The sequence below is a fragment of the Chitinophaga sp. SYP-B3965 genome (assembly GCF_009647655.1).
Taxonomy (GTDB): Bacteria; Bacteroidota; Bacteroidia; order Chitinophagales; family Chitinophagaceae; genus Chitinophaga.
Genome location: NZ_WJFD01000008.1, coordinates 1 through 57,671 on the forward strand (window position 1 = coordinate 1; position 57,671 = coordinate 57,671).

Annotated in this window: 46 protein-coding genes (1 of these 46 running past the window's edge); 22 read left to right on the forward strand and 24 right to left on the reverse strand. The window is 45.3% G+C overall.

The window, feature by feature from the left end:
* Positions 1–171: 171 nt before the first annotated feature.
* The gene (locus GFS24_RS27575; protein WP_153665500.1) at positions 172–804 is read right to left on the reverse strand and encodes a response regulator transcription factor; all 633 of its coding nucleotides are present in this window, start codon (positions 802–804) and stop codon (positions 172–174) included.
* Positions 791–2,746, reverse strand: a complete 1,956-nt coding sequence (locus GFS24_RS27580; RefSeq protein ID WP_153665502.1) for a sensor histidine kinase — start codon at positions 2,744–2,746, stop codon at positions 791–793. The genes GFS24_RS27575 and GFS24_RS27580 overlap by 14 nt, the downstream gene beginning before the upstream one ends.
* 171 nt (positions 2,747–2,917) lie before the next feature.
* Between GFS24_RS27580 and GFS24_RS27585 the strand changes: the two genes are divergently transcribed.
* The 9 genes from GFS24_RS27585 to GFS24_RS27625 all read left to right on the forward strand — a co-directional run bounded on the left by GFS24_RS27585 (position 2,918) and on the right by GFS24_RS27625 (position 15,131).
* Positions 2,918–3,310, forward strand: coding sequence for a hypothetical protein (locus GFS24_RS27585; RefSeq protein ID WP_153665504.1), 393 nt, complete (start codon positions 2,918–2,920; stop codon positions 3,308–3,310).
* Between the two features lie 427 nt (positions 3,311–3,737).
* The gene (locus GFS24_RS27590) at positions 3,738–8,438 is read left to right on the forward strand and encodes a gliding motility-associated C-terminal domain-containing protein (protein WP_153665506.1); all 4,701 of its coding nucleotides are present in this window, start codon (positions 3,738–3,740) and stop codon (positions 8,436–8,438) included.
* A 26-nt stretch (positions 8,439–8,464) separates the two neighbouring features.
* Positions 8,465–9,445 (forward strand): type IX secretion system membrane protein PorP/SprF, encoded by a 981-nt coding sequence (locus GFS24_RS27595; protein WP_153665508.1) that lies wholly within the window; start codon positions 8,465–8,467, stop codon positions 9,443–9,445.
* Between the two features lie 21 nt (positions 9,446–9,466).
* Positions 9,467–11,161, forward strand: coding sequence for an OmpA family protein (locus GFS24_RS27600; RefSeq protein ID WP_153665510.1), 1,695 nt, complete (start codon positions 9,467–9,469; stop codon positions 11,159–11,161).
* Positions 11,162–11,207: 46 nt separating this feature from the next.
* On the forward strand, positions 11,208–11,639 hold the full coding sequence (locus GFS24_RS27605) for a MarR family winged helix-turn-helix transcriptional regulator (protein WP_153665512.1): 432 nt from the start codon (positions 11,208–11,210) through the stop codon (positions 11,637–11,639).
* Positions 11,640–11,681: 42 nt separating this feature from the next.
* Positions 11,682–12,512, forward strand: coding sequence for an NmrA family NAD(P)-binding protein (locus GFS24_RS27610; protein ID WP_153665514.1), 831 nt, complete (start codon positions 11,682–11,684; stop codon positions 12,510–12,512).
* Positions 12,513–12,777: 265 nt separating this feature from the next.
* On the forward strand, positions 12,778–13,332 hold the full coding sequence (locus GFS24_RS27615) for a hypothetical protein (RefSeq protein ID WP_153665516.1): 555 nt from the start codon (positions 12,778–12,780) through the stop codon (positions 13,330–13,332).
* An 88-nt stretch (positions 13,333–13,420) separates the two neighbouring features.
* Complete coding sequence (locus tag GFS24_RS27620; protein ID WP_153665518.1) at positions 13,421–14,305, forward strand: oxidoreductase; 885 nt, start codon at positions 13,421–13,423, stop codon at positions 14,303–14,305.
* Between the two features lie 22 nt (positions 14,306–14,327).
* A complete protein-coding gene (locus GFS24_RS27625; RefSeq protein WP_153665520.1) occupies positions 14,328–15,131 on the forward strand; it encodes an AraC family transcriptional regulator in 804 nt (267 codons plus the stop codon).
* A gap of 44 nt (positions 15,132–15,175) precedes the next feature.
* On the opposite strand, the gene GFS24_RS27630 is transcribed toward GFS24_RS27625, so the two are convergent.
* On the reverse strand, positions 15,176–16,336 hold the full coding sequence (locus GFS24_RS27630; protein ID WP_153665522.1) for a serine hydrolase: 1,161 nt from the start codon (positions 16,334–16,336) through the stop codon (positions 15,176–15,178).
* A gap of 248 nt (positions 16,337–16,584) precedes the next feature.
* On the opposite strand from GFS24_RS27630, the gene GFS24_RS27635 reads away from it, so the two are divergent.
* From GFS24_RS27635 to GFS24_RS27650, 4 genes are all read left to right on the forward strand, one after another.
* Entirely contained in the window at positions 16,585–18,357 is a 1,773-nt protein-coding gene (locus GFS24_RS27635) for a histidine kinase (protein ID WP_153665524.1), read from the forward strand.
* A 110-nt stretch (positions 18,358–18,467) separates the two neighbouring features.
* Positions 18,468–21,071 (forward strand): family 16 glycosylhydrolase, encoded by a 2,604-nt coding sequence (locus GFS24_RS27640; protein ID WP_153665526.1) that lies wholly within the window; start codon positions 18,468–18,470, stop codon positions 21,069–21,071.
* Between the two features lie 2 nt (positions 21,072–21,073).
* Positions 21,074–22,978 carry a glycoside hydrolase family 2 protein gene (locus tag GFS24_RS27645; protein ID WP_173003218.1) on the forward strand — a complete coding sequence of 635 codons (1,905 nt, stop codon included), beginning with the start codon at positions 21,074–21,076 and terminating at the stop codon, positions 22,976–22,978.
* A gap of 8 nt (positions 22,979–22,986) precedes the next feature.
* Positions 22,987–24,087 (forward strand): DNA alkylation repair protein, encoded by a 1,101-nt coding sequence (locus tag GFS24_RS27650; protein ID WP_153665530.1) that lies wholly within the window; start codon positions 22,987–22,989, stop codon positions 24,085–24,087.
* Positions 24,088–24,089: 2 nt separating this feature from the next.
* Here GFS24_RS27650 and GFS24_RS27655 read toward each other — a convergent pair whose 3' ends face one another.
* The 7 genes from GFS24_RS27655 to GFS24_RS27685 all read right to left on the reverse strand — a co-directional run bounded on the left by GFS24_RS27655 (position 24,090) and on the right by GFS24_RS27685 (position 33,247).
* Positions 24,090–24,458 (reverse strand): RidA family protein, encoded by a 369-nt coding sequence (locus GFS24_RS27655; protein ID WP_153665532.1) that lies wholly within the window; start codon positions 24,456–24,458, stop codon positions 24,090–24,092.
* Between the two features lie 28 nt (positions 24,459–24,486).
* Complete coding sequence (locus GFS24_RS27660) at positions 24,487–25,578, reverse strand: acyltransferase family protein (RefSeq protein ID WP_153665534.1); 1,092 nt, start codon at positions 25,576–25,578, stop codon at positions 24,487–24,489.
* Positions 25,579–25,635: 57 nt separating this feature from the next.
* Positions 25,636–26,478: a PKD domain-containing protein gene (locus GFS24_RS27665; protein WP_153665536.1), complete on the reverse strand. Its 843-nt coding sequence runs from the start codon at positions 26,476–26,478 to the stop codon at positions 25,636–25,638.
* Positions 26,479–26,504: 26 nt separating this feature from the next.
* Positions 26,505–28,016 carry a RagB/SusD family nutrient uptake outer membrane protein gene (locus tag GFS24_RS27670; RefSeq protein ID WP_153665538.1) on the reverse strand — a complete coding sequence of 504 codons (1,512 nt, stop codon included), beginning with the start codon at positions 28,014–28,016 and terminating at the stop codon, positions 26,505–26,507.
* Positions 28,017–28,033: 17 nt separating this feature from the next.
* A complete protein-coding gene (locus tag GFS24_RS27675) occupies positions 28,034–31,300 on the reverse strand; it encodes a SusC/RagA family TonB-linked outer membrane protein (RefSeq protein WP_153665540.1) in 3,267 nt (1,088 codons plus the stop codon).
* A gap of 188 nt (positions 31,301–31,488) precedes the next feature.
* On the reverse strand, positions 31,489–32,613 hold the full coding sequence (locus tag GFS24_RS27680; protein WP_153665543.1) for a FecR family protein: 1,125 nt from the start codon (positions 32,611–32,613) through the stop codon (positions 31,489–31,491).
* Between the two features lie 55 nt (positions 32,614–32,668).
* Complete coding sequence (locus GFS24_RS27685; protein WP_153665544.1) at positions 32,669–33,247, reverse strand: RNA polymerase sigma factor; 579 nt, start codon at positions 33,245–33,247, stop codon at positions 32,669–32,671.
* A 155-nt stretch (positions 33,248–33,402) separates the two neighbouring features.
* On the opposite strand from GFS24_RS27685, the gene GFS24_RS27690 reads away from it, so the two are divergent.
* The gene (locus GFS24_RS27690; protein WP_153665546.1) at positions 33,403–33,924 is read left to right on the forward strand and encodes a DinB family protein; all 522 of its coding nucleotides are present in this window, start codon (positions 33,403–33,405) and stop codon (positions 33,922–33,924) included.
* A gap of 65 nt (positions 33,925–33,989) precedes the next feature.
* Here GFS24_RS27690 and GFS24_RS27695 read toward each other — a convergent pair whose 3' ends face one another.
* From GFS24_RS27695 to GFS24_RS27705, 3 genes are all read right to left on the reverse strand, one after another.
* On the reverse strand, positions 33,990–34,364 hold the full coding sequence (locus GFS24_RS27695; protein ID WP_153665548.1) for a hypothetical protein: 375 nt from the start codon (positions 34,362–34,364) through the stop codon (positions 33,990–33,992).
* 99 nt (positions 34,365–34,463) lie between these two features.
* Positions 34,464–34,946 carry an RNA polymerase sigma factor gene (locus GFS24_RS27700; RefSeq protein WP_153665550.1) on the reverse strand — a complete coding sequence of 161 codons (483 nt, stop codon included), beginning with the start codon at positions 34,944–34,946 and terminating at the stop codon, positions 34,464–34,466.
* 89 nt (positions 34,947–35,035) lie between these two features.
* Entirely contained in the window at positions 35,036–35,539 is a 504-nt protein-coding gene (locus GFS24_RS27705; RefSeq protein WP_153665552.1) for a DinB family protein, read from the reverse strand.
* 219 nt (positions 35,540–35,758) lie between these two features.
* Between GFS24_RS27705 and GFS24_RS27710 the strand changes: the two genes are divergently transcribed.
* Positions 35,759–38,128: an ABC transporter permease gene (locus GFS24_RS27710; protein ID WP_153665554.1), complete on the forward strand. Its 2,370-nt coding sequence runs from the start codon at positions 35,759–35,761 to the stop codon at positions 38,126–38,128.
* A 2-nt stretch (positions 38,129–38,130) separates the two neighbouring features.
* Here GFS24_RS27710 and GFS24_RS27715 read toward each other — a convergent pair whose 3' ends face one another.
* Positions 38,131–39,414, reverse strand: coding sequence for an MFS transporter (locus tag GFS24_RS27715; protein ID WP_153665556.1), 1,284 nt, complete (start codon positions 39,412–39,414; stop codon positions 38,131–38,133).
* Between the two features lie 96 nt (positions 39,415–39,510).
* Positions 39,511–40,308, reverse strand: a complete 798-nt coding sequence (locus tag GFS24_RS27720; protein ID WP_153665558.1) for an SDR family NAD(P)-dependent oxidoreductase — start codon at positions 40,306–40,308, stop codon at positions 39,511–39,513.
* Positions 40,309–40,573: 265 nt separating this feature from the next.
* Here GFS24_RS27720 and GFS24_RS27725 point away from each other — a divergent pair, with 265 nt between their 5' ends.
* The 4 genes from GFS24_RS27725 (at position 40,574) to GFS24_RS27740 (ending at position 43,381) form a co-directional block, all read left to right on the forward strand.
* Positions 40,574–41,053: a DUF2589 domain-containing protein gene (locus tag GFS24_RS27725; RefSeq protein WP_173003219.1), complete on the forward strand. Its 480-nt coding sequence runs from the start codon at positions 40,574–40,576 to the stop codon at positions 41,051–41,053.
* A 37-nt stretch (positions 41,054–41,090) separates the two neighbouring features.
* Positions 41,091–41,807, forward strand: a complete 717-nt coding sequence (locus GFS24_RS27730; RefSeq protein WP_216647573.1) for a DUF2589 domain-containing protein — start codon at positions 41,091–41,093, stop codon at positions 41,805–41,807.
* Between the two features lie 75 nt (positions 41,808–41,882).
* Positions 41,883–42,752, forward strand: a complete 870-nt coding sequence (locus tag GFS24_RS27735; RefSeq protein WP_153665562.1) for a hypothetical protein — start codon at positions 41,883–41,885, stop codon at positions 42,750–42,752.
* A gap of 8 nt (positions 42,753–42,760) precedes the next feature.
* The gene (locus tag GFS24_RS27740; RefSeq protein WP_153665564.1) at positions 42,761–43,381 is read left to right on the forward strand and encodes a hypothetical protein; all 621 of its coding nucleotides are present in this window, start codon (positions 42,761–42,763) and stop codon (positions 43,379–43,381) included.
* Positions 43,382–43,425: 44 nt separating this feature from the next.
* Here the strand turns inward: GFS24_RS27740 and GFS24_RS27745 are convergent, their stop codons facing one another.
* The 4 genes from GFS24_RS27745 to GFS24_RS27760 all read right to left on the reverse strand — a co-directional run bounded on the left by GFS24_RS27745 (position 43,426) and on the right by GFS24_RS27760 (position 49,182).
* Positions 43,426–45,018, reverse strand: a complete 1,593-nt coding sequence (locus GFS24_RS27745; protein WP_173003220.1) for a T9SS type A sorting domain-containing protein — start codon at positions 45,016–45,018, stop codon at positions 43,426–43,428.
* Positions 45,005–46,651 carry a hypothetical protein gene (locus GFS24_RS27750; protein ID WP_153665568.1) on the reverse strand — a complete coding sequence of 549 codons (1,647 nt, stop codon included), beginning with the start codon at positions 46,649–46,651 and terminating at the stop codon, positions 45,005–45,007. Before GFS24_RS27750 ends, GFS24_RS27745 begins: the two co-directional genes overlap by 14 nt.
* A 9-nt stretch (positions 46,652–46,660) precedes the next feature.
* Positions 46,661–47,902 carry a hypothetical protein gene (locus GFS24_RS27755; RefSeq protein WP_153665570.1) on the reverse strand — a complete coding sequence of 414 codons (1,242 nt, stop codon included), beginning with the start codon at positions 47,900–47,902 and terminating at the stop codon, positions 46,661–46,663.
* A 290-nt stretch (positions 47,903–48,192) separates the two neighbouring features.
* Positions 48,193–49,182, reverse strand: a complete 990-nt coding sequence (locus tag GFS24_RS27760) for an alpha/beta hydrolase (protein WP_153665572.1) — start codon at positions 49,180–49,182, stop codon at positions 48,193–48,195.
* A gap of 115 nt (positions 49,183–49,297) precedes the next feature.
* Here GFS24_RS27760 and GFS24_RS27765 point away from each other — a divergent pair, with 115 nt between their 5' ends.
* A complete protein-coding gene (locus GFS24_RS27765) occupies positions 49,298–49,660 on the forward strand; it encodes a helix-turn-helix domain-containing protein (RefSeq protein ID WP_153665574.1) in 363 nt (120 codons plus the stop codon).
* Here GFS24_RS27765 and GFS24_RS27770 read toward each other — a convergent pair.
* Positions 49,657–49,857: a KTSC domain-containing protein gene (locus GFS24_RS27770; RefSeq protein WP_253906614.1), complete on the reverse strand. Its 201-nt coding sequence runs from the start codon at positions 49,855–49,857 to the stop codon at positions 49,657–49,659. The two genes, GFS24_RS27765 and GFS24_RS27770, sit on opposite strands and share 4 nt — an antisense overlap.
* 342 nt (positions 49,858–50,199) lie before the next feature.
* Between GFS24_RS27770 and GFS24_RS27775 the strand changes: the two genes are divergently transcribed.
* A complete protein-coding gene (locus tag GFS24_RS27775; RefSeq protein ID WP_153665576.1) occupies positions 50,200–53,292 on the forward strand; it encodes a TonB-dependent receptor in 3,093 nt (1,030 codons plus the stop codon).
* A 17-nt stretch (positions 53,293–53,309) separates the two neighbouring features.
* Positions 53,310–55,007 carry a RagB/SusD family nutrient uptake outer membrane protein gene (locus GFS24_RS27780; RefSeq protein ID WP_153665578.1) on the forward strand — a complete coding sequence of 566 codons (1,698 nt, stop codon included), beginning with the start codon at positions 53,310–53,312 and terminating at the stop codon, positions 55,005–55,007.
* 60 nt (positions 55,008–55,067) lie between these two features.
* Here the strand turns inward: GFS24_RS27780 and GFS24_RS27785 are convergent, their stop codons facing one another.
* The 4 genes in view from GFS24_RS27785 to GFS24_RS27800 are tightly spaced (at most 54 nt apart) and all read right to left on the reverse strand, a layout consistent with a single transcriptional unit that may run on beyond the window.
* Positions 55,068–55,781: a hypothetical protein gene (locus GFS24_RS27785; protein ID WP_153665580.1), complete on the reverse strand. Its 714-nt coding sequence runs from the start codon at positions 55,779–55,781 to the stop codon at positions 55,068–55,070.
* Positions 55,782–55,835: 54 nt separating this feature from the next.
* Positions 55,836–56,843 carry a hypothetical protein gene (locus GFS24_RS27790; protein ID WP_153665582.1) on the reverse strand — a complete coding sequence of 336 codons (1,008 nt, stop codon included), beginning with the start codon at positions 56,841–56,843 and terminating at the stop codon, positions 55,836–55,838.
* A 3-nt stretch (positions 56,844–56,846) separates the two neighbouring features.
* A complete protein-coding gene (locus GFS24_RS27795) occupies positions 56,847–57,578 on the reverse strand; it encodes a hypothetical protein (protein ID WP_153665584.1) in 732 nt (243 codons plus the stop codon).
* 1 nt (position 57,579) lies between these two features.
* Positions 57,580–57,671: the 3' portion of an HmuY family protein gene (locus GFS24_RS27800; RefSeq protein WP_153665586.1), read on the reverse strand. Its footprint extends 658 nt past the window's final position; 92 of the gene's 750 nt are visible here — the last part of the coding sequence; its start codon lies beyond the right edge, outside the window — the gene reads right to left on this strand; the stop codon is at positions 57,580–57,582.

Sequence of the window (57,671 nt, forward strand, 5' to 3'; positions counted from 1 at the left end):
TTGGGGAGTGTTTTTTAGTAGGGACCATACCGCGCAGGAAAGGGCCTTTTTTTTTTGGGGGGGGGGGTAAAAAGGGGGCACTTCCTCTTAAATAAAAAACACCCTCTCTGCCGCCAGGGCTCATAAGGGAACTGAGAATTTGTCGCGCAGGAAAGGGCCTTTTCAAATCATTTACAGCAACTTTTGCTCTGCAGCCATTTTGATCAGGGCGGCGGTGTTGCTTGCATCAAATTTCTGCATCAGGTTGCGGCGGTGGGTTTCTACGGTGAACTGGCTTACGCAGAGTTCATCTGCAATGCTGGCGGATGTTCTGCCGGCGGCGATCATGTTTAATACCTGGATCTCTCTTTTGGTTAGGTGAGGGATGTCTTTTAATTCATTCTGTAAGGGGCGGGTCATGATGGCAGTTACTTCTGCGCTGAGGGCAATCCTGCCGGCGAGTACATCATGTACACATCTTACCAGTTCTTCCGAAGATGCATTTTTAAGCAGGTAACCGCTGGCGCCATGCTGCAGCATTTGCATGATGATGCTGCGTTCGCTGTGGTTACTGATGATCAGCACTTTTGTATCTGGGGAGAGCTTTTTTATTTCTTTACATACTTCTACTCCGTTGATGTCTGGCAGTGTGATGTCCAGCAGTACGATGTCTATTCGTTCTGCTTCTTTCAGGAATGAGAGGAAAGCATTTCCTGTTGTGAAGGTACCTGCAATGTGCAGGTCTTCTTCTGCCTGTATTAAAGTAGACAGGCCTTGTACCACAATAGGATGATCATCTACAATAACTAATTTATTCACTGACATTTAATTCAATATTAATAGTGGTGCCTTCTCCTGGTACGGAGTCTACTTCAATTTTCCCTTTCAGGAATTCTATGCGGTTGCGGATGTTATCCCAGCCGAGACCTTTTCCGCCAGCGGCTTTTGGATCGAAACCTTTGCCGTTATCTTCAATGGCTAAGTAGAAGATGTTTTCATTCTGGCTGCATTGCAGCATTATTTCATTGGCGCCGGAATGTTTGATGGCATTGGCTAACAGCTCCTGAGCAATACGATAAATGATGATCTGCGTTTTCTCCGGCAGGTCCGGTTGTACGCCTAATGATTGAAAGCGGATGGCTAATCCTGGTGCAAAGTTTAATTCGCACATATCTTTCAACGCTGTTTCCAGGCCGAAGTTGAGCAGGGATTCCGGCATCATGTTTCTGGCTATCCTTCTTAGTTCGCTTACGGAATTATCCAGTTGGTGAATGATCTGGAATAACTTTTCATCCTGTGTGGTATTAGCTGTTCCAGAGAGGTTCATTTTTACGCCGGCCAGCATGCCCCCTAAGCCATCATGGAGGTCGCGTGCCAGTCTTCTGCGTTCACTTTCTTCACCATCCAGCATGGCTTTGGCTACGTCCAGTTGCTTTTGTTGTTCGATCTCCTGTAGCTTCCTTGCGGCTAGTTTTTTCTGGCTCCTGTAATATAAGAGGGCGAATATGATCACTACCAGTAAGAAGATGCAGGCTGTTGCGAGTAAAGTGGTGAGGAGCCAGGCGTTTTTGGAAGATAATGCCGCCTGTTCATTTTTAGCTTTTAATGCCATGATCTCCTTTTGGCTTTCTGCATTCTTATATCTTACTTCTAATGCATTGATGTCTTTTTTCAGTCGTGTTTGATGCAGGCTGTCGTTTAGCTCGCTGTGCTTTTTCAACCAGATATGTGCCTGCTGGAAATTATTGAGGCCTGCGTTGGATGCGGCAAGGCCTCCGTATATTTTTAAGCGGTTGAGGTTAGTTTCCATCAGGCTTTCATCCTTAGATAGCCGTGATAATAACTCTTTTGCTTTTGCAAAACTCTTCTGTTCTATGAGGGTTTCTGTCTTCAGGAGTTCCAGTTCATCTATCCTGTATTTTCCGTTCACTCCGGCTGCGGATGTTATGCCTTTATCATAACTGATCAATGCGGAATCGTATTGTTTCATTTTATGATGATAAAGTCCTTCTACGAGGTAATATCCTGCATAGAGCTCTGTTTCCGGATAAGGAGCCAGAAGTACAGCCATAGTATCCAGGATGATCTTTGCTTCTTCGTATTTTCCCAGGTTGATCTTGTTCTCTCCTGCTCTGTAATAGGCTATTAATAACCGGCTGTGTTCTTTAGATGCTGATTTTAGTATGGCGATGGCATCATTAAAATATTCTTCTGCTTTATCATACTGCTCTGTGTTGGTAAATGCCAGGGCCACATTGGTATACTCAGAACCGAGGAGCACACTGTCTCCGGACAACTTAGCGAGGGGGATGGCTTTGTTCAGTACGATGTCTACAAATGTGGCATCATCATCTTTTACCTGTTGCAGCACGGCATAATTCTGCCAGGCGTTGGAGCGGACAAGATACCCATTCTTAGACGTGTCTTTTTGCAGGATGGAATCTACTTTCAGGTAAGCTACCTCACTTCTGCTTATGTCCTTATTGAAATAGAGATATCCTTCATGGGCATAAGATTGGGCCAGCATGAGGGGATATTTCTGTCCATAGCGGCGGCCTTCCATGAGGTGATGATCGGCTTTTGCACTGTCGTCCAAATTGCAATAGAGCAGGATGAAATTGAGCTTGGCCTTTATGCTGTCATTTGTTTCCTTTTGCAGTACCTGTGTTACGCTGTCTGCATACCCCTTTTTGAGTAAAGGCAACTGCGCATGGCATAACGGGGCCAGGCATATGAAAACACAAAATATCAGTAGGAAGCGGGTCATAAAAACAAGGTACTTAACAATTGATAATTAAGCGAATAAAGTAAAAATATACCGAAAAACCAGTAGAAATAAATACCCGTTATCAGGATTGACTGGCAGGCACAAGTGGCGGTAACTTTACACCGCAGAGAAATAAAAAACTGAATCACCATTTAACTTAAATCATCGATCATGAAATTTTCATTGAAACTATTGTTATTCCCCGCCTTGTTATGCATGTTAGTTTTTGCAGGATGTTCAGGAAAAGGGGATAACCCAACTCCTACCGGTCACAGGATCAAATACAAAGCAGAAGTTTCTTCCGGCTCCGTTATTAACCTGGTGATGTATATAGCTGCCAGTGGTGAAAACACAACGATCTCCAACCTCTCTGTTGGTACATGGGAAAGTGCAGAGTTTGATCTGCCGGCCAGTACGAGAGCTGTTTCCTTTGGAGCAACAGGAACAGCAGGCAGCGCCAACGCCACTATCAAAGTACAGATCTTTGTAGATGGAGTAATGAAAAAAGAGAGCACTGCCACAGGTGCTGCTTCGTTTGGTGCAAACACCACTTTCTTCTTCTAAAGTTTTCCTACAACCCCATCGGCTCCTTTTGCGTTCTGTGAAAGGAGTCGATTTTTTTTGATGTTATATTGCCTTTTGTTGAAGCGATGCCTGGACGAACAAATATCAAACACGTATCGAACCCGTATCGAACAAAGCCTTTTGGTAAAATAATATTACAGTATATGGTGCCACATGTTTTTCTGTTCTGTAGCATTCGGATACACAAATGGCTACAAATTATATATATCCTTATATCTTCTGCATTCAAATATTTTATTCTAAATTAGCATAGGCAAATTTTAGCCTCATTCTCTCTAAGCAATCGAATTCATATCCTATCCAATTTTGCAGTAAAAGCGTGCTTATGCGCTTACCCTGTTTATTCCTTTGTGCAAAACGGTAAACCTGTTGTCTGGCCCCCCAGTCTACACAAGCAGTACATATCATGCATGTATCCCTGCGCGTATTTGTCTACTCCGCACTAATGTTTTGCTGTGCCCTAAAAGTTCATGCAGAGGGCAGCAAGGAATTAACCGCTAACGGAGGCTCGCGTGCTTTCTGGCGAAGCAGTACTGTTGTTACTGATCAGTTTCCCTTCCCCTATCTTGGTATTATAAAAGTGTATGCCAATGTGGGTGAAAGTATCTACATGGGTTCCAGTGCGCAGGGCATTGGGGTTGGAACTATTACCTGGCGTGCACCTGATGGAACTACCGGTACTTCCGGCAACAGCACTACCATCGGTAGAATTCAGGACAGAAACGAAGAAACCCTCGGGCCCCGTTTAACTACCAATGGTGTGGACCCTGGCTACAATCCTTACATTGTTACGGTGGGAGCAGGCCAGGCAGGGGTTTGGGTGTTGACCTTTAATCCTACTAATCCTGCAGTGGCAGGCGGTACAGCGCCTATTGTTCCCGCAAATAATCCATGGACACAGAATCCCAACAGCTGGTATATTGCTGCATTTGATGTGAGTGTGCGGAACGCTGCCAACACTGCGTTCCTGAGCGGCAGGGCTTTTATGAATATGTTTGCCGCGATCACTTCCAGTGTAGGCGCTACGTTTGGTTCTTTCAACGGCATCTTTAATATCCTCACGCGGGATGGTTATCAATATACGGTGAATGCAAATGGCATGCAGGGTGTTGCTTTTGATTTCTTTGTGAATAACAAAGGATTCAGAAATGCAAGCGGCGATGCTTCTTATCTGAGTATTGCCGGTATTGGTACTACGGCAGGAACTATTCCTGTACACAATCCTACGCTGGCGGATGATGCTACCAACGTAACGTATAAATTATTCTTATCTGCTCCGAATACAGATCTTCCTGTTTCCGCGGCTACAGCTGACGGGCCCACCTGGTTGCTCACTACTCCTATTGTTCCAACGTTGAGCAATTTTGTTTTTACGGGAACAGAAGGTACTCCCAATCAATCGGGGGCGGCTCCATTAGGGGGTAGTTTTTCTTTTACTTCTACGGCGGCGGGTTCTTACAGGATCAGCTTAGATGTGAATCAGAATGGGATCTTCACAGATGTGAGTGATCGTTTACTGACAGGCTTTGCAGTGATCGGCAATAATATAGTGGCATGGGATGCATTGGATGGCGAAGGGAATCCTGTACCTGGTGGTACCACTTTCCTGCCGGGTAGTATTCGTATTGAACTCTTTAGCGGAGAGGTGCATTTTCCTTTATTGGATGTAGAGCGAAATCCTACAGGGATCATCGTTACACGGATCAATGGTTTGAATGCGCCGGATAATGTTTTATTCTGGGATGATCATAATATACCTGACATCGGGACGCCCTCTGTCCCCAAACGTAATCTGGATGGGCAAAGCAGCGCTACCAACGGACATAACTGGAGTTTGAATTTCGGGAATGATAACGGGATGGACAGCTGGAGTTATATCAGCAGTGCGCCTTTGTTGAATACGGTGAATCTTGTGGTGGGGCAGGCGGACCTTCAAGTGGTTCGTATTACACCATCTGCTGCAACTTTCTGTGATGGCGCTACGGCAAGTTATGAAGTGGAAGTGCGGAATAATGGGCCGAGTGCTGTTACGAATGCGCCATTTAACTTCCGTTGGCCTTTTAATCTTACAGGTGTGAATGTAACTTTTTCTGTTACTACCGGTACGGTTACACTGAGTGGTGTGAATAATACACCGGGGGTATATCATGCTGATCTGACGATGAGTAATGGTGGTACTATTGTGTTTACGATAACGGGGACTGTTTCCTCCGGGAGTATTGCCACCTCAGCAGATATTATGCGAACAGCGGATGTAACAGACCCTGATGCTACGAATCCTGATATCCCTATACCTGTTGATGCTTTGGCGGAATGTAATGCGGGGCCTTCTGGTGTTGGCTGTAATAATATTGTTTCCAACACTGTTGTAGTTGGAAGCGCTGTTACTAATAATACCGTCAGTGCGGCGCAGCAAATTTGTCCTGGTGCTGTGCCGGCTGCATTGACGGGAAGTGTTCCTGCTGGGGGAACAGGGACGTTTACGTATCTCTGGGAATCCAGTACAACCAATAACATTGTAGGATTTGCTGCGGCGGCGGGTGTTAATAACGGACAGGGTTATGCACCTGCTGCTTTAAGCAGTACTACATGGTTTAGGCGGGTGGTGAATTCTGGATGTTCTTCAACGAGTGTTGCTGTTGAGATAACGGTTACGCCTCCTCCTGCTGCGCCTGTTGTTACTCCTACTCAACCAACTTGTGCTGTGGCGACTGGGACTATTACTGTGACGCCTGTGGCTGGGTTGACTTATTCTATTAATGGGGTGGATTATAGTGCCGGGCCTTTTGTGGTTACTCCCGGCACATATCAGGTGACAGCGAGGAATGTGGCTGGTTGTACTTCTCCGGCTACGCAGGTGATCATCAATGCACAACCTGTAACTCCTGCTGTACCAGTGGCTACTCCTACGCAACCAACTTGTGCTGTGGCAACTGGAACTATTACGGTGACTCCTGTGGTTGGGTTGACGTATTCTATTAATGGAGCCGATTATTCTGCTTCTGGTACGTTTACGAATGTTGCTGCCGGGACATATCAGGTGACGGCGAGGAATGTTGATGGTTGTACGTCTACAGCTACACAAGTTGTAATTAATGCACAACCAGTAACTCCTGCGGCACCGGTTGCTACTCCTACTCAACCAACTTGTGCTGTGGCGACTGGGACTATTACGGTGACTCCTATGGCTGGGTTAACGTATTCTATTAATGGAACGGATTATGGGGCTTCTGGTACGTTTACGAATGTTGCTGCCGGGACATATCAGGTGACGGCGAGGAATGTTGATGGTTGTACGTCTACAGCTACACAAGTTGTAATTAATGCACAACCAGTAACTCCTGCTGCGCCAGTTGCTACTCCTACGCAACCAACTTGTGCGGTGGCGACGGGGACAATTACTGTGACTCCTGTGGCTGGGTTAACGTATTCTATTAATGGAACGGATTATTCTGCGGGGCCATTTATTGTAACACCTGGGACTTATCAGGTAACAGCGAGGAATGCTGATGGTTGTACTTCTACTGCTACGCAAGTTGTAATTAACGCACAACCTTTAACTCCTGCTGCACCGGTTGCTACTCCTACGCAACCAACTTGTGCTGTTTCTACGGGAACAATTACTGTGACCCCTGTGGCTGGGTTGACATATTCAATCAATGGAACCGATTATTCTGCGGGGCCGTTTACTGTAACTCCTGGGACATATCAGGTGACAGCGAGAAATGTTGATGGTTGTACTTCTACAGCTACGCAAGTAATTATCAATGCACAACCTGTAACTCCTGTTGTGCCAGTTGCGACTCCAACGCAACCAACTTGTGCTGTGGCTACCGGGACTATTACTGTGACTTCAGTTGCAGGGATAACCTATTCTATCAATGGAACGGATTATAGTGCTTCTGGTACGTTTACGAATGTTGCTCCTGGTACTTATCAGGTAACAGCGAGGAACACAGCCGGTTGTACTTCTCCATCCACACAAGTAATAATAAACGCACAACCCGCAATACCAGCAGCTCCGGGCGTTGCAAACATTACTTACTGCCAGGGAGATGTTGCTGCTGCACTAACTGCTACAGGCACAAACATCAAATGGTATAATGCGGGAACGGGTGGTCCGGCGCTTCCATCTCCTGTTACACCACTTACTACAACAGCTGGTGTTACTACCTACTGGGCTTCACAAACAAATGCCGGCGGTTGTGAAAGTCCGCGTGTTTCTTTAACTGTTACGGTATTTGCGAAACCAACATTGCAGGTGACCAGCAGTACGGTGGATATGCTCGCCGCTGATCCAAGACGTGAACTCACCGGCAATGTTACCGGTGGTACTTTCACCGGAACTGGTGTAGTAGCTGAAGCCGGCCGATTCTACTTTAATCCTGCTACTGCAGGCGCTGGTACACATACTATCACTTACGCTTATACTAGTGGTGGTAATTGTACAGTGAATACCACATTCACGATCACTGTCACTGCTCCGGTAGCAGATGTTGTAGTAACAGTAATTGCAGATAACAAACCGGCAGGCATTGGCGATCCATTTGATTATACGATCACAGCAGGTAATAACGGACCGGGCACCGCTACAAATGTTGTAGTGACAGATGTACTGCCAGCTACAGTGGAAGTAGTGAGTACAAATGCAACTGCAGGTACTGTAACCGGTACAAGTACTGTAACCTGGAACATTCCGACGCTGCCCCCTAATACTACCAACACCCTCACGATCACCGTGAAGCCTACGCAATTAGGCGTAGTGCAGAATACCGTTACCATTGCCTCCGGCCAAACAGACAATACACCTGCTAATAATACTTCCGTAGTGTCCAAGGAAATTGTGGGATTGAAAATACCCAATGTGATCACGCCAAACGGAGATGGATACAATGACCGCTTTGTGATCAAAGGACTGGAACTCTATCCGCAGAACCAATTAACGATCATCAACCGCTGGGGTAATCATGTTTATGAAAAACGGAACTACGCTAACGACTGGACGGGCAACGGCCTCGCGGAAGGCACTTATTTCTACATCATCAAGTTAACGGACAGGGAAGGAAAACAACATGATCTCAAAGGGTATCTCATGATCAACAGATGATCCCATAACTTATAAAGCAACGCAACATGAAAGCATATTTTATCACGTTTGCAAGTATCGTACTGATCAACCTCTCCGCCCGGGCGCAGCAGGATGCACAGTTCAGTCAGTATATGTTCAACGGCATCTACATCAATCCGGCTTATGCAGGATACCGGGAACAACTCAATCTCTCTGCATTCTACCGTAACCAGTGGACAGGACTGGACGGCGCACCACAAACATTCTCTTTTGCAGCAGATGCCACGGCCAATAATGAAAGAGTAGGCCTGGCACTCCAGCTGATGAGCGACAAGATAGGTGCAGAATCCAACACCATGGCTTATTTAAACTATTCCTACCGCATCCCGATTGGTGATCCTGATAAAGGAGGGCGCCTGGCATTAGGCATCGGCGCAGGTATTGTGAACTATCAACTGAATGGCAGCAAGCTGGACCCGAACGATGCAGCAGACCCTGTATTACTCAACCAGCGCAGATCTATCCTGCTGCCGGATGCAAGGGCAGGGATCTATTATAGCACAGACCGCATCTATGCAGGGCTTTCTGTAGATAACATCCTCGTACATTATATGCATGAAAATAAAGACCCCGAACATTACTTCCCGGAGAAAAAGATGCACATGTATCTCACCGCAGGCGGACTGGTGCCGCTTTCAGAAAGCTTCCTGCTGAAACCTTCTTTCATGTGGAAAGAAGATTTTGCAGGGCCCGGGAGTCTTGATCTGAATGCATTCCTCCTGATCGTGGAAAAGATCTGGATAGGTGCTTCTTACAGAACGGCCTTTAATGTGATCAAGAAAAAAGACCTGGACCCTGCGTTGAAAAAACCGGCTGCGTTTGTGATGCTGGCGGAGATCTATGTTGCGCAGAAATTAAGGATCGGTTATGGCTATGATATCCCGCTAAATCAACTGGGAGATTATAATTATGGTTCGCATGAAATATCGCTTGGTTATTTCTTTACCCCCCGGAAAGCAAGGATGCTTACACCCCGGTACTTCTGATTCATCTAAACGGACAAACTCATGAAGTTATCTATAATTGTATGTTGCTTTCTGCTTGCGTATATTTCTTCAGTTGGCCAGTATATTACCCGCAGGGCAGCTTCCCAACAGGAAGTATATCATTATGCTGCCGCTGCTGCCTTATATGAAAAAGCTTACAACAAACGTGCTACTGCTGCCAATGCGCGTGCAGCAGCCAACGCTTACCGGCAACTGCGGGATTATCGGGCCGCTGAAACATGGTATGGCAAACTGGCCGTTTTGCCGGAAGCAACAGCAACTGATGTTTATTACTATGGATTAGCGTTACAACAAAATGGTAAATACGCATCTGCGAAGGAACAATTCTCCCGTTGTCTTACAATGTCTGGAAACCCCATACCAGCAGCCGAACTCACCAGGCTGCTGGTTTCCTGTGATTCTGCCACGTTGTGGTTGCAATCTCCGCAGGCATCTATCGTAACAAATGCATCTAACCTCAATAGTGCTTATACAGACTGGGGTGCCTTGAAAGAAGGAGATCAGTTATTCTGGGTTTCAGACAGGCCAACTGGTTCACGCAAAAAACATTTCCTCAAATTCTCTAATGGTAATCCCGTACGCACAGATCAGTATGGCTGGACGGACAATAATTACCTGCAGTTGTATCAAGGAAAAGACAGTGCTGCTACACCTATATATTTTGGTAAAGCTTATCACACCGGTATGCCCTCCCTCCGAAAAGACGGATTGGAAATGTTCTTTTCCCAAACCCACTTTGCAAAGAAGCCACGCAAATTCCTTTCCAGGGATAGCGCCTACAGCATCTATATAGAAACATATTCTGTGAGCAGGGCAACAGACACCAGTGTTTGGAGCGCACCTGTTCCCTTCCGTTATAACAATTCATTATTGTATTCTGTAGGTGATCCGTTTATTACGCCGGATGGAAAACGCCTGTATTTTGTTTCAGACATGCCGGGCACTACAGGTGGTACGGATATTTATTACAGTGAAAGATTGGGAGATAATAATTGGGGAGATGCTGTTAAAATGGGTAATGGGGTGAATACGGCGGGGCAGGAAAGGAGTCCGTATATAGATGAGGATGGTACATTTTATTTTTCTTCAGATGGACATATTGGTATGGGTGGCTTAGATATTTACCGGGTTGAAAATGGGCAACCGGTGAATGTTGGAGCTCCACTGAATAGTTCAGCAGATGATCTTTATTTTTCTGAAGGGTATTTTACTTCTAACCGGATGGGTGGAAAAGGGAATGATGATATTTACCGGTATGAGGAAGTGAAAAAGGAAGAACAGCCACCGGTTGCAGTTGTTAAAGAGGACTCGCCTACAAAATTACCGGACCCGTTGCCTGTGGAGCAACCCATTCGCCTGATCATTTATTATGATTTCGACAAAGCTACTATTAAGCGAGATGCTGCCAGGGACCTGGATCAGTTGGCTGCTTTGCTCAATGAAAAACCAGAGATCCATATTCAATTGAATGCGCATACGGATGCCAGGGGCAAAAAGGCTTATAACCTGGCGCTGTCACAGAAAAGAGCGCAGGCAGCAGTGAATTACCTGGTGGCAAAAGGGATTGCTAAAAGCAGGATGACGGCGAGAGGATATGGAGAAGAGAAACCGGTGAATGGTTGTGTTGATGGGGTTTCCTGTACGGAGGCACAGCATCAGGAGAATCGCAGGACGGAGTTTGAGGTGGATAAATAAGAAATATAGTTAGGCGGCTAAGTATATTTCCCTATATTTGTATTCCATGATAAAACAGAGCGCCCAAAATAACTCTATCGGCAATTTGCTGATCCAGATCTGCAAGCTGCGGAGGAATAAAAGCAATGCTTTGTTGTCTGAAGCGGAGATCCATTCCGGGCAGGATGCCTTGCTTTATCACCTGAGCATTGAAGATGGCCAGACGGTTTCTTCGCTGGTGGAGAAACTGTGCATCCAGCATGGCACTATCGCCAGTATGATAGACCGCATGGAAACATCCGGGGTTATTAAAAAGGAGAAAGATGCCAATGACAAACGGACATCCAGGATATACCTCACGCCTAAGGGGAAGGAAGCATTGACCAAGATATCCAAAGTCTGGAAAACGATGGAAACACTCACCACAAAAGGTTTAACAGAAAAACAGGAAAGTACGCTGCGCGAACTGCTGCAACAGGTACTCACGAATTTGAAATAGCTTTTTTTTATCCATATACTTAGGCGACTAAATAATATTACTATGTTCACCATCTTAAGCGCAACAGGCAAAGCAGGTAGCGAGATCATACGATTCTTTTCTGCAGCCGGCATTCCCTGCAATGCAGTCACCAGCGATCTTTCGAGGTCAGTTGCATTGCCATATGTAAACTGGGTAGAAAATAATATACCGGCAGGAACTAAAAAACTGTTCCTCAACACGGCTGTAACAGGAGATATGTTTGAAGCGCAGTGTAAGATCATTGATACCGCCAAAAAACTGGATGTGGAATACATTGTAAAACTGTCCACCCCCAGTGCGTCTCCCACATCAAAAGACAGAACAGGTCAGGTGCATTGGCAGATAGAAGAATATCTCCGCAATTCCGGCATCAGCTGGAACAGCTTGCAGCCACAGACTTTCATGCAGAACTGGCTGGGCGCCCTCGCCAGCAGTGTCAGAAAAGAAAGGAGGATCTATGCCGTAGCGGGTAATGGGAAGAAAGCGTTTACAGATACGAGAGATATTGGAGAAGTAGCTTTTACATTACTGACTGATCCCAAAACGCATGTCAATAAGATCATTCCCCTTTCCGGGCCTGCGCCTGTAAGCTATTATGATGTGGCAACTGCTATCAGCGAAGCCATTGGCGAAACCGTCAGGTACATCCCTCAAACCCCGGAAGAAGGAAAGGAACGAATGGAAAAAGCAGGGTTTCCGGAATGGGCCGTTCAGATGAACCTGCTCGTTGAAATGGGCCAGGGATCTGGTGCTGCGGAAAAACTGTTCTCTACTCATGTGGCGGAGATCTTAGGAAAGCCGGGAAGAAACATTTATGATTTTGCAAAAGATCATTCTACCTCTTTTATATGAAAACAATCCTGAAGGCCTGGCTCATTACAGCCAGCATCGCAGCTACCATCAACCTGATATGGTTTTATAGTTGTGGTCACGGTGCTGAGTGTAATGGGGCATCCAACATTAAGTGATGGATCGGCAGTTCCGCCGGAATTCAGGATAATGGATATACCTATGCATTTTGTGACGGGATTACTATGTGCGTTTTTGGTTCCGGTTATTGCCAGAAAACGTGCCGGGTAGCTAACAAAAGGGAATTTTATCTTACATTTATCCCCTCATGAAACAGTTCCTTCTACTATTCACTTTTTGTGTTGTTTGTCAACATGCTAATGCCCAGCTTGCATACAGACGTGTATTATCCAATGCGGCTGAAATTAAAATGCCGGCTGAGTTCTACATACTCGAAGAAAGGATCAAAAATTTCAAATACCCCAAGAACCCGCCGACAGAAGTATATTCTGATTCAGCGGCAAGGGTGAACCTGGTTTTCAAAATAACCAATCAGCCACTGGCAGAAAAAGATGTATTTAAAAACGCCAGTCTTACTGTAGAGCAGGTGGCTAAAACTATGGGATATGAAACGCTCTCTACTGCAAGGAGTACCATCAATGGTAAGAATGTATATGTAGTCAGGTTTATTTCTCAGGCTGCAGATACGAAGATCTATAACCTGATGTTTATGTTTTCATTGAATGGAAAGTTTACGATCGGAAGTTTTAATTGTGTCATCAGATTAAGGGACGAATGGGAAAGTGTTGCTGAAGAAATGGTGCAGTCGTTAAAGTTTATGCTTCCTAAACCTTCTAATAGCCCGGTTCACTCTTCAAAATGATGAGCCTCCCAACAAATAAATTTGAGCCATCTAACAAAGTTTGCTACCCCAAACCTCCCGTACTTTGCATTATAAAAATGTAAAGAAAATGGCAAAAATTTGGTTTATCACAGGTAGTTCAAGAGGACTGGGACGCAGTCTCACAGAAGCAGTACTGGCAAAAGGAGATCTGGTGGCAGCTACTGCCAGGAAACCGGAACAGTTAAATGACCTCGTAGCAAAATACCCTCAACAGATCCTGGCTATTCAGCTGGATGTTACGCAACAAAAACAAATACACCAGGCGGTGGCAGATACTATCGCGCATTTCGGGAAGATAGATGTGCTGGTGAATAATGCTGGTTTTGGTATCACGGGTGCTACGGAAGCTTATACAGATGAGCAGGTACGCAGTCAGCTGGAAACAAACCTCTACGCCCCTATTGAAGTGACCCGCGCAGTTTTACCTTACATGCGTAAACAACGTTCCGGGCGTATTTTACAGATCAGTTCTATTGGCGGCCGTGTAGGTAACGCAGGGATTTCTATTTACCAGGCAGCCAAATTTGGCTTGGGTGGTTTTAGCGAAGGGCTGGCAAAAGAAGTAGCGCCCCTGGGTATCCACGTAACTTCTGTGGAACCGGGTGGATTCAGAACAGACTGGGGTGGAGATTCCATGACCTACGCAGAACATGTGGAAGGTTATGAAACCACGGTAGACTGGATAAAAGACTTCCTCAGAAAAGGCGATTATGTTCCTATGGGTGATCCGGCAAAAGCAGCGAAAGCTATGATCGAACTGGTGGAAAATCCCGCGCCGCCTGTACATTTGGTTTTGGGCAGTGAAGCGATCGGGCTTCTTAAAATGGGCTTTGTAGAAAGAGAAGCAGAAATGGAAAAATGGCTGGCCGTGAGTACTTCTACAGATCACGATGGAGCGGTGAATCTCATGGATACAGAACTCGGCAAAACGCTCTTTGCGAAGAAGCACTAAAATCATTTAACTTTGGAAGCATATGCCAGTGCAGGAAAAAGATAAAAGGCCACCGATACTGTACTCCTGTTACACACACAGGAACAGGGAAGGCGAACAATTTGTACCCGAGCATGTGTTCGGGTACCAGTTGTCCGGCACGCTGGACATTACGATGAGTGGCAAGACGTATAGCCTCACGGAAGGGACCTTCAGTTTTTTCAGGAAAAATCAATTGGCGCGATTTATTAAACAACCTCCTCCCGGCGGGGAGTTCAGGTCTGTTTCCATCTTCCTGGACCAGGATACCTTACATGAGATCAGTGCGGAACAAAACTTAAAAACAACCCCGCCCTATTCCGGCGACGGGGCATTCATCCTGAAACCGAACGGGCTATTTAAGAATTACATCGATTCTTTAAAGCCCTACATTGATGGCCAAAGTGAGTTCAATCCTATCCTCACGAAGATAAAGGTGAAGGAAGCCATCATGGTACTCCTGGAAACGAACCCGGCATTAAAGGATGTGCTGTTTGATTTCAGCGCGCCGGGGAAAATTGACCTGGAGGCATACATGAACGAGCACTATAAGTTCAATGTGGATACCAGTCGTTTTGCGTACTTAACCGGCAGAAGCCTGGCTACTTTCAAAAGGGATTTTGAAAAGATCTTTCATACTTCTCCTAACAAATGGCTGCAACAGAAAAGATTGAATGATGCTTATTACCTGATCAAGGAAAAAGGCTGGCGTTCATCTGATGTGTATACGGAAGTGGGGTTTAAGGACCTATCGCATTTTTCATTTGCGTTTAAAAAAGCTTATGGCGTTGCGCCATCTCATATTTAATGAAGAGAAGCCCTGCATAGTAGCAGGGCTTCTCTTTTTAAAATTTAGAACCAGGCGTTATCATATGCTTTGGCCATTACTTTTTGTATATCGCTGCCAATTTTTGTCTGGCGGGAATTGGTGTGAAATACCACCTGTACATTATTGGGGAAACACATGATCACAGTATAGATACCACGATAAGTAGGGTTCCCGTCATCCCAGTCACCATTCTTCCATACGTAGGCTCCACGTGCACCTGCCACCTGGCCATCAAAACCCAGTTTCTTTTCTTTCATGTCTTTCATCATTTGTTTAGACACGATCTTATACTGCTCTCCTGCGTTTATTATTTGGGCAACTTCTGTTGGGTTCATGTAGAATCCGCCGGGGCCTGCTTCCAGAAGCGTGGTGTATTTGGTAACTCCATTCAGCGAGGGTTGGGAAAAATTATAATAGCGGGTCATATTCCTTGGCAGATCATCGATACCGGTGGAATTTTCTGCCCATGGGCCTATCGTGATCTTATCCCATCTTACTAAACCGCAGGGCTTAAAGATCTCATTACGTACATAATCGAGGTACATAGCGCAAGTGAGCCAGTTAGGATCAAAGGAGCTTTCAATGTATTTCCGGTCGTGTACTATATAAGCCAGCAACAAACGGCACAGGGTATAATTTACATTATCATAATAATAATTGCCTGTTCCTTTGTTAGGGGTTTCAACTGTTTTTTTCAGTGCTGCCCAGTCACCGCCAAAGTTCCAAAGGCCTGCTTTATGGGACATAATGTCTTCAAACCTCAGGTTCTTATTGGCAGCAGGTAATACCCAGCCTGTAGGCAGGAATTGTTCAATTTTTGCCGTTTCATCCAACCCTTTTGCCTCTAATGCTTTAAAGATGGCAAAAGCGGTGATGGTTTTTGAACAGCTTCCAATGCCCTGGCGGGTCTTCTCATCATATTTTGTTTCAGGGGCGTCAATGGCAAGGCGGGCATAACCTCCTCCATGAGATCCAAAGAGTGATCCATCCTGTGCTATGCTAAATCCATAACCGACGGTTTTTCCTTCCATGGCTTTGATCATGTTATCATAGAATATCTTTGCACTGAATACTTTCTCTTTTCCGGGGTTTCCGATACCCCCGATACCGCCAATAGGTGATTTTTCGCAACCCGTTACAAACATGGCCACGGTGATGCAGATTGTCTTAAATACTGTTTTCATAAAAGTTTTTATCTGAGGTGAGGCACAAAGATGGGGACAGGAAAAGCAGCTTTTTTGCCGGATAGAGGGATAGGTGAAACGGATTCACAAACGCGCCCTTTTGATTAACAGTCCGCACTGGCGGGGAATTTCAGCTATTTTTGGCTTGCCCGGTCCCGTTAACCGGGAAGGCCTTTTTATTAATCCGGAATAGGGAAAGATTAACCGGGGAGGCATAAATCCCCCCTATTCAGTACTTTTACGCTCATATGATAAGGCTCCTGCGTATAACCATTATTATTCTCTTTACCGGCTTCCCGACTTTTGCGGGAGGCGTTAATGGAGGTGATAGTTGGGCACAGGTGCAAAAAGCAGGAAAGGGTACCATTACTGCTTTTTGGTATGATATCGATCCTTTCATTTATACCAGTCCCAAGGGGCAATTGCAGGGTGTGGAGTTTGAGCTGATGGAGTCCTTTGTAAAGTATGTGAAACAGAAATACAGTTATGATCTTACCATCCGGTGGGAGAATGCAGGAAGTTTTGAAAGCATTTATAGTAAAGTCAAAAACCATAAGGAGCCGGGTATCTTCGGCTGGTCTTTTTTCTCCATTACACCAGAGCGCAGGCAGGAAGTGAATTTCACGCCGCCTTACATGCCTGATCTAAATATCCTCGTTACCAGTAATGAATTACCGCTTTACTCCACTCCTCAGCCATTCATGGATAACCTCCGGATGCTGCAGGGTTACACGATGGCGCATACTACGATGGAGGATGATCTCAGGAAATTACAATCCCGCGAGAACTTTACCATTTACAGCGAGTATGATGATTATGAAGTACTGCGCAAAATAGCCGGCCGGCAGAATGGTTTCGGTTACATTCCGCTCACCATTTATGTGGTGGCTTTGCAGAAAGGGATCAAAGTGAAACGGCAGCATATCCTGGTAACGGAACGTCCGGGTTTTGCGGGGATCTTTTCTAAAAGCAGTGACTGGGGGCCCGTAGTAAATGAATACTTCCAGAGTTTTGCCGCCAAGCGAAAAACGGATTCCCTCCTGGCCAAATACCTGGGCAGCGAAATAGGCCGGATCATTATGGATGGACCAGGCACCAACGATACAGCCCAGCAGAGTGCAGACATAGAACTTTTAACGAAAGAAAGGGAATTGGTATCACAACGATTAATTGAAACGGCTTTGCAGGTGGAACATCAGAAAATGATGCGGAACATTTCCATCGCCGGTGCATTGATGATCGTGATCATGACGGGGTTGTTGTACAACCGTTACAGAACAAAGAAAAGATTAAATGATCAGCTGATGCAACGCAACAGCATCATCACCCGACAACATGGGGAAATAGAACTGATGAACCGGAAGCTGCAAATGAAAGTATTGCAGGCGCAGATGAACCCGCATTTCATTTTCAATTCCCTCAATCATATGCAGTACTACATTAACCAGGGAGACAAATCCATTGCGTTAAAATATGTAGGCCGCTTTTCCCGCTTCATGCGGCTCATCATACAACAGGCCAATGTAAGTACGGTGAGTATTGCAGAAGAAATCCTCATGCTGGAACAATACCTGGGCATGGAGCAGATACGGTTTACCGGGAAGTTCAGTTATGATCTCCAGGTAGCAGCAGATGTACCGGTGAATGATATCAGGATCCCGCCGTTATTGTTATATCATTATGTAGAGAACTCACTCTACCATGGTATCATGAACAGCGACCGGCATGGAGAGATCAGCATTAAATTCTACTGCACAGCCCATGAGCTGGTTTTCAGCATACAGGATAATGGTATCGGCAGAGCAGCTGCCAAATTGATCGCGTTGCAGAAAGCAGGTGTGAGCCCCACCCCTAACAGTGATCTTACAACGGAGAGAATTCATATCATGAATGAAGATATTCCCGGCAGTGTTTCGATCACAAAAGAAGATGTAACCGGAGGTGGTACTTTGGTGGTGATCGGTTTTGCGCTGGAATTTGCTACAGCCAAAGCCCCGGAAGAAACGTTACAAACAGTCTAAATGGGAGCATTCCCACACAATGGGAACATTCCCAGAACCATTTCCCCGCTCATATGTGGTGTTTACAACAATTAAATGTTCAAATTTAATTAACCACATTATGAACTTCCATGAGAAAAACTGTACTCCCAATTGCGCTGATGCTATTATTTGCATTACAGAGCCACGCGCAGGCTCCTTCAGGTTATACACTTACCTGGTCAGATGAATTTAATACAGGCACGCTTGATACCACCATGTGGAAATACCGCATTGGGGTGAGTAGCGCCAGCTACCAGCGATCTGAAAATGTATCGCAGGATAGTGGAAAGATCAGGATCGCACTGAAGAAGGAAACGTATATGGGCAAGGATTTTACCGGCGGCGGTATTATCACTAAAACACCCCGGCGTTATGGATATTATGAAGTACGTGTGAAAATAGACGGAGGATTCGGATGGCATGAGGCTTTCTGGACTTCCTGGCTTTGTGGTTTTGATGATCCTAACGCGGGTGCCAGTCAGACGATGCCCAGAATTGAAATAGATTGCTTTGAGCATTATCCTGATTATGCCGGCAACTATTATACCTATGGCACCATTCAATGGTATCCCATTCAAGGCAACGCCAACAGGGATTACAGAACTGTTTCGGAGAACCTTACCACCTCTTACAATACCTTCGGTTTTGAATACACACCGGACTATCTCAATTACTTTTACAACGGCAACCTTGTAAAAACGATCGACACCAGAAAACTGCCCACACATGATATCTATCTGTGGTTATCCGGCATTGCCACTAAACCCAATGCCACAGACTCCGGTACCACATTCTTTGATTACCTGCGCTGTTATGAAATATCTCCTGCCAATTACAACACCCGGAAAACTGCTTTCATCGCTTATTTAGATTCATTAAAATTACCCATTCAATCCAGCGGAAAAGACCTGTGGATAGAAGCAGAAGATTTTAAAGACCCTAAGAACTGGACGAAGGAACTGGATGAAAATGCTACGGTGCTGAAGGGTTTTACTTCCAAAGTAGTGGGAAGGGACAGCAGTGAACTAACAGCCACGACCACTATCAGGATAGATTCTGCGGGCACTTATAAATTATGGGTGCGGGCCAGGGACTTTACTACCGGGCCTGGAACAAGGAAGTTTAAAGTGTTTGTGAATGGACAACTGGTAGCGGGGGAATTTGGCACACATGGCATCAATGGTTATGCCTGGCAGAATGGTGGGCTTTTCTATTTACCTGCCGGTAATGTGACGATCAAGATCTTTGACAGTTCGCAGAATTTTGCACGCTGTGATAAATTATTGCTGACTACGGATACAACTTTTATTCCTGTTGGCAGTGGTGGAAATTCCAATGTATTACATGTAGAACCTTTGCTGGATTATCCTCCCTTCACTGCAGGAAATATTGTGGTGACAAGGATTGGAAATGGTGCAGCCGCATTGGTGGCTGGTAATGCACAGCCGGTTTTCCTGGACGAATATACTACTGCGGGTGTATTGGTGAGAAGTATCCCTATGCCGGTAGCGGCCATCGGTCTGAATAAAAAATTTACTCTATCGATGTCCACTACAGATCATACGGAAGGATATCTTTCCCGTTCTCCTGATGGGCGTTTCCTTGCGCTGGCAGGTTATGATGCAACACCAGGATTGGCCAGTGTGAATACTTCTGCCAGTGCTACGGTGAACAGGGTGGTAGGTATTATCAATGCTGCGGGAACCATCAATACGACAACAGGCTTAAATACTTTCAGCGGTGTAGTGGTAAGGTCTGCTGTTACCAGCAATGGTACAGACATCTGGACGACGGGTGGAAATAATGGCATCAGATATGCCACCATCGGATCGCTCAGTTCTGTGGCACTGGCTACGCAAACTGCGCGGTGCCTGCAAATTTTCGATAATCAATTGTATGGTTCTACTACGGCTACTAATTTCAGGATAGCAAAAATAGGAACAGGGCTTCCTCAAACAGCCGGGCAAACGTTGACGAACCTTCCGGGTATTGCGACTGCGTCTGGTAGTCCGTATGGGATTTATATGGCAGACCTTAGTTCAGCGGTGGCTGGTGTGGATGTAATGTATGTGGCGGAAGAAGGTACTAATGCATTATCCAAGTATTCATTGGTAGCAGGTACATGGGTATTGAACGGAAAAATCGGTAGCATTACAGATACTTACAGGGGACTTACCGGCGAACAATCCGGCTCACATGTTGTATTATATGCAACGCGTAAGAACAGTGGTGCTACAGCAGGTGGCGGGGAAATAGTTTCCGTGTTAGATACTACAGGTTATAATGCCAGTTTTGCCAGTATGCCGGTTGTACTGTTAGCTACAGCAGCTACAAATACACTTATAAGGGGTATTGCGCTGGCACCGGATACGAGTTATATTGGGGCGGGGTCTCTTATGAGCAATGAGGTTGCTGTTCTGGCTCCGGAGGAAAAAGCTTCCCGTTCTTTAGAAGTGCTGCCGTTGAATGATCCACAAACCTTACAGGTAGTGATCAATGCAAAAGAAAAGATGCAGGGCTTCCTGCAGATCGTTAACATCGGGAGCGGGAAGATCGTGTATTTGCAGGCGCTTGTGGCAGAAAAAGGAAGATCAAATTTTACTGTTAAAATAAAAGATCGTACGGCAGGTGTGTATATTGCCTCTTATCAAACCGGAACGGATAAATTAGATTGCAAGTTTTTTAAACGATAATGATGAAGAGATGTTTTCTTTTGGTGATGTTGATGGTAATGGCTGGTTCTTCTTATGCACAGTCGCTGAACGGCGGCTGGCTCTTTGCGCTGGACCCTTTAAAGATCGGGGAACAACATGGATGGACGGCTCCCGGTTTTCCTGATAACAAACTGGATAAAGTAACGGTGCCACATTCTTATTCTGTTGATAAAAGGTTTTTCTTTTATACCGGTGCGGCATGGTATTTCAGGAAGTTCGATGCACCGGTGATCAAATCTACTGATAAGGCTTTCATCAATTTTGATGCGGTTTTTTATAAATGCGATATATGGTTCAATGGCACCAGGGTTGGGAGTCATGAAGGTGGATACACTCCTTTTACAGTAGATGTTACCAAGTACCTTCAGCAAAAGAACACCTTATCTGTAAGGGTAGATAACTCCTGGGATACCACTACCATTCCCGGTGCCAAAACATGGGATACCACTTACAGCGACAATGCATCACAACTCTATCCATGGATCAATTATGGCGGGATCACCAAACCGGTGGCTTTGCAGATCAGGCCTGCGGATTATTTAAGTAATATCAAGATTGAAGCGGAACCCGATCTGCAAAAAGGTACTGCACGTATATTCATCAGAACAAATGGTGCGCGCGTTAACCTGTACAGCGGGGATAAAAAACTGGCAGTTAGCTTTAAACCGGTAAGCGGTGGTTTGCTGGCCAACCTAACCGCAAAGGATGTACAATTATGGGACCACGATCATCCTTATCTCTATACAGCAGAAGTAATAGGCAGCGCAGATACAATAAGAAGTAATTTCGGTATCAGGAAGATCGAAGTGAAAAATGCACAGTTGCTGCTGAATGGACATCCCATCAAAATGGGTGGCTGCAACCGGCCGGCAGATTATCCTGGCACCGGGTCTCTTGATCCCGATAGTGTGTTGCAACGGGACTTAACACTCATCAAAAGTTCTGGCATGGAACTTTCCCGGATTGCGCATCATGCGGTTTCAAAGAACCTGCTGGATTGGGCAGACAAACATGGTATGCTGATCATTACAGAAGCGGGCAACTGGCAACTCACCCCCAAACAAATGGCAGACCCCATGATCCGGGAGAAATTCAAATCGCAAATGAAAGAGATGGTGGAAAGGGATTGGAACCATCCTTCCGTGATCGCCTATTCATTAGGGAATGAATTTTACGCTTACAAACCAGAAGGGCTGGCATGGGTGAGAGACATGAAGCAATTTGCGAAGACACTCGATCCTACCCGCCTGATCACTTTTGCCAGTTATACTGTTTTCAGGGATTACATTAAAAAACCAGAAGACGAAGCATCTCAGTATGTTGATTTTGTAAGTGCGAATGTATATGCCAAACATGCAGAATGGGTAGCACACATTCATGAACTATACCCCGACAAACCCGTCTTCATCAGTGAATTTGGCATCATGGCCACCAGCAATAAAACGGAAGCAGACAGGATAAAATACCTGAAAGATGCCATTGCCGCTTTCAGGAAAGCGGATTACGTGATCGGCGCTTCCATCTGGACGTTTAATGATTATCTCAGTCGCTACCCGCAAACCAATCCAGATGGTTACAGGTCATGGGGTGTTGTAGGTCCTGACAGGCAACGCCGGGATTCTTATTATACCCTGCAGGAAGAATTCTCTCCTGCGCTGATAGAGATTGTGAGTAAACAAAACGGCAAACTAACAGTGCGGATCAGATCACGTGCAGATTTCCCGGCTTATACATTGAAGGGGTATAAGGTAAAACATGGTGGTCAAATATTAAACCTTCCGGTGATGCAACCGGGGGATACGCAAACCCTAACTTTTGATGCAGGAAATGAGCCGGTGGAATTGATAAAACCGGGTGATTTTGTGATCCTGACGCAGAAGTTATAAATTTGCGCATGGCCAGTTTACTGAAGGATATTTATTCATTAGCATTCTACGAACGATTTTCGAAAATACTCGCACAACATATTCCCTCCTTTACGAAGAAGGAATTCCTTCGTCTTATTTTCACGAAGGAATTTGAAACAATGGAATTAAAAGAAAGAATGAGGCACACTTCTACGGTGCTTCATTCTTTTTTTCCGGAAGACTATGCCGAGACCACGAAACTGCTGGAGAAGATCATCGCCAGCCTGCGGGAAACCGGGTTTGGAGAAGATACCCTGGAATTTATGATCCTCCCGGATTATATAGAAACCTACGGGCTGGCACATTACAAACATTCCGTTAAAGCGTTGGAGCTGGTTACACAATTTGTGAGCTGTGAATTTGCGGTAAGGCCTTTCCTCCTGCAATATGGTGAACAAATGATGCAGCAGATGACAACGTGGTCTTTACATAAGAATCATAAAGTAAGGCGGTTGAGCACTGAAGGGATGCGGCCGAAATTACCCTGGGCTATGGCTGTACCTGTGCTGAAAAAAGATCCAACCCCTGTTTTGGCTCTCCTGGAGAATCTGAAAAATGATCCCTCAGAATGGGTAAGGCGCAGTGTAGCGAATAATCTGAATGATATTTCGAAAGATCACCCTGCCATTGTGCTGGAGATCGCAAACAGGTGGAAGGGAATTGGTAAAGAAACGGATGCGATCATCAAACATGGTTGCCGGACTTTACTGAAACAGGGGCATGCGGAGATATTGCAGTACTATGGATTGGAAGGGGCCAATATTCAACTCACCAATTTTAAAGTATTAACACCCAAAGTGAAGATAGGCGATGCACTGGCATTCTCCTTTTCGATCTGTAATAATAATACTACAGCACAGGTAGTACGGTTGGAATATGCCATCTATTACAGGAAGGCAAATGGGCAGCTGTCCAAAAAGGTGTTTAAGATCAGTGAGAAGATCTACCAGCCAGGTGAGCAGGCAGAGATTGTGCGGAAGCAGAAATTTATCCTGATCACTACACGAACGTTCTATGCGGGGGCGCATGAGATGTCTGTTATCATCAACGGGCAGGAGAAGATAAAGGGAGAATTTGTGTTAGTGTGATCTTAATCCGCAGCGATCACTTCAATTTCCAATAACCACTGATCATCATAGATCCCTGCAATCACAATGGTCATAGCGGGTTGGTGATCGCCCAGTACTTCAGTCCTTACTTCAAAGTTCTCTTCCCGGTATTGGCGGCTGGCCAGGAAAACATTGATCTTCACGATGTTCTTCAGCGTCATGCCTGCTTTACTTAACCGGGCTTCAATGTTCTGCCAGGTAAGCCTGCACTGATCCAGGAAAGTATCGGGCACATACCCCCGCTCATCTTCCGGCACCTGGCCGCTGATAAATAAAAACCTTTTGGGACTGCTTACTATATATGCCTGAGAATAGGCTGCGCCTGTTGGCTCAATTGGCTGATAGGTCATTTTATAGGGATATTGTTAGACCCCAAAGTTACAACTTAAAAAATATCTTTTTCAGATACAACCAGTAACAAACGTACCATTCTAACAGCAGTACGGCCATCGCAGTGAGCAGGTTTTGCCAGAGTTCCGGTAAAGGCAAGAAGCCTTTGGTAAAGATCCCCACAGCTCCGTTCACCCATTGGTAACCTACGGTTTCAAAGAAGATGTAAATGAAGATGGAGTTCATTCCCACTACTACTGCTACCCAGGTGTACTTCTTGTGATCCTTAATATCTATCCACCAATACAAAGCAGCGAGGATCAGGGTCACATAACCCACGGAAGTCAATGCAAACCCTCCTGTACTAATGCGTTTGATAATGGGAGAAATGCCACTGAGATCTACAGCGTATCCTAAGGCTAAGGCAATTAAACCTGCAATGATGAGCGTTTTTATTTTAGACTTCGAAGACAATGGTCCCATTAAGAGTTTCCCGGCAGCTACCCCTAAAATGGTATGCGCTGCGGTGGGAATACAATTGATCGTTACCCAACCACCATTATTGATCTTCCCCATCAGCAGAGTATCTACATATGCCCCGAAATTATGCCCCTGTACAAATGGCTGATCAAAACCGGGAACCAGTATCACACGGTAGAGTACATCATTAAGGATGATCATGAACAATGCGGCGGTTATCTGTATGGTAAAGGATTTCCTTATTAAGAAATAAGCCACCAGTGTGGTGAAAGATAACTGTGTAAGCACATTCCAGAGTTCCCAGACCAGTTTCCCTGCATAAATGCAATGTAACCCTGTGCCCAGCAGGAACAACTTCAAACTCCGTATGGCAATATGTTTAAAGTTATCCTTTTCGGACACACCCTTGCTCCTCTTGCGTTCTACAGCAATGTACATCGCAGTACCTGCCATGAACATGAAGGCGGGTTGTATCAGGTCCCAGAAGCGTAAGCCATGCCAGGGATGATGAAAGAACTGTTCTATCAGTACGCCTGATTGCAACTCTTTTATAGCATGATAGAGATTGGCGCTTTCGGCAGCCAGGAATATCATGATCATACCCCGCATTACATCCAGTGATAATAATCTTCCTTCCGGTTTTAAGGTAGTGGTGGTCATATGTATACAAAATAGGCAAAAAATAACCGGGGCCATAGTGCCCCGGTTTTTATATCATTATTCGAAATTGATCAGGAGAGCAGGTTGCCCTGCAGCAGGGAGCCGCCCTACTGTACCAGACCAGTCGCTTTTAGTAGCAATGATGCCTACACGGAATGCTGTGGCGGCAGACAAGTTTTTTATCTTGGAACGCACAATGCGCATTTCAAACTTTAACACGCCGCCGCTTTCTACCACGGTACCTACTGTAAAGTGTTCAGTAACACCGGTGGGTTCAAAAGAGAAAGCATTCTGCGCTCCTTTATGGTTAAACGCATCCAGCCAGTCTCCAAGGATGTTTCCTTCCAGGAGTGCATCATATCCACCCTCCGTTATATCTGTGAGCAGACCAGTTGTGGCACTGTTATCTGTATCCAGGTAGAAGTCGTAGATATCTTCTTTGGCTTTTGTACTATTCACTTCTATGTATACATATACATATTGTGCATCGTAATCAAACTTCACTTTCCGGAAGAATGTTTCACCGGCACCAGGCAGGAGTTGGTAATCTGTTATAGCATCCCAGTCTGCCAGGGAATTATCATTCAGTTTAACGGGGGATGTTTTGGCGATATAGATCACGGTAGACCCTTCAGATACGCGGCCATCTTTTGTGGTGGCATATAAGGTGGGTACGTATTTACCTTTGTCCGGGTACGTGTGTACAGGGCTTTGATCTGTAGAAGTAGCACCATCTCCAAACTCCCAGCGGTAGGAAACAGCACCAACGGTTTCGTTCGTAAAGGTGACAGTTTTATCTGTGATGTTTATTTTATAAAAAATATCTGCTTCCGGTTGCACCTCGTCCTTTGAACAGCTGGCCACCAGCAGCAGCAGGAATATATATTTAATGTTCTTCATGATAATGCGGCATTAAAAGTTAGCAATTAAGGATTCTGCCCACACAGTTTATTCGTTTGTATCTCATCTATCGGAATATAATAGATGATGCGGTCAGCATCCCACTTGGTGATCATATTGGAATAGTTGGTGGGATTTACGGCCAGATTGATATCTGATTCCTTCAATCCCGGTAAATGATATCCCCAGTATGTTCTGTTCAGGTCTTTTTTATTGCGGTACACATCATAATTACGGTGGCCTTCAAAAGCCAACTCTATCCTTCTTTCTTTCAACACTACATCCAGTGCAGTTTTACCGGCGGGAAGCACACCATTATATAAAGCGTTTTCCAGACCGCGGTTCTGACGGATCATGTCTACTGCCGCCAGGGCTTCCGGGGCTTTGTTGGTTTTGGCCAGCGCCTCTGCTTTGTTCAGGTACATTTCCGCGAGGCGGAACATGATGGGTGAACTGAGCGTAGGGCTTCCTCCCTGGAAAGAGAATTTGCTGATGTAATATATATCGATGCCATTCTTTTGCTGGATCACATTGGCCACTTTCAATGGTTTGATGTAAGACCATCTTACATCTTCCATGTGGGCAGACATGGTATCGCGTAATGATTTGGAAGCATATTCTTCTCCCCATCCGGAGTTACCATCTGAATACAGCATGGAAGCGAGAGAACCTGCTTTCCCGTAATCATCCGCCGTGGTGAATGCCACACAGAAAATTGTTTCTTTTCCGGCGATGGCATTGGCGAAGAGAGTAGGGAAACTGGCAGCTGTTTCAAGTGTAAAGCGGTTGGAGCTGATCACTTTGTCTGCATAATAAATGGCGCTGTCGTTTGCCTCCTTATAAAGGTATGCCCTTGAAAGCAAGGCCCATGAAGCTTCTTTGGATGCAAACTGCACACCGCGCGGCTGGGCCATCAGGCTGGCGCCTTTTTCTGCATCAGCAATCACAGTATTGTATACTTCACTTACACTGGCTCTTGCTTTTTGTCCGGGATCACTGGTAGAGGTGCGTAATATGATACCGCTGGCAGATGGATCGTGCGTATAAGGTTTGGCATAAAACCTTACGAGGTTAAAATGACAGAAGGCCCGTAAGAAGTAACATTCCCCGATCAGTTGTTTGATGGATTCGTCCGGGTTCGCAATTTTCTCTGCGGACTCGATCACGGTGTTCACATCATTGATGATCTTATAGGAGATGTACCAGAAGTAGCGGCTGTTGGTTTGCGTAGCAGTATGGTCTCCGGAGAAGCTGTAATACAGCGGGTCTGTAGTGGTTTGCCCACATACAATATCATCTCCCGCAAAATCACTCATCTGGAAATACTGGCGCAGGTACATGTTGTTGCCATCAATGGTACCATTGAAAGATACATGGTCTTTGAACAAAGCGTAAGCCCCATTCAATCCTTGCTGTAATCCTTCTTTTGTTCCTGTTAAAGTACCGGTGGTAAGGGAATCACTGGGATCCACATCCTTGAGGCAGCCGGTCATTAACAGCGGTATGATGAGTAGTTTTAAAAAGCATCTTGTTTTCATGTTCTTATAATTTTTTCCTAAAACCGGACATTAATGTTTAACAGGTACTGGCGATTATTGGGATACTTGAAGTCGGACAGACCAGGCATCACATAACTGCCGGAAGTGATCGTGGTGGCAGGATCCTGCCCCAGGAACTTCGTGAACGTGTAAACATTATCCGCTGTTAATGATAGTGTAACCCCATCCAGCCTCAGCGGGCTGATCCATGTTTTGGGCAAAGTATAGGACAGTGAAATGTTGCGGATAGAGAAGAAGCTGCCGTCTTTCAGGTAACGCGTGGACGTTTCCGTAGCGTTCGCTGCATTCTGCGGACTTGGCTCTGTGGCATTGTCTCCCGGTTTCGTCCAGGTGTTATATTCAGAAGGCAATACGATCTGGTTGTAATAAGGTTCCATGCCATCGTTCATCACAAAACGCAGGGAGTTGGAGAACACCTTGTTACCGGAAATGAAATAACCGTTCACGCTCAGGGCAAAATTCTTATACTTCCATTGAGAGAAGATACCACCCTGGAATTTAGGCAGTGCAGATCCTACTTCCTGGTAAGTGGCGCTGGCGTAATCATTGGTCACTTCGCGGGACACTACTTTTCCGTCTGCATCTTTTTCCACTACTTCCCATTGCGGTGCACCTGTTTGTTTATCTACACCTAACCATTTGGGCATGTAGAATTCATAGAGGTTACCGCCGTTGCGATAAATCTGAGAGATGCTCCAGGTAGGCTGTGTGCGAATGATATCACTTGGCAGGTCCTGTAATTTATTAGAGTTGAAGTTGATATTGAAATCTGTGCTCCACTCAAAATCCCTCGTTTTGATATTCACACTGCTGATGCCAAATTCAATACCGTTATTCACGATCTCGCCGGCATTTTCCCAACGTTGTTCAAAACCAACAGAGAGGGGTTGTGATACCTGCAGCAACAGGTTCTTCGTTACGTTATTATATACATCTACTGTTAAGTTCACCCGTTTGAATAAACCGAGATCAATACCGGCATTCAACTGGTGTTTACTTTCCCAGGTGAGGTTTGGGCTGGGCAGTTGTAAAGGAACAGCTGCGGTACCACCATTATACTGACTGCTCAATGAATACAATCCTAAATAACGGGAAGAGCCGATATCCTGTGTGCCTGTTACGCCATAACTACCACGGAGTTTTAATTCATCCAGCCATTCTACTCCCTGCAGGAAAGATTCTTTGCTCATCATCCAGGCAGCAGAAACAGCGGGGAAGGAACCATATCTTTTATTGGAAGGGAATGCAGAAGAACCATCTACCCGATAAGAAGCGGTGAGGAAATATTTATCGCGGAAACCGTAGTTCACCTGTGAGATGAGTGATTGCAGGATGCCCTGATCATTACGGCCGGTTACCAGCTGGTTGTTGGATACTACATTCAATACCGTCAGACCTACAGGTAATCCTTTACCGGAAGCGCCTACAATTTCTGTTTTGCTGTTCTCTATGGCCACACCCGCCAATCCGCTAATGGAATGATCTCCTTTGCGGAAGTTGAATTTCAACAGGTCTGTAGAGATCACGCCATAGTTGAGTGTTCCCAGTTCATTCAGGAAACCGGTACCATGGTACAGGCCCGCTACGATGGGAGAATAATAATCTGTGGATTTATTGTAATTCACCGCACCTCGGTTGGTGCTGGAGAAAGAGAGCCAGTCTGTGATCTGCACATTCAGGTTCAGATCATAGTTGACGTTAAAGCTTTTGTACGGATGGTTGGAATTGTTGATGGTATGGATCGGATTCGTTTTATCCCTCGACCACCATTTGGCAGTACTATTACCATCTACATATACCGGCTGCCCGTTTTCATCATATGGATTATCCCATGGCATGTTCAGGTAAGCATAGAACACATCTTCATAGTTAAAGCTCTTACCGCTGGCGGCGCTGAGGTTGATGTTATTCGTAACGCTTACTTTTTTAGAGAAGTGATGCGTGGAATTACCGCGGAGGTTGATCCGCTGGAAATTTGTATTCAGGAAAGTACCTTTCTCATTGTAATAAGAGATACTGGTATAATACTCATTCTTTTCATTGGCGCCACTGGCGGAAATGAAGAAATTCGTCATCGGCGCTGTGGGGAACATGGCGGTGAGCCAGTTGTAATCCTGTCCCCTTAATGTTCTTGGGCGTTCATCATAGAATTTCAGGAGATCTATCTTATGTGAATTATCGGTGGTACCGGGAATGTAATCACGATAGAATTCTTTGTGGCGTTCGTATAATTGCGCGCCGTTCATCATCTTCATCCTTCCGAAATCCGGTGTGCGGAAACCGGTGGTTACCTTCGCTTCAAACTTCGCTTTATCACCACGGCCTTTTTTAGTGGTAACGATGATCACACCTGCATTGGCTTGCGAACCATACATGGCAGTAGCACCTGCATCTTTCAACACGGTGATATTATCTACGTCATTCGGATCGAAGTTGCCACCGATGATACCATCTACTACATAAAGTGGTGTTTGCGATGCATTGACAGAAGAAACCCCTCTCAGCCTGATCTCCGAAACACTACCCGGAACACCAGAACTATTCACTACCTGCAAACCGGCCACCTTACCTTGTAACATGGAGCCCACATCATTGGTGGTTACGTCTTTCAGTTTTTCTGCGGACACTGTGCTAACGGCACTGGTGAGTTCGCTCTTCTTTCTGTCGCTATACCCTACTACTACGATTTCATTAAAGTTCTTTGTGTCTTCCAGCAAAACGAGATTGAGTGGCTGACCGTTTGCGCTTACTTCGCGTGTAACAAAACCAATACTGCTGATGGTGAGAATGGCACCGGGGCGAACATCTTTCAACAGGAATAAACCCTGTTCATTTGTTTGCGTACCGCGGACGGTTCCCTTTATGAGGATAGTAGCACCTGGGAGCGGGGAATTGTCTGAAGATGTAATCTTCCCCGATTGTGTAATTAATGTGTCTGCTGCTTTGGGTGTGACTGTCTCTACAAACCCGGGTAATTTTTTGATCACGAAACTGTTGCCTTCCAGCGCGTACATGATCTGTTGGTTCTTCAGGCAAAGTTCCAGCAATTGTTGCACGGTTACATCTTTTACATCGAGTGTAACGGGCCTTGTGCTGGATAATACTTTTTCCGAATACACAATAGATACGCCTGTTTGCGTGATCACTTCTGCGAAAACCTTCTGCAAAGGCATGTCTTTCACCGTCAAGGTCACCTTCTGGGAGTATCCGGCAGCACAAACGTGCAGGCAGGTGACGAGCAGGAGGAATGTGGTTAGTTTCATAACCCTGATAATTTTGGTTGACAGCCCGCGTAAATGGCGGGCCATTGCATTACAACTGAATTGCATACTTTTGTGGTGTTTGGTAATAAATTTTGATTGATCCTCAATTAAAAAAAAGCCAGATGTACACCGGGTTCCGACTGCAATCGGAGTCCGGTTTTTTTATTTTTGGTTGACGATTATGTATTTTAAGGTAATACGATCACTTTTCTTCCTTCTACCCTGAAATGGGAAAATCCGTTCCCTTCTAATAAGGTAAGTACGTTAGATAAGTTCAGGCTGCGTGCAATACCACCACCATATAGTTCCGTGCTGGGTGTTGTTTCATACACGATCTCTACATCATACCAGCGGGCTACTTCTCTTAAGATAGCGGGCAGGGCCATGTTATTAAATACAAAGAGGCCATTTTTCCAGGCGAGTACTTTTCTTACATCTGCTTCCTGTACCGTAAAGGTGTGGCTTTTTAATATGGCCTGCTGGCCGGGTTTCAGTAAACGTGTTTCATTTCCTTCCTTTACCTGTACGGCGCCCTGGAGCAAAGTAGTATTGATGGTATTTTCATCTGCATATGCCATGATATCGAAATGGGTACCGAGTACCTGTACTTCCATGTCGTTGGCCTTTACTTTAAAAGGCTGGGCTGCGTTTTGGGCTACTTCAAAATAGCCCTGGCCTTCCAGTTCCACGATCCTCTCTTTGCCGGTAAAGGCTGTAGGGTATCTGAGGGAAGAGGCGGAATTCAGCCATACTTTTGTGCCGTCCGGTAATACTACACGGAACTGGCCACCACGGGGGGTAGATAATTTGTTGTAACCTTCGGCCGCTTTGCCGGCGCTATATAATAACTGGCCATTTTGCTGGGAGATCTTTGTATTCCCGCGGCTGATGATCTGGTTGCCGGAACTGTCCAGCGTAACGGTGGAACCATCTGCTAATGTGAGAACGGCTTTGTTGCTGCCGGGGAGGATCTTTTCTTCCTGCTGTGCTGTTGTTTGTTTTACGGTGGTTTTATTGGTTTGTGCCCACCATATTAATATTGCAACCGCAGCTGCCGCTGCTACTCTTGGGAAAGTGAAGATCCGCCGGGTTTTAGTTTTAGTGATATTCGCGTAAACGCTTTCTGTATCTACTTCCGGCAAGGGTTCGTCTGCCCGGAAACGATGGAATTCTTCTTCCATAAAATGATGCAGGGTAGCGTCATTTTCTGCCGCCGCGATGAAGGCAAACAATTCTTCCAGCTCTTCCTTTGTGCAGGTTTTATCTGTGTAGCGCTGAAGAAGGTATGTTATTCTTGACGGGGCCTGCGGCATACGGGTGCTTTTAATAAAGACGTATGGGGAGAAGGGAAGGACCGTGGTTTTGGCATTAATTTTTCAAAGCGAAGATGGTGGCCAGTATTACTGCATGCCGGGCTAAATAAACCCGGATATGTTTCAGCGTTTCCACCAGCAGGTTTTTGACCCGGCTCTTAGAGAGGCCGAGTTGTTGGGCAATTTGTTCGTGACTTAGCCCCTGGTGGCGGCTTAGCTGGAAAACGGTTTGTTTTTGAGGAGACAGTGCCTCCAGGGCCTGGTGGATCAGTTGCTTGCTCTCCCGGACGTCCAGTTGCTGGGCGGGCTCTTCGGAGGTTTCAGAGATATTAGCCCAGACCTGGTCTATCAGCCTTTGCTGGAGGGCCACTTTGCGGAGATGATCCATGATGCGGTTGCGGGCTATCATGAATATATAGCTGTCGAAACGCTCAATGTCCGGCAACTGTGCCCGGCTGGTCCATAAACGGAGGAAAGTGTCCTGCAGGATGTCTTCTGCGTCTACGGCGGAATGGGTTAAATGAATAGCAAAAGCCAATACCTGCCGGTTATGCCGCACATATAATTCCCGGAAAGCTAACTCATCGCCCTCCCTCAATTTAATTAACAGGTCTTTGTCAGTTATTACAGGCATCCCGGAACAATTTTAGGTAAATTATCGTCCTAAAAAAAGCCCCGGCCCAGAATAATCCCCTTTCTGAAAAAAAATCTCATTTTCTTCCAAAGCAACTGACATACCCTTGTCACCTACCCTCCTTTACTTTGTATTACAATTAAAAACTGAAACATATGCAACACACTGCCACTACCACAGACACTGCTATCGTTTACCTGATGAAGAACTATACCCGGTATAACCTCTGGGCAAACAAAACCCTCGTTAACTGGCTCAGGACCAAGGAAGAAAGTGTATTGGAACAGGAAGTGCCTTCCAGTTTTTCCAGTGTAAAAAAGACCCTCTCCCATATCCTGCAAACACAACAATATTGGTTATCTATTATAAGAAGGGATGAAACTCCTGAACTCTTTCAGGGGGAAACGGCTACCCTGGAAGAGGTGTTTTCCACTATCATCGCGCAATCAGAAGAATTTGCGGCTTTTGTAGAAGGGATGGAAGCAGACGGGATCAGTGAAAAAACCATGGTGGTGAGCCCCTGGTTTCAGTCGGATTTTGCGAATTTTGAATATATCATGCAGGTGATGAACCATAGCACCTACCACAGGGGGCAGATCACGACAATCGGAAGGAACCTGGGCTTTACAGATGCCCCGATGACGGATTACAATTTTTACAATATTCATGGGAAGTGAGGTATACAAGTATCGAACACGTACCCTATGTGAAGAGGGGGATCGATTTGATCCCCCTTCATTTATCAGGCTATTACTTTAAGGCCCGCGTATTGGAGTAAAGCCATTCCTGCCACCCAAACAGCCACAGCCCCAATGGCCAAACTGCCTATTCCTGAGATCACGGAAAAAAGGGCAAGGATGGCAATTATGCTGGCTACCACCCACAAAACATCCATTAATATCACTAAACGCACGCCTCCCGGGTTGACAGGTTTTCCTTTACTTACGGCAAAAACATAGATGGAGAATAAAACGAGGAAAATACCGGCAGCGATAAAAGGCCATGTTTCCGTTACACCAAATAAACCGGCAATGGGACCTGCCACTGTGATAAGGCCAATTCCTGTAGTACCTGAAGTGATAGCATTGATCTGCATGGTTGTTGATAACTGTATCATACTTTTACGTTTTTGTTGATGTAAAGGTAGACAGGTGGCCAAACGCCACTGTTATCATCTCACGACAAAGGCTTACCATTTCCCGCCAATTCCAATTGATCAATATCGTTGCACCATAGTCCGCAACGTTCTCCTGGCTACATAGATCTTGCTTTTAATAGTTCCCAGCGGTTCGCCCAGTATGCCTGCTATTTCCAGGTACTTGTATCCTTCATAATACAAGAGGAAAGGTTTTCTCACCATCATCGGTAATTTAGCCACGGCATGCTGCAAGTCCTTTTCATGCAACCGCTCGTCCTTCTCTTCAGGATGATGATGCACATGCTCCAGTCCATATTGAATATGGAGTTGCATTTTATGCTGACGGCGGTAATGATTGATGAAAGTATTCCGCATGATGATATACAGCCAGGCTTTGATATTTGTACCTGATCTGAATTTCTCGCGGTTAGTGAGTGCTTTGACGATCGTTTCCTGGTAAAGGTCTTTCCCTTCATCCGGGCTTTTCGTCAATTTGATCGCGTAGGGATACAGGAAGTCACTACTGCTCAATAACAGGTTATTGAATTCTGTGGTAGACATTGGTAGATCATTTTAATGTATACCAAAGTTACCAGCCGTGTACCGCTACGTCAATCGACAAAAAGAGGTTTCTGTTGTACAAATCGTGATTACATGTATTTCATTCCTTCATATCCCAGCAATCTGCGATACAACGCAATCTGTCCGATGCAGTTTGCTTCGCGGTAACTTGTAAAAGTAAGCAGATCGAAATAAGGGAAACTCATCCCCGGCATTTCAAATATGCTGTCCAGCTTCTCATCTGATACTTTCACCAGCACTGCTCTGGCAATGGGAGAAATGTGTGCCCAGTCTTTCTTAAAAGATTCAAGTGATGGATAAGTAACCCCATCCTTTATGCCCTGGTTATTCTTAAACAGATCATCAGCGGCTTGTTTATACACGGTGTCACCCAATAAGCCAGCCATATCAAAACGTTGCTGCACAAGGGTGCCTGCCAGCCAGGCAATGTGGTTTGCTTTTGTGTTCAGGCGATTGTGTGCATCCTCATCTGAAATACCATCCAACGCGCTGTTGAAAAAAGGTGTTTGCAGGTCATACATGGCAAGCATGCCGGTCATTCTGGTGCTTTCTGTTACTGTTGTTGTTCCCATGGTGGTAATATTTATATGCAATGTACCTTTATTCATGGGCTTATAACGGGGTGTATCCTGACAAAAGAAGGGGGTGTATGCGCCATGTTCAGATACGAACGTAACTTGTACCGAAACCGGACAGTTTTACAAGAATACCCAAACATTACACATTGAAAATCAACACGGATGATTATGGTATTGAATTAGTGGTACAGCCGTAACCTTTAATCCTTCTGCATGCTGCAAAACAACATCAAGATAGCCTGGCGCAGTTTAAAAAAAGACCGCCAGTTCACATTGTTAAACCTTGTTGGTCTTTCCACCGGTTTAGCCTGTGCGTTATTTATTTACCTGTGGGTAACGGATGAATTGAATGTTGACAAATTTAATAAGCAGGACAGCCAGCTTTTCCAGGTCATGGAACACCGCAAAAAAGCGGATGGTATCTGGACTTCCCACAGTTCTTCCTATCCACTGGCAGAAGCCCTGGTTCGGGAAATTCCCGAAGTGCAATATGCCAGCCCTGTAAAAACTACAGAAGGCAGCATTTCGCTGCCTGCAGATAAAACCAAAGAACTGAGGGTGTATGGCCGGTATGTAGGGAAAGATTATTTTGCTATGTTCAGTCGTGAAGTGATAGAAGGAAACATAAAACAGGTATTACCGGATAAAGGTTCCATTGCTATTTCTGATAACCTGGCCCGTAAACTTTTTTCCACTACGGAGGATCTCATCGGCAAAAGCGTGCTACTGCAACATGAGAAAACCTATACCATCTCTGCTATTTTTCAGTCGCCGCCTGCCAATGCTTCGGAGCAGTTCGATTATGTATTATCTGCTGACCTGTTAATGGACAGCTGGGAAGGAAAGAACGGCTGGAACAGCACCAGTTTGCAAACGTATGTATTACTAAAGCCGGGTACAGACATTAGCAGGGTCAATCAAAAACTGCCGGACTTCCTGATGCGGCAAACCAATTTTAACAGTAAACATAAAACACCTTTCCTCAAAAGATACTCGGAGCTTTATCTCTACGACCAATATGAAAATGGGATACTAAAAGGAGGCCGCATAGATTATGTGCGTATGTTTTCCATTATTGCTATTTTCATCCTCCTTATTGCCTGCATCAACTTCATGAACCTTTCCACCGCTAAGGCAGCGCAGAAATTAAAAGAAGTAGGTATCAAAAAAGTAGTAGGCGCCAGCAGAAGTTCGCTGGTAATGCAATATCTCGGGCAATCCATGCTGATGACCTTTATAGCACTGATCATTGCTTTTGTGCTGGTGCTGCTTTTTATGCCTTCCTTTAATGCGATAACAGGTAAGGCACTTTCCCTGACACCCGATATAAGAATGATCCTCTCCTTCCTGGGTATTGCTTTATTTACAGGTTTTGTGTCCGGCAGTTATCCGGCACTTTATCTTTCAGGCTTTAACCCTACGGCCATCCTGAAAGGTAAACTGAGGAATAGCCTGGGAGAAGTGCTGGTACGAAAAGGGCTGGTAGTATTTCAATTTTCCCTCTCCGTTATACTGATCGTATCGGTGCTGGTGGTGTATAAACAAATCTCCTTTGTACAATCTAAAAGCCTGGGATATAATAAAGAGAACCTGGTGATGTTTGAGCGGGAAGGTGTGCTTAATCAAGACGATAAATTGGAAACCTTTCTTTCAGAAGCAGGGAAAATACCTGGCGTAGCGATGGTTTCCAGCATAGGGCATAGTATGGCCGGTCACAGCAGCGGCACTTCCGGTATAAAATGGATCGGAAAAGATCCGGAGGACAGAACGGAGTTTGAAAACCTTGCCGCCAGTTATGGTATGATCGAAACGCTTGGATTTGAGTTAAAAGAAGGAAGGACATTTTCTCCAAAGTTCAGTTCAGACAGTAATGTCATTATCTTTAATGAAGCGGCTATCCGCTTTATGAACATGAAAGATCCCATCGGCAAAACAGTAGAGTTATGGGGCGAGAAGAGAACCATTGTTGGTGTGGTAAAAGATTTCCATTATGAATCGCTGCATGAGCTGATGAAACCTTCGTTCATTCGCCTGAACCCTGGTTCTACGTATCTAGTAGTGGCCAGGCTACATGCCAGCGAAGAAAGATCAGCCCTGGTAAGACTGGAAAGCTTATATCGCCAGTTTAATCCTGATTTTACATTCACTTATAAATTCATGGATGAAAATTACCAGCAGATGTATGTTTCAGAGCAAAGGGTATCTATTCTTTCCCGTTACTTTGCGGGGCTGGCCATCCTCATCTCCTGTCTTGGTCTTTTTGGCCTGGCTGCCTTTACAGCGCATAGACGACAAAAGGAAATAGGCATCCGGAAAGTAGTGGGTGCTACTGTGAACAATCTGTACGTGATGTTATCAAAAGATTTCCTGAAGCTGATATTGATTGCTATTGTGATAGCGTTGCCTTTATCCTGGTGGGCTACCAGTATCTGGCTGCAGGGATTTGCTTATCGTACACCTGTAGGGCCAGGCGTATTCCTGATTGCAGGTTTAGCTACTGTACTGATCACTTTACTGACCATCAGTTACCAGGCTGTTAAAGCAGCGCTGGCTAATCCTATTCATAGTTTAAAATCGGAATGATATTATTTCAGGGCCAATAAACTTTTATAAGCGCGGGATTGCATTGCCAGGATGGTGACGATAAATCCTATTACACCTGTAACGCTGAACAGCAATGCGATACCTCTGGCCATGCCCGTGCCAAACCAATCTCCTATCAGGTCTACACCTGCGCCGGTTGTCATGAATGGAATGAAAAAGTATTGAGCAATAGGGCCGATCATAAAAGCGGTGATGGGAGAAGCGGCCTGTTCAATACTTTGTGTAAAACCAAATACTCTTCCCTGCCTTTCCGGCGGGATGGCTTTCTGGATAATAGTTTGCTCTGCTGCTTCTACAACAGGGATCAGGCATAAGTAAATGAACAGCCCGGTTGCCAGTAATATAATGGAGGAATGAATGGTGAAGAAGATGCAGATGAACCACATCAATATATTACAATAGAAAAGTGTTTTCAGCGGCGTTTTCCCCAATCCTTTTTTTGCGACTACCAATCCGCCGAGAATAAATCCTAAGCTCAGGATACCCCAGAGCACTCCCCATACTTGTACCGATACAAGGGAAAGGCCGTAAGCATCCATTAAGGACATGAATACACCACCCAGGAAATTATTGAAGCAGTTGAAAAAGATCAGGCCGAAAAGGCCGGGGATAAGATTAATAACTTTGATGGTTCCTTTGATGTCTACTGTTTTTGGTTCTTCCTGTGTGTGCACTATTTCATTCTCCTTCATGGGGATGGTCCACAAATGCAGGATGGCAAGGAACATTAATCCGATGGCTATTACCAGGGTCCAGAACATACCCAGGTAACCTACAGCAAAACCGCTCATGAAAGAAGAGATGAGAAAAGCGGTGCCGTTTGTGCTGCCTACCAGTCCGTTTGCTTTATCGCGACGGTCTTCTTCTATAAGGAAAGTAACAGCAGTGGAAAGAGCTATCATACGGATGTTTCCGATGATAGCCCCAAATAACGTCAGCAAAACTAACACCCATAAGTATACACTGGAATCATGGGTAAAAGCACCTTTGGGTGCCATGATGTATAAAAGAAATGCAGCAGCGTATAAAATAAGAGAACCGATGCTGGACATCAGCATGGCTATTTTCTTCCGGTACCTGTCTACCAGCGATCCTAAGAAGAAACCAGAGAGCGCTACTGTTCCAAAATAGATACCTGCCATCACAGAAGTGGCCAGCACAGATCTTGTTTGCAGGAATACCCAGAAGGTAACAGCAAACCAGACAAATGTATTCGTAACGGAGGCAACAAGAGAGTTGGCTAATACAGCATAAAAGACCTTCATAAGCGTGTATTCATTGACCTGCTGCAAAATAGCATAAAATCTTATTCACCGCGTGCCACCGATTGACGTAACGCATTGGGCTATGACTATCCTGTTTTACCCTACAATGGAGCCACAGGTGATGTTTGCCACTGTTGCTGTGATGGCCCTTGCTTTATCAGAAGCCAGAAATGCTGCTGTATTGGCCAGGTCTTCCAGCGTGGGGGAACGTTTCAGCAATGAACCTTCTCCCATTTGCGGTAGTAATTCATCTAATGTGGTACCCATTAATTCAGCCCGGTGCCCAAATACTTCTTTGGCATGTGACCCACCAGCGACTGTTTCTGGTATAGCATCTGATCTTAATGCAATGGCACGGATGTTATAAGGGCCTAACTCTCCTGCCAAATTGCGCGTAAGGCTTTCCACCGCTGCATTGGAAACACCAAAACCACCTGCCACACCATTCGCTAATAATCCACCGGGTGTAGTGATAGTAAGGATCACACCGGACTTATTCCTGATCATGTAACGCGCTACTGCTGTAGTGGTTAAAAAATTAGTGGTGATGTAAGTATGCACAGGATGATAAAAATCTTCTGTAGAAAGATCTGTTAATGGAATACCCTGCAAGTGTACAACGCCGATAGCATTAAAGTGAATATCAATGCTGCCTGTTTTATCATACACTGCTTTCAGGTGATCTTCTATGGATCGTTTATTCAACGCATCCACCACAGCTACTTCTGCTTGTCCGCCTTCATCTTTTATTTTCTTCGCTGCTGCTTCCAATGGTTTTAATGTTCTGCCAGTGAGGAAAACTTTGGCGCCTTCCTTTGCAAATGCCAATGCTACTGCACTGCCAATAACGCCGCCAGCTCCATATATCACAGCATGTTTGTTTTGTAAAAGCATATAGTTTGGTTTGAATTACAAACGTACATGGATAAATCAGATTTCATGGGGGGCAAAGGAGGCAATCTAAGGGGGGAATTGTGACAGGGAAAATTTATTTGCCTGATTCCCAATTGTTTTATAATATTGTTTTTCAATTGTGAAGGATCGATACTGTTAATACCCGTTGCCCCGTAACCATATATATTAGCACACTCCTAAAGACTTATTGACTTAACTGTTGCATAAATGTAGCCCCATTTAAGCAAGCAAAAATTTTATGCATATGCCCCAAAAGAAAGAAGAGGCATCTCAACCTTCGTTGGATCAAATGGATCTGCAGCGAATGATTGCAGGGCCTTTGCAGGCCGCCATGGATGCGCAGACAGCTTCTGCAATTGCCGCAGTGGAACTGATGAAAAAGATCAGCTTCACGGATGATGCACAAGTGGCGATGGTAGACTTTTCTCATCACCGGGAGGGCCAGAAGATTGACCTCAAAGTACCGCTGGTTTCATTGGTGCCTATCAATTGTTTGCGCATTGAACACGTAAGCGTCACCTTCAATGTGAAACTGAACGCTATTGAAAAAACTACCCCCAATGCACGTTCCACCGGATCCAGCATGAAAATGAGCGCAGGTTATCAGCGCCAGTCCGGCAAAGAAAAAACCAGGGCCTCCTTTCATTTCACGATGCAGATGAAAGCGGTGCAGGACGAACTTCCACCGGAATTAATTCAGCAACTGAATATACCCATCACATAGGATACACCTTTTTTTTCTCATCTTAAATGTCCAAACAATGGCAAAGAGTAATCCTAAAAGCCGCACCCCACGGCCAAAAGTAGCGCAGAGAACTGCGGTTGCTTCTCCTGTTCCCAGTGTTGATAAAGCTGCAGATCTTGCAGCCAGCACTGCTCAAAAATTGTCCAAAGCTGTAACCGCAGGCAGAGGCATGGTATCAAAATCTGGTCCAAGTACAGCGGGCCTCGTTTCTGAACTGAACAACATCGATTTCAAAAAAATGATCGGCGCACCCTTGCAGGCTTGCGTGGATGCACAGGTGCAAAGCTCCCTGGCAACTGTTAACTTCATCAACTCCGTTGGTTTTGTAACAAGCGACATGGGAAAGAAAGAACTCGTTATGGTGGATTTTACACATGAAAGAGTGGATGTAAAAGACGACGGCACCCCACTGAACAAGAAGATCTACATTAAAGTTCCCCTGCTGGCCATGCTGCCAATTCCAAGCTTGCGGATCGAACATGTACAGATCGACTTCAACGCAAAACTGAACTCAGTGGAAACATCTTCTGTTTCTGATGAACTGGGCATCAAAGCTGAATTAGCAGTAGGCTGGGGCCCTATCAGCCTGAAAGTATCGGCCTCTTATCAACGTAAGTCCGTAACCGGTGTTGAAGTGAAAAAAGAGTACGCACTCAACGTAAATGTTAAGGCGGTGCAGGATGAAATGCCTGCCGGTCTGGAAAAGATCCTCGGGATGCTTTCCGCCTCATAAGTGTTTACTGGTATCTGGATGCAGTATTGCATTCAGATACCATTTTTTATTATTCCTGTAACAATCGAAATAGATATGTCAAATATTACACTGGCAGATTATGTAGGTTTCATCTTCTCTGAGATCACAAGAGCAAGAGATCATGCAGACAAAGTATCCAAAGACCTCGCCATCGCTTATTCTAAAGATGAAGTACTAAAGCATTTTTCAGTTCCACGTTTCAAAATACCGGAAATGGAACTCACCATTCCCGTGCTCATTTCTTCTGCCAAATTCTCCACCACCATGTTGTTCAACATGCAGGAGGAGGAATTTAAAAAGTATGTTGCCGGCAAGGTGAACTCCGCCATCCAGACCCTTCTGATCAAAAGCAGCAATGTAGAAACCGACTATACCCGTATCAATAATGAAGTTTTCACCAAACCTGTTTATTACGAAACTGCTTTAGCACAGCCTGCGCCACAAAATCTCGTAAGGCTGCAAGGCAAGAACAAAAAAGTAGCACGACTGCCAGATGGTTCTCCGCAACCTCCTGCTGTAAATGTACTGGACCATCCTGCGCTGCCCAGGTTCTATCAGCAACTGGTGGCCAATCAGGATCCTTCCAAACCGGAGAACATTGCGTTGCTGGCCCTGGCGGAGATCTTCAATGCCAAGATAGTGGAATACAACCTGCAGAGTGCTTACAAAACACAGTACCCCAACAATGAATTGTTCCAGTCCATGCTCAACGAGGTGATCCAGAAGATCAAAGAAAACACCATGGTTTCCCAGAGTAAAATGGAGAACTTACTGGTTAACCCGGAAACCAATCTCGTAAAGAGCGGCAGCAGCGATGCAACTGTTTTTACCATTAAAGCCAAGATCATGGAAGAAGGCCTCTTTGTAAAAACGGTAAAAAATGAAGAAACAGGCAAAGAGGATCTATTGGTGGAATTTGAATAAACATTACTATGCAGCGATTCTATTATAACGATAAGCAACAGTTCTCACAGCTCCTTTCCGCCTTCAACGGGGTATCTGAGAAGTTCAGTAAAAAGGATTACGATACTGATAAAGCCCTGAAACAATTATTGGATAATGCCATCAAAGTATATAAGGATGCCGGCTTTACCGATAAAGAAAGCCAGCTGCAGGTATTGAGAGCAGAACTGACTTCCATAGAAAAAAACATTCATCCCCTCACTTACGAAAAGGTCACGATCCGGAAAGGGGAAATGAAAATGAGCATATGCCTGAAAATACTGCAATCCATAGAGCAACTGCTCCGGCATGATTACACTTATTGTACGGATAAATTACAGGAAGTCCGTAACATGATCTCCCAGATATTGCTGGCGGGTTTGCAGGGTGGCCTGATCACTGACACCCTGCTGGATTCCACCAACACGGAATCTGAATTGCAGAAGTTATGGAAACTATTGGCAACAGATGCAAACATCGCACTTGCGCAACGGCGGGTGTTGATGAGTGTTAGCATTTATGATGTACTGCTGCTGATGGAGGAACTGATCGGCGGGATGTTGAAGGTGGGGCTGAAGAAACCCAAACCTTCTGTGTTGCAATTGGGGTGAGGTAGCTCCTTATGCTGAAGTTGGAGATCAGGTGCCCGGAAGTGTTACTTAAGAATAATGAGCTGTTTTCGATCCAACAACTTTCCCTTATCCTCCATATCATAGAACACCAATACATATGTCCCGGCAGAGAGCCTGCTCATTTGGATGCGTGTATTGGTATCCGTGAGTATCCTTGTGTTATGCAATCTGCCTGCCATATCATACATTTCCATCCTCACCGGTTTGGGCAGGCCGTATAAGCTTACGTAGAAAATGCCGTTGCTGGGATTGGGAGATACTTTGATCTCATAGAACCAGGGCACCTTTCTGATCTCTGAATAAGCGACGAGGCCATCCAGCCCGAGGATCTTTAAGCGGTAGTAGGTCCAGTTATCGTAGAAGTTGTCATCCGGCACTGTGTAATATTGCACGTTTTGGTTCACTGTGCTCCGCGGGGTTTTAGGTGGTACTACTTTTACGGTATAGAAACTGTCTTCGTTCTCTCTTCTCCGTTGCAGTTCATATTGCAGGATGTTCACTTCCCGCGATGCTGCCCAGTTGGTTTCTACCATGCGCAAGCTAATGCGGTAAGCATTAAAGCCCAGGCTGCTGATGGCGCGTGGAATAAGGGCCGCCGATTTGGAAAAGTAGACATTGTTACCTAACCCGCCAGGGAAAGTTCTTGTATTGGTATAGGAACTTATGCTGAGTGGCCCGTTTGTTAATTTGCCCGGATTTTCCACGGTGCCGGGAGGAATGGTATCCCAGCCGCCGTTGGTTCTGTACAGGGAGATGTAACTGAATTCACGCAACAGAGAAAATGCAGGACTTTCATCTTTTGCGTCATGTTGCAGCCACACAAAATAACTACTGCTGCCCGTACTGGCATTATGCCCAACATTCCAAGTTTTCAATACATTGTTCCCGGAGATGACATTCCCGGATGTAGCGTTCCTGTAGACATTATCAAACACCCGCGCGCGAAAATCTTCTGAAGTGAATTCCAGGTTTTGTACAGCCAGGGGACTGTAACTACCTGCTGTGGTACCTATAGGGAATACGACCTGTTTGTCCTGTGGGGTTACATGTTCTCTATAAAGAAAACCACCCCCAACATTGGAACCCGTTACAATAAACCGCCTGTCTGAATAACCGGAAATAATGCCGGGAGAAAGATTCCCTACTACCAGGTTCCAGCCATTCAGATAAAGATGTCCATTCTCAAAATGAAGATTGTTACGGATTTTCAGATCACTGAGATCATCGAGGTAAACGCCGTTGGGATTGTTGATGCTGATGTTTGGAAAACTTGGGCCGCTGTGGGTTCCTGCATTGTATGCCCCGTAGATGTATTGTGGCGTTGCACCTTGTTGCATAAATCGAAAAGTACCGCCGTAACCGGGAACAGTATCATTGTAAAAGTGCTCATCGGTCAAAAGTGCGGTTTCATCATTCTTCCATTTCTGCCCGAAGAACAGCACGACGGCACCTTTGATAGAACCAAAGCGGCCATGGTTTTGCACGTCACTGAAGATAGCGATCGTATCTGTTTTATGGGCCATGATATCCGCGTTGGCCGGAATAGACACACCGGTTTGGGCATACGTGGAGTACGATGCCAGTAGAATAAAAAGTGATATTTTAATTGCCTTCAACACGGATGTATATTCTTGTGGAGGTGAGTCCATGTGCCTCTAAGGCCTGGCCACCAAGAAGGATGCCTGCACTTTCCAATACCCTCACTGTTGCACTGGTTAAGGTATTAGAGAATAAAGTTGCGATGGGGGATGTGGTTGCATCTACAGCAACAGTAGCTTTGGCAGTAACCTGTATACTTAAAATATTAGTGAACACTACATTTACAGGAAAGGTGATAGTTACAACACCAGAAGCACTATTACCCACCTCAGCTATCCAGACCTTCGTTACAAGATCTGCGGTGGCAGTTCCTCCAACTCCTGCAAGACCGGCGCCCCCGCTATAAATAATTGGCTGCGTATTGGCACGCACTACTTTCCCCGTTGCATCCACTCCTAAATAACCTGCGCCATTTGTAATGGCAGAAGCACTGGTTAGGTTCTCCATCCTCAAACCCCCATCATTTGCAACACCTGTTTTAATATGCAGTTGTGTGGAAGGTGCATTGGTACCAATTCCGACTCTTCTGTTGGCCAGTATCCGCATAGCTTCATTGGCCGTAGCAGTACCTCCCGTCAGAAAGATCATATCTTTGGCGGCATTGTTATTCACTATGTAAAGATCATTGCCTGCCCCCAGCACGTAGGTATCATTTGCCTTTCCTGTTTCAATAGGATTCCCGGATTGATATACATAACCGGATCCATTGATACCCATGTTCATAAAATTGGTGGTCTCTGTTCCGTTATTCGCAGTGGCTACAAAATCAGAACTGGATTGTGTACCGGCTCCGAGGTTCCTGATGTTCACCTGGAAGTAATTATTAATGCTGCCTTTGAGATACAGGGCATTTACAGAAGTAGTGACACCTGCATCTATCAATACTTTCTCCGGATAAGTAGCATCAAATACGTTACTACCTATTCCAACAAGTCCTCTCGCGCTATCAATGTACATACGTTCCACATTATTAGTGCGGAACCGCATACTAATGTTATCCGTTGTACCGAGGAAATTAGATGCATAACTTGTTCCGCTGTTGCCTGTAGTGCCCCAGGTACCAGCCCCGGAAACAAATGTAGACATGGGCACTTTCCTGACAAGCCCGCTGGTGATCGTCAAAAGGCTATCCGCTGCTGTATTGGTGCCATTCTGCACGCCGGTCAGTGTAAGCGGGTTCGTTCCCTGCACATGCAATTTAGTCGCCGGTGCCGTATTACCGATCCCTACATTCCCGGCATTTGTAATCCGCATCCTTTCTACATTATTCGTGATCACCGGCAGATCAAAATTGCTGGTGGTACCAAAGTTTCTTACAGAAGAAACAGCATTTCCACCTAACATCCATCCACTGGCAGCCAGCAAACCGGAAAAGTTTGCCGTATCCGCCACCCTTCGCCAGAAACCATTTTTACGGATCATCAAACTATTATCCGGCGTAAAGAAAATGAGCATCCCATTAGGCGCAGTAGCCAGCGTAGTAACTGTTGTATCCGGAATACGGGGCAGCAGCAATCCCTGTACATTACTTTCCAGTTCAAGTACAGAAGATTTGTTGATGACTGCAGGATTAGAACCTAGTTTCAATTGACTTCGGGCCACTAATCCCATCAACAGCAGTATCCATATGATGGAGCATGCTTTATTCATGGTCATGGCTTATTTCTTGATCACATACCAGTTCGTGCCGTCTGTTTGCAGGGTTACAAAGGTCCAGTCGTTGTAGATAATATAACTGCTGCCGCCATCAATACTGCCGGCAGTAGGAGCAATAGTGACCGCATTATCAATTCCACCGGTACCGATCTTTTTTATCGTATACATTCGTCCGTTGAGACCACTGGGGCTGGGTAATGTGATGGTAAATGCACCTCCTGAAGCATCAGCCAATATTGTATTGTCTGCAGCGGTAGCGGTATAATTTGCCGTTTTATTTGTGATATTAGTAGCCATGGAACCATTCACCTGGAAGGTAGAATTAGCTGCAGTCCCTTGTGCAAGCCCAACAGTTAATGAATCACGGAAATTCTTGGCACCACCAAATGTTTGTGTGGCAATGGATACACCACCGGGATTGGTAGCATCTGCCGGATGCAGTTTGATGGAATCACTGGCAATACTGATACCACTTGGATTGGTGAGCGTAGCAAAACCTGTTTTCAATATTCTGAAACGTGCAGCAGAATCAAAACGCGTCCAGTCGCTCAGCGATAGTAAACCACGGGAGGTGGTACCATTTCCATTCTGTGTGGGAAGATTAAAAGTATGGACACCCGCAGCAGAGTTAATGGCAAGATCAACCGTAACAGCACTATCCACCCTGAAGGTTTGCACAGAATCCCGCTGCCCGTTGAGTGAAACAATAGCATTGCTGAAAGCAGCTGCAGACATGGTTCTTTGCAACAGTGTACCTGTTACCGGATCTATCACCAATACCTGCACCTGGTCTGTACCATTGGCAATTGTACCGGGCGCCACTTTAATACTGCCAGCTCCGGTAACACGCAAACGTTCTGTGTTATTGGTTTTAAAGATCAACGGCTGTTGATTGAGGCTGCCGAGGAAATTAATAGCAGAATCCAGTCCGGCGTTTCCTTTGATGTTCCAGTTACTGCTGTTTCCTACACTGTCCGCAGACATGCGTTGCCATAAATTATTCTTCCTGATAAATAAACTGGCGGAGTCTAACACATAAATGATCATACCATCCGGGGCTGTGTTAAGGGGAGCAGTAGTAAGATTTCCTCCCGGTATCCTGGGCAGCAGGAGACCTTGTCTTTCAGATTCGAGTTCAAGAATGGATGATTTGTTGATCTGGCTTGGATTGGACCCGACCTTCAGCTGTGCAGATGCGATACTGCTGAATAACAGCAATAGCACTGCAAATGCAATGTTCTTCATGGTAGTAGATTTTGAATATTTCAAGTTTGGAAAAAGCAGCTAATCAAATTGGTGAGGCAATTTTTCATGAGGAATACTAAACATGACTACATAGCAGATCCACTTACTCGTAAGTCACTTGCTTAGTTATTAAAATTTGCTGCTTAGGCGGGGTTCAAATAGTGGTGGTTACAGTTGTGTGTTTCGGATTTATGGTTACGTAATATTCAAATAGGACATGAAAATAAGAATTTTAGCCCATATGGCAAAATAGATACATTTGCGGGATACAACAGTACCCCGCAAATACCTTATCCCAAATATTTCTTCAGTTCTGCTGCCGCATGTAATATCAGGGAACGCGTGGCTGGAATATCCGCAATGCCGTTCAGCAATCCAAAATCATGGATCACGCCATTATAACGGACAGTGGTCACCGTTACACCCGCTTCATCCAGTTTACGGCCATATGCTTCCCCTTCATCCCGTAAAATATCATTCTCCGCTACCTGGATAAATGCGGGAGGTAATCCCTTTAATTGTTCAACAGTAGCTTGTAACGGAGAGGCATATATTTCCTTTCGTTGCGCCGGGTCTGTTGTATAATTATCATACAACCATTTCATCAGGGAAGTGGTCAGGAAACGCTGTTCACCAAAGAGCTGATAAGATTCCGTTGTAAAATCCGCATCTACAATAGGCCATAATAAGATCTGCAATTTGATCTTTGGCCCTCCGTTTTCTTTTGCCTTCAAAGTGGTCACCGCTGTCATATTTCCACCAACACTATTTCCTACTACGGCCAGGTTTTTACCATCCACATTTATTTCGTCTCCATGTTCCGCTACCCATTTTGTAGCAGCATAGATCTCATTCACCGCCTGCGGATATTTCGCATCCGGGGAAGGGGTATAATTAACAAATACCGAGGCATAACCAGATGTCACCACCAGGTCCCGGACCAGCCTTTTGTGGGTAGGAAAATCCCCAAGTACCCAACCGCCACCGTGAATAAAGATAAACACCGGCAGTTTGCCTGAAGCCCCTTCTGGCCGTACGATGTGTAATTTGATGGTAAATCCATCTGTCGTAATGGTCTTCTCAGACACGTCGATCCCTGATTCATCCACCTTTACGGAAGATTGTACACTCACCAGTACATTGCGTGCATCCGCTACCGGCAAACTTTCCACGGGAGGGCCTCCGCCGTTCAGGGTTTTTAAGAATTCTTTCACGGCAGGGCTAAGATGGGGGTCAGACAAATAGTCCTGGGGTTTTACGGGTTGATTTGTGTTGCTCATAAGACGAGATTTGGGTGAAACTTACAGCCGCAACATCAGTGCCAGAAGCCATAGGGATAAAATTTTCCCTACTCTCCGGTATGGTTAATAACCAGCTGATCTTTATCTTTATGATATGTATGTAAAAAAGATCCCGGAGAACCCGGAATGCGGTATTGAAATTGCCATCAAGGTATTGGGTGGTAAATGGAAACCTTGCATCATAGATGCCATTAACCGCGGATACAGAAGACCCAGTGAAATACACCGGTACATCCCGCATGCCAGTCCGCGTGTGATCAATATGCAATTGCGGGAACTGGAAGAATACTGCATGGTCTCCAAAAAAGTATACGACGAAGTACCACTTAAAGTGGAATACTACCTCACAGACCTGGGACAAAGCATCGTGCCCATCATTGAAGCCATGGATGCCTGGGGAGAAGAAAGGCGTGAACTGATCACCCGCATAGACGAAGAATTGCAGAGCGTAGCTTAAACAGCTTTGAATGCATACTTCCCTTTAATATTTTCATTTAAGAACTTCCCCTTAGAGAAAGCCTCTTTCATTTCCTCGTACACATTTTCCGGCACGTTCAGATAAGCATATACTTTGCCCGAGAGAAAGGTAACATACAACCTTTCCTTTTTGCTATTGTAAGCGAACTTTTTGATAACCGTAGATGGCATATCCATCTCCCCCAAATCACATGCCCTTTCAAAAATAAGAAGTGTTAAAAAAACACCTGCATCGGTTAAAATCAGTCCATTTTCACATTTGAAAATTCAGCAACTTTAATACAAGTTTTCCATCGGGTAAAAAGTCCGGTGGTGGCCTGTTTACAATTACCAGAGTGCGAAAGCGCTCATTTTTGACCCGGTATTTGCAAACGTTTGCACAGATCAGAACTGTTAATTTAATTCCACTTATTATGAAAACATAGGCCTTGTCTGCCTGTGCGGCATTCTATGCGCTGCACTTGTCAGAAAACCCGTGCATTTTTTACATCTCCCTCCTTCATTTTTAAAATCAACGTTATGAGAAACTGGATCATTTCAGTTATGCCGGCAATTCCACCCGGCAAACAACTATTTAAGCTAACTATGTTATGCCTGCTATTTTCTGCTGCTGCATTTTCGCAGGAGAAACAGGTAACTGTAAAAGGAAAAGTAGCGTCCCAAACAGGCGAACCTCTACCCGGAGCCAACATTGGTATTAAAGGAACAACCAATGGCACCGCATCTGATGCCAACGGTAATTTCCAGCTGAACGCACCTGCAAATTCCACGCTCAGGATCACTTACACCGGTTTTATCACGCGTGAATTAAATGTCTCCGCCACTGACATGAATAATGTGACCATTCTGCTAGCCACCAATAAAGGTGAATTGAATGAAGTGGTAGTAGTAGGATATGGTTCCCAGAAAAGATCTGATGTAACCGGCTCCATCTCCTCCATTAATGCACAGGCTTTAAGAGATGTTCCCTCTTCCAACCTCAGCAATACGCTGAAAGGACAGGGTGCTGGTATCGACATCCAGAAGAATGGCGGTAACAGTAAACCCGGCGCCAAACCTGTGATCCTCATCAGGGGCAGCAGGTCGCTCAAAGCCACCAACTCTCCGCTTTTTGTAGTAGATGGTATTCCTTATAATGGAGATATCAACGACCTTAATCCAGACGATGTGGTGTCTGTAGAAGTATTGAAAGATGCATCTGCCACTGCTATTTATGGATCAAGAGGCGCCAACGGGGTGATCCTCGTTTCTACCAAACGTGGCCGCAGTGGCGCAGCACAGATCACTTACAGTGGTTATGCAGGTTTTGTAAAACCCGCCGGCAAATATGATCTGATGAATTCACAGCAATATGCCAGTCTTAAAAAATGGGCTTATCATAATAGTGATAACGTTAAATATAAAACACCGGACGATCCCCAGATCCTCCTGGACGCTTTTGATGCGGAGGAAAGAGCAGGGCTGCTGGCCGGCAGAAATACTGACTGGCAGGACCTCATCTACCGCACTGGTTTGATGACCAATCACCAGATCGGTATTTCAGGAGGTAATGAAAGAACACAGTTCAGCGCTTCCGGCGGATACTTTAAAGAAACAGGTGTTTACTTTGGCCAGTCGTTTGAAAGGTTTACGGTGAAAGCCAGTGTGGATCACCAGATCAATAAAACCTTCAAAGTTGGGGTAAGCTCACTCAATAACTTTTCCACCACAAATGGTGAAAACGCCAACCCAATGGGGCAAGCCCTGAGGGCAAGTCCTATGGCTCCTGCATATGACAGTACCGGCGCGATGATCAATGATTTCGTCGCCGGAAGTGCCAAGCAGATCTGGAATCCTCTGGCCAACTTTGTTCCCGGCGCTTCTGTAGAAAAAAGAAAACGCACGGGTACATTCACCACCGTTTACCTGGATGTAAATATCCTCCCCGGTTTGAAATACCGCTTTAACGGCGGCGCAGAAATAAAGAATGATACTTATGGTGCCTTCTATTCCGCCAAAACCACAGATAACCAGGGTAACCTGAACACGAGTAAAAATGAGTATGTACTGAGCTCCAACTATACATTGGAGCATTTACTCACTTACGATAAAACTTTCCGGAAACACCGTTTCAACCTCACAGGGTTGTACAGTATCCAGGAATCAAATAATCAAACCAACAAGTATAACAACAATTCCCTCTTGTCTGATAACCTGCAATACTTCAACAGCCAGTACGGTCTGAACCTTGCAGGCAGTGGTGCCGCCAATAAATGGAACATCATTTCCTATATGGGCAGGCTGAACTATAATTTCGATGACCGTTACCTGCTTACATTAACCATGCGTACAGATGGTAGTTCCCGTCTTGCTCCGGGCAATAAATACCAGGGATTTCCTTCCGCTGCGGTGGGCTGGAATATCAGCAGGGAAAATTTCCTGAAAGGTGCATCCAATGTATCCAATCTTAAACTACGTGCAAGTGTAGGCCGTGTTGGTAACACAGCCATCGATCCTTATCAGACACTTGGAGCACTGGCGCCTATCACTTATAATTATGGATCAACCAACGTAACGGGTGTTTATTTCAACGCAGCTTCCAACTCCAAACTCACCTGGGAATATACTTCCACCATCAACGCAGGACTTGATTTCGGTTTCTTCAACAACCGTATCACAGGTAGCCTGGAAGTATATAAACAATACACCAACAACCTGCTGCTGCCTCAGAAATTACCTTTCACGACCGGCATTCCCAATGATGTGCTCGTGAACGTAGGTAAAACAGAGAACAAGGGGATTGAAGTACAATTGTCTACGGTGAACATACAGGGTAAGGGCGCCAATGATTTTACCTGGACCTCCAACCTGAACTTCTACATTAACCGTGGAAAGATCACAGAGCTGTATGATGGCATCCAGCAGGATATCAATAACGGCTGGTTTATTGGTCAGCCTATTGGTGTTTATTACGATTATGAACGTATAGGCCTCTGGCAGAACACTAAAGAAGATTCACTCAGCGCATTAGCCTTCAAACAAAAAACAACAGGCCCAACTTCCGTGATCGGGAATATCCGTGTGAGGGATGTGAATGGTGATACAGCTTTCAGTACAGCAGACAGAACGATCATTGGTTCCAACCAACCCAAATGGGAAGGCGGCATGACCAACCGTTTTAGCTATAAAGGCATCGACCTCACCGTGGTAGTATTTGCGAGAATGGGTGGTATGCTGAACAGTAAATTATATGGTGGTGGTTTTGCCAACACCTTCCAGGGTAACTACAATAACCTGAATGTGAATTACTGGACACCCACAAATGGTGAAACGTATTATCCCAAACCCAATAACAGTTCCACCCAAACGCAATACAATTCCACGCTGGGATACATTGATGGCAGCTTCCTGAAGATAAGGAGCATGAGTCTGGGCTACAATCTGCCGGCTTCTTTTGTACAAAGAATGAGAGCACGTTCCATCCGCGTGTATGCCACTGCACAGGATCCGTTTATCCTGTTCTCCGAATACCGTAACAAGTATCATGGCGTAGATCCTGAATCCGCAGGAAATATTAATGCGGATACGCCCGCTACCTGGTCTATGGTATTTGGCATCAACCTTACTTTATAATCTTTCAAATGCGAGTTATGAAAAAGATCATCATATTATGTTTACTGCTTTCCAGCTGTTCCAAAATGCTGGATGAGAAACCAAATTCCACACTCACCCCGGATTTTTATAAATCTGTACAAGGTGTCAATGCTGCACTGGATGCCTCTTATGCCGGTACACGTACACTCTGGGGTTGTGAAGATTACTTTTCACTGGCCACCGTTGCCACAGATGAATTCATGAAAGGTAATGATGGAAACAGCAACATGTTCCTCTATGCACCTACTTATCAAACTAATGACGGAAAGGTACAGGCCTTATGGAAGAACTGTTATACTTATATCAATACCTGCAATGCGGTGATCGATTTTGCACCGGAAGTAGCGGGCATCCCTGCTGACACAAAGAAACGTTTCATTGCAGAGGCCAAGTTCTTACGTGCTAATTATAACTTTGTACTGGTACAATTTTGGGGAGATGTAACCCTGCTGGATAAATTCCAGGACAAAGCCATCACTTCCGCCACCAGGAATCCACAGGCAGAAGTGTTTGAAGCGATCATCAAAGACCTGAAAGAAGCAATTCCTGATCTGCAACCGGCACCAACCACCAAAGGACTGGATCCCGGCAGAGCAAGTGCTGCGGCAGCAAAACATGTGCTGGCAAAAGTATACTTAGCCAGAGCAGGCGGTAAATCGAAAGTAGCTACTGATTACCGAGATGCTTACAACACAGCAGTAGATCTGATCAATACCGCACCTGGTTTAGGTTTGGGACTGTTACCTGATTTCGGGAATATTTTTGCAGAAGGCAATGAAGCGAACATAGAAGTGCTCTGGTCTGTGCAACATACTTCCAGCCTGGCTTACAACGGTTCTCCTGCTCAGGATAACCGTACGCCGGATAATATGCTCGTGCATCTTTTTTCTCCCCTGTATGAGAAAGTAGATGGCATGGCCCGCAACATTCATGATGGCCGTCCTTACATTCGTACGATCCCCACTTTATGGCTGATAGATACCGTATTTAAAGAAAGAGTGAATGACACCAGGTTTGACAAATCTTTCCAGACAGTATGGTATAGTAATAACGCGGCCAGCATTCCGAAATGGCCTGCCACTTTACCTCCCGGTGCTCCGGCTAATGCTGTGCCCGGTGGCCCGAAATTTAAACTGGGGGATACCGCCATTTATATGCCACAGGGAAACAGAACAGCTGCACAGATCGCAGCAGCTTATTATACACTGATCCCTTCCCGTTTGTATAATCCAAGGCTCTCTCCGGCATTAACGAAGTATGTGGATACAAAACGTTCTGACATGAACGCACCTTCCATCAGACCCGTGATCGCATACCGCCTGGCAGAAACTTATCTCGTGGCAGCAGAAGCTGCACTCATGGATGGCCGGCCAGGAGATGCAGTACCTTATCTGAATGCCGTACGTGAAAGAGCTGCTTTCCCCACCGGTAATAAAGCAGCCATGACCATTACGGCAGCTGATGTGAATCTTGATTTTATCCTGGATGAACGTTCCCGTGAACTGGCAGGTGAAAATACAAGGTGGCTGGACCTTATCAGAACAGGACAGTTACAGAAAAGACTGCTATTGCATACGCCGGACAGCCGTGCAAACTTTATCGCACCAAAACATCTGCTGCGGCCTATTCCGCAGGGGCAAATAGATGCGGTAACAACAGGACCAAAGTATCCGCAGAATGAAGGATGGTTCTAACATAAAAAACGGTTGCTCTTACGGGCAACCGTTTTCTTTTACAGCAGCATCTTTTAATGGTTAAGGAATCAACTCCTCGTATCTGAAATTATAATAAGGGAAAGAACCACCGGTCACACCATTCAAATAGATAGATTGGATATCAAATTTGTAAATGGTAGTACCGCTCTTCCATAATAATACTCTGCCGGATACAGGTGTAACAGTATGTCCTGCGCTCCATGCATAAGTATACCAGCCTGCGCCATTAGCATAAGCTAATACTGCCGGAGGAATACCTGTTCCGGTTACATTGTTCATACCGATCACATTAGCACCTGCCGGTGAGCTGCCTGGATTGGATGCTGATGCCCAGTCTGCATACACAACCGTAGCAAAACTTTTATCAATGTATTTGAGAGAATCTGCAGAGGTAATGTCTCCTGTAGCAATACCGGTGAACTTGATCTGGAAGTTAGCAGGGGTACCCGCTTCGTTCACACCAAAGCGCCAGTATAAATTACCATCCGCTGGCTGGCCGGGGCCAGTAGAATATGCTTGTTTGAAATTTGTAACAGTATACACGCTACCGGCACGGGCAATCGTTCCTGATGTTACGCCGGGGCCTGTTATGCTCTGACTGGTTCCGTCAGGAATGGTTACAGACAATGTCTGATCGCGAAGGGTCAGGGATTGTGCATCCACGTCTTTATTCTTGGAGCAGGAAGTCAGGAATAAAGCAGCAGTAGTGGTTAACAACAGTGCTACACGCGAAAGGGTTTTAACTTGTGTCATAGTAATATTGGATTAATAATAAACAATAAGGGTTTTTGATGTGCTGTAATACATTTATAATGGTGTAACCGTAAACGACGTGGCGCCGTCTACATTTACATATACTTTCGTTACTTTACTCCAGTTCCAGAATCCGATGAAATCTGTTATCCGAAGCTGGATGCCGATACCATCTGCATCATAACCACCCAGCTGATAAGTACCCGCTTTAAAAGTGGCGGGGATACGATAAGTGACAGTAGTGGTAGTAGCACTCACCAGTTCCAGCGTTGCTACTTCTTTTTCATTCCAGTTTTCATCGTAAGCATATACCCGTGCTTCTTTCATATCAAAAAAGCCCGTGCCGCTGAATGTGACTGTTTCTCCCTGTTTCACCGTAACAGGTGCTTTTACTTCATTCACTTTGGGTTTTGCACTGGCAGAGTACAGGATCCCAAAGATGGCATTGGGGGAAACAAAAGTGCGTTCTTCACTGACTATCTTTATTTTGTATGCACCCACCTTTATATCATCTGTATTGGGTACTTTGATCCGCATGATGGGAGAACCATCTGCCTGATCTGCAAATTCAATGGGGATCTGTGTTTCTTTGTTAGCGTTATCCACTATATAGAAACGGGTGAGGTTTACATCGCGGGTGAGGTAACGCATTTCCCGGCCATTGTTCACCGTGATCGTTCCCCCTTTGGTAGTAGAATAAGTACCTTCAAATACCTGGATATCCGGTTGGTTGATGATCACTTTTAAGAAATAATCTTTCACGGCACCGCTCTGTGCCTTAACAGAAAACTTTGTGCCTGTGGCGAAAGTTACTTCTGTTCCGGAGGCTGGTGTGACAGTCGCATTTTCAGATACTGTTATCTGTGGTGTTATCTTTGCCGGTTTGGACAGATAAGAAGGCCAGTACACAATGATGCTGTCGTTATGAAAAGAAGCATTGATCTTTTCATTCTCTCCGGCAGTGATGCTCAGTAATTCGATGCTGTTATATGGATAAGGTGCGTATTCCGTTTCCTTTTTGCAGGAAGCAAAAACCAGCAGTATTAATATAATTTTCTTCATGATCTATGGCAGTTTATTGATACGGATGGGAAATGTAGTGGTCACTTTTTTCGAGTAAGAATAAACGCGCAGTTTATATAATCCCGTAGCAGGCAATGCCACTAACATGGGGTCCGGTGTGGTGAGGTAATTGGTCAGTGTAATATTGAGACTGTTCAGATCGTTGGTGTTGGTGGTAGAGATATTAAATGGCGGAAACTCTTTTCCCGCTTCATCTACCAGTACTACTTTCAGCAGGTCATGGTTCTCATGGAAACTGGTTCCTTTCAGATCAATGCTGATGGTGGAAAAATTAATACTTGTGCTGATGGCATATGTTTTCACATCCGTTGCACTGCTCAATTCCTTCAGCGTTAAAGCCGGCTGCTGTACAGTGATCTTCAGTGTATAGGTTTTTTTCTTCCCGCTTTTACCGGTAACGGTATATTTGAGATCACGTCCCTTCTGAAAAACTTCCAGGAGGTTTTCGATCAATGTACCCGTACCAGGTTGAACTGTGGCGCCGGTACTTACTTTGATCTCCGGTTCCAGCACGATCAGCTGTTTGTAAAAAGGCAGGTATACCGTTATGCTGGAATCAGCATCGTGGACTGTGCCATAGATCGGATCGCCCTGTACGTTCACGATCTTGTATTCCGTGATCCTGTTATCAGCCTCCGCGGGTGGGGCAATAGTATCCGTTTTGGTGCACCCTGCTATGGCAAGGAGCATCATCACCTTTAAAAATCTGTTCATGTTACTTGATATCTAAGTTTTTGCTGCCATCCATCTGGATAGCGTATTTGAATGTTACAAATCCTGGTTTGTTATCTCTCGTAGGGTCTTCAG

What these genes read in the sequence shown, in the direction of transcription:
- GFS24_RS27575 (WP_153665500.1), bottom strand. Translation starts at nt 804, where the DNA reads ATGTCAGTGAATAAATTAGTTATTGTAGATGATCATCCTATTGTGGTA.
- GFS24_RS27580 (WP_153665502.1), bottom strand. Translation starts at nt 2,746, where the DNA reads ATGACCCGCTTCCTACTGATATTTTGTGTTTTCATATGCCTGGCCCCG.
- GFS24_RS27585 (WP_153665504.1), top strand. Translation starts at nt 2,918, where the DNA reads ATGAAATTTTCATTGAAACTATTGTTATTCCCCGCCTTGTTATGCATG.
- GFS24_RS27590 (WP_153665506.1), top strand. Translation starts at nt 3,738, where the DNA reads ATGCATGTATCCCTGCGCGTATTTGTCTACTCCGCACTAATGTTTTGC.
- GFS24_RS27595 (WP_153665508.1), top strand. Translation starts at nt 8,465, where the DNA reads ATGAAAGCATATTTTATCACGTTTGCAAGTATCGTACTGATCAACCTC.
- GFS24_RS27600 (WP_153665510.1), top strand. Translation starts at nt 9,467, where the DNA reads ATGAAGTTATCTATAATTGTATGTTGCTTTCTGCTTGCGTATATTTCT.
- GFS24_RS27605 (WP_153665512.1), top strand. Translation starts at nt 11,208, where the DNA reads ATGATAAAACAGAGCGCCCAAAATAACTCTATCGGCAATTTGCTGATC.
- GFS24_RS27610 (WP_153665514.1), top strand. Translation starts at nt 11,682, where the DNA reads ATGTTCACCATCTTAAGCGCAACAGGCAAAGCAGGTAGCGAGATCATA.
- GFS24_RS27615 (WP_153665516.1), top strand. Translation starts at nt 12,778, where the DNA reads ATGAAACAGTTCCTTCTACTATTCACTTTTTGTGTTGTTTGTCAACAT.
- GFS24_RS27620 (WP_153665518.1), top strand. Translation starts at nt 13,421, where the DNA reads ATGGCAAAAATTTGGTTTATCACAGGTAGTTCAAGAGGACTGGGACGC.
- GFS24_RS27625 (WP_153665520.1), top strand. Translation starts at nt 14,328, where the DNA reads ATGCCAGTGCAGGAAAAAGATAAAAGGCCACCGATACTGTACTCCTGT.
- GFS24_RS27630 (WP_153665522.1), bottom strand. Translation starts at nt 16,336, where the DNA reads ATGAAAACAGTATTTAAGACAATCTGCATCACCGTGGCCATGTTTGTA.
- GFS24_RS27635 (WP_153665524.1), top strand. Translation starts at nt 16,585, where the DNA reads ATGATAAGGCTCCTGCGTATAACCATTATTATTCTCTTTACCGGCTTC.
- GFS24_RS27640 (WP_153665526.1), top strand. Translation starts at nt 18,468, where the DNA reads ATGAGAAAAACTGTACTCCCAATTGCGCTGATGCTATTATTTGCATTA.
- GFS24_RS27645 (WP_173003218.1), top strand. Translation starts at nt 21,074, where the DNA reads ATGAAGAGATGTTTTCTTTTGGTGATGTTGATGGTAATGGCTGGTTCT.
- GFS24_RS27650 (WP_153665530.1), top strand. Translation starts at nt 22,987, where the DNA reads ATGGCCAGTTTACTGAAGGATATTTATTCATTAGCATTCTACGAACGA.
- GFS24_RS27655 (WP_153665532.1), bottom strand. Translation starts at nt 24,458, where the DNA reads ATGACCTATCAGCCAATTGAGCCAACAGGCGCAGCCTATTCTCAGGCA.
- GFS24_RS27660 (WP_153665534.1), bottom strand. Translation starts at nt 25,578, where the DNA reads ATGACCACCACTACCTTAAAACCGGAAGGAAGATTATTATCACTGGAT.
- GFS24_RS27665 (WP_153665536.1), bottom strand. Translation starts at nt 26,478, where the DNA reads ATGAAGAACATTAAATATATATTCCTGCTGCTGCTGGTGGCCAGCTGT.
- GFS24_RS27670 (WP_153665538.1), bottom strand. Translation starts at nt 28,016, where the DNA reads ATGAAAACAAGATGCTTTTTAAAACTACTCATCATACCGCTGTTAATG.
- GFS24_RS27675 (WP_153665540.1), bottom strand. Translation starts at nt 31,300, where the DNA reads ATGAAACTAACCACATTCCTCCTGCTCGTCACCTGCCTGCACGTTTGT.
- GFS24_RS27680 (WP_153665543.1), bottom strand. Translation starts at nt 32,613, where the DNA reads ATGCCGCAGGCCCCGTCAAGAATAACATACCTTCTTCAGCGCTACACA.
- GFS24_RS27685 (WP_153665544.1), bottom strand. Translation starts at nt 33,247, where the DNA reads ATGCCTGTAATAACTGACAAAGACCTGTTAATTAAATTGAGGGAGGGC.
- GFS24_RS27690 (WP_153665546.1), top strand. Translation starts at nt 33,403, where the DNA reads ATGCAACACACTGCCACTACCACAGACACTGCTATCGTTTACCTGATG.
- GFS24_RS27695 (WP_153665548.1), bottom strand. Translation starts at nt 34,364, where the DNA reads ATGATACAGTTATCAACAACCATGCAGATCAATGCTATCACTTCAGGT.
- GFS24_RS27700 (WP_153665550.1), bottom strand. Translation starts at nt 34,946, where the DNA reads ATGTCTACCACAGAATTCAATAACCTGTTATTGAGCAGTAGTGACTTC.
- GFS24_RS27705 (WP_153665552.1), bottom strand. Translation starts at nt 35,539, where the DNA reads ATGGGAACAACAACAGTAACAGAAAGCACCAGAATGACCGGCATGCTT.
- GFS24_RS27710 (WP_153665554.1), top strand. Translation starts at nt 35,759, where the DNA reads ATGCTGCAAAACAACATCAAGATAGCCTGGCGCAGTTTAAAAAAAGAC.
- GFS24_RS27715 (WP_153665556.1), bottom strand. Translation starts at nt 39,414, where the DNA reads ATGAAGGTCTTTTATGCTGTATTAGCCAACTCTCTTGTTGCCTCCGTT.
- GFS24_RS27720 (WP_153665558.1), bottom strand. Translation starts at nt 40,308, where the DNA reads ATGCTTTTACAAAACAAACATGCTGTGATATATGGAGCTGGCGGCGTT.
- GFS24_RS27725 (WP_173003219.1), top strand. Translation starts at nt 40,574, where the DNA reads ATGCCCCAAAAGAAAGAAGAGGCATCTCAACCTTCGTTGGATCAAATG.
- GFS24_RS27730 (WP_216647573.1), top strand. Translation starts at nt 41,091, where the DNA reads ATGGCAAAGAGTAATCCTAAAAGCCGCACCCCACGGCCAAAAGTAGCG.
- GFS24_RS27735 (WP_153665562.1), top strand. Translation starts at nt 41,883, where the DNA reads ATGTCAAATATTACACTGGCAGATTATGTAGGTTTCATCTTCTCTGAG.
- GFS24_RS27740 (WP_153665564.1), top strand. Translation starts at nt 42,761, where the DNA reads ATGCAGCGATTCTATTATAACGATAAGCAACAGTTCTCACAGCTCCTT.
- GFS24_RS27750 (WP_153665568.1), bottom strand. Translation starts at nt 46,651, where the DNA reads ATGAATAAAGCATGCTCCATCATATGGATACTGCTGTTGATGGGATTA.
- GFS24_RS27755 (WP_153665570.1), bottom strand. Translation starts at nt 47,902, where the DNA reads ATGAAGAACATTGCATTTGCAGTGCTATTGCTGTTATTCAGCAGTATC.
- GFS24_RS27760 (WP_153665572.1), bottom strand. Translation starts at nt 49,182, where the DNA reads ATGAGCAACACAAATCAACCCGTAAAACCCCAGGACTATTTGTCTGAC.
- GFS24_RS27765 (WP_153665574.1), top strand. Translation starts at nt 49,298, where the DNA reads ATGTATGTAAAAAAGATCCCGGAGAACCCGGAATGCGGTATTGAAATT.
- GFS24_RS27770 (WP_253906614.1), bottom strand. Translation starts at nt 49,857, where the DNA reads ATGGATATGCCATCTACGGTTATCAAAAAGTTCGCTTACAATAGCAAA.
- GFS24_RS27775 (WP_153665576.1), top strand. Translation starts at nt 50,200, where the DNA reads ATGAGAAACTGGATCATTTCAGTTATGCCGGCAATTCCACCCGGCAAA.
- GFS24_RS27780 (WP_153665578.1), top strand. Translation starts at nt 53,310, where the DNA reads ATGAAAAAGATCATCATATTATGTTTACTGCTTTCCAGCTGTTCCAAA.
- GFS24_RS27785 (WP_153665580.1), bottom strand. Translation starts at nt 55,781, where the DNA reads ATGACACAAGTTAAAACCCTTTCGCGTGTAGCACTGTTGTTAACCACT.
- GFS24_RS27790 (WP_153665582.1), bottom strand. Translation starts at nt 56,843, where the DNA reads ATGAAGAAAATTATATTAATACTGCTGGTTTTTGCTTCCTGCAAAAAG.
- GFS24_RS27795 (WP_153665584.1), bottom strand. Translation starts at nt 57,578, where the DNA reads ATGAACAGATTTTTAAAGGTGATGATGCTCCTTGCCATAGCAGGGTGC.